The following is a 57,671-nucleotide window of genomic DNA, read 5'->3' as shown; positions in this document are numbered from 1 at the left end:
TCTTGTCGCTGGTCCGCCATGTCAGGGGAACTCTAACCTTAATAACTGGACGCGGGGCAATGATCCCAGAAACCTGCTTTATTTGAAGGTTGTCAGATTTGTAGAGTTAGTTAAGCCCAAGGTTGTGATTATCGAAAACGTTGCTACTGTTATTCACGATAAAAGCCAGGTAATAGATAAAAGCCAATTCATGTTGGAAAGGCTGGGTTATACAGTAGCGCAGTTCTTCGTAAAAGCCTCAAATATCGGGATTCCTCAAATACGCAAGAGGCATATACTTCTGGCGGTAAAGGATATGAAGTTTTCTCAAGACTCTTTAGTAAGATTATTTGAAACCTCTATTGAACCTCCCCTATCTGATTCTATAAACGATTTGCTGGATGAAGATAAAGGCAAGAGTGGTATTTTCTATACACCTTCTCAAATGAGTGAAGAGAATAGAAACAGAGTTAACTACTTGTTTGATAACGATTTGTATGACTTGCCTGATTCGGAAAGACCACCCTGTCACAGAACCAAGAAACACAAGTATAGAGCTGTGTACGGTCGGCTTCACTGGGATAAACCAGCCCCTACAATCACGGGTGGTTTTGGCTCAATGGGGCAGGGACGCTTTGTTCACCCTTTACGAAGAAGAGTCATCACTGCTCATGAAGCGGCGAGAATTCAGGGATTTCCGGATTTTTTCGACTTCACGTCAGTACCTACTAGAGGTGCACTCTATGAAATGATTGGCAATGCTGTGCCCCCTAAAATATCCGCATTAATCATAGATTTTATTGTTCAGCATGGAGCATTTCAGGAGGATTGATCAGATGCAGTTAAACGAACCTGTCAGCCAAATTTCTGAGGAGATGAAAGAATTAGCTGAGAAGCAAATTCAGAAAGAAAGAAAAGTTGTAGACTATGATACTCGAGAACCATTAGTTGGAAGTTTAGTTCAAAAATTTATACGGCCTTACAATCCCGACGATCTACAAGATAGCAGTAGAGATATTTACCTTCCAGCTTACCAAAGAAAGTTCGTATGGAGCATTGAACGCCAAGCGAAGTTTATAGAGTCTATTTTGCTCGGTTTACCTCTTCCCTTCATGATTCTAGCTGATATGCAAGATGGAAGGTTAGAAGTCGTAGATGGTTCACAAAGAATCCAGACTTTAGACAGTTTCCTAGATAATAGGCTAATTCTGGAAAAGCTTAAACGGCTTAATACTCTCAATGGATTTACCTTTGATGACCTGCCTCTTTCTCAACAAAGGCGCTTCAAAAATCAACCAATTCGAGTAATTGTGCTGGGTGAAAAGGCTGTTGAATCTGTCAAAAAGGAGACTTTTGAACGTATTAATACAGGCAGTGATATTCTCAAAGATATGGAGGTTCGCAAAGGAGCCTATCAGGGTCCATTTTATGACTTTGTAGAGGAATGTGCAGCTAATCCAAGATTAGTTGCTATGTGTCCTTTAAGTAAGGCTCGTGAAGATAGGCAAGAGCGAGAGGAGCTTGTGCTACGCTTTTTTGCTTACTCCGAACGTTACTTGCTATTTAAGCATGAAGTCAAAGAGTTCTTGGATGCGTATATGCGCGATAAAGATACAGGTTTTAGCAAAGAGGAGTACAGACAGGATTTCCTAAGAATGGTTGATTTTGTTGAGAAGTATTTCCCTTATGGTTTCCGCAAAGTTCCACGTGCGAAAAGTACTCCCCGAGTGAGATTTGAAGCTATTTCCGTTGGTGTCAATCTTGCGATTAAAGTCAATCCTGCTTTAGTACCTGTAAGTATGGATTGGTTAGATTCTAAGCAGTTTAATTATCACACAACAACTCATGCTAGTAATTCCAGTACTAGGCTAAAAGATAGAGTAGAGTTTGTAAGAGATTCTTTGCTAAACACGATATGAAAAAGATTTTGAAGGAGTTCAAAGAGCGTGTGAAGGAAGTAAATCTATACTTCGACTTTCTATCAACTGTTCTAAGTACAGATATTCATCTATCTTCAACTAAAACTGATGTAATTAAACCTATAGATGTCGAGGTTCAGAAAATATTAAAAGCAAATTTTTTTCTAATTCTTTATAACTTGACTGAGGCGATTATTAAAAAATCAATTCAAGAGATATATGACTCAATGGAGCGAGATGGATTGTCATATAAGTTAACAAGAACTGAGATACAAAAGATTTTAATTAGTTATAGGTATAAGCAACTTCGAGAATCTAACTCTGCAAATTTTGTGCAGGCCATCGAAGAATTATTAGCTGATGCTCTTAATGATGCTGCAATGAAACTAGATCCTAAGTCAATTCCTATTTCGGGAAACCTTGATGCTCAAAAAATTAGAGAACTTGCTAGAACCTACGGCTTTTCGGAGATGACTAAAAAAGCTAAACGGGGAGGCTCAGATTTACTTATTGTGAAAAATCAGCGTAACTTGTTGGCGCATGGTGATCTAACATTTTCTGAATGTGGTCGTAACTACAATATTAGTGATTTGAAGAGGATTAAGAACGAGGTAATTTGCTTCCTTGAGGATATTCTCAAGAACATCAAAGCATATATTGATGCAAAAGAATACTGCGATAGCTCCAAAAAGTAGAGTAAGATTTTTTGATTTTACAGTTCTAGTTGAAGGTAGAAAACCCTAACCGTGATGAATTGGACTACTCTTCGTCGTCATCGTCCAACTCTGCTTGTGAGTCCTTCAACTCATCCAGGAAATCCTCATCCTCTAATTCACCACTTATTGTCCAACAAATCCACCACAAATTGAATTGGATATTTAACCTCTTTTCACAACATTATTTATAAGTTGAATTGCTGCTGAGTCTTATGGGATTAGCGGGAAAGCATCTCTAGCTTGCTGCTGAATTTGTTCTATCCAGAAGTCTTGCAGCCGCATTTGCTGGTTGAATTTCCACGATAGAATCTCTGAGTTGATGTTTGGCAGCACAACAGGTGCTCTGTGCCAATCAGTTATCAGCATCGTGCGAGAAGTTTTCGCGCAAATTCGGCAAAAAATTTTTTAAATATTTAATTGACAAATGCGAGCAAATAAGGTATGAAATTGATTTTAGATTGAACCCACGGATGCGTCCTGTGCCTCCTCTGGGGTTTAAATAATTCAGATCTGAGCGGAAACGATATCACCGATCGCCCCAATCTGCCCCAACATCCGCTAGCTGTGCGTATTTTCCTGTATTCCCAATGGCCTACTTGCTTATTTGCCGAGAACTCATATACTTTGTCAAGTTAAGAAAATATTTTTTTGATTCAGCCAGGAGCGAGAAAAAAAAATGTATATCGTACAAATTGCCTCGGAGTGCGCCCCGGTCATCAAAGCAGGGGGTTTGGGCGACGTAGTTTACGGTTTGAGTCGGGAGTTGCAGAATTCCGGTCACTGCGTCGAGATTATTCTACCCAAGTACGACTGCATGAGGTACGACCACATTTGGGGACTTCACGAGGCCTATCGAGATCTAGCTGTGCCCTGGTACGGCGGCGAAATCCTCTGCGATGTCTTGTGCGGCTGGGTGCACGGGCAGTTGTGTTTTTTCATCGAACCTCGTTCTCAAGATAACTTTTTCAATCGCGGCTGTTATTACGGTTGCAATGACGACAATATGCGGTTTGCATTTTTCAGCAAAGCCGCTTTGGAATTTTTGCTCAGAAGCAACAAGCGTCCCGATGTGATTCACTGTCACGATTGGCAAACTGGTTTAGTTCCAGTCATGCTGTTTGAAATTTACAAATACAATTGGATGGAAAATCAGCGAGTCTGCTATACCATTCACAATTTCAAACATCAAGGCATGGGAGGTGGCGATATTTTGCAAGCCACGGGTTTGAATCGAGATGATTATTATTTTGAGTACGATCGCCTCCGAGATAACTTTAACCCTTTTGCCATCAACTTTATGAAAGGTGGCATTGTTTACTCGAACTTTGTCACCACAGTTTCGCCGCACCACGCTTGGGAAGCTCATCTTGGCGAGTTTGGCTACGGTTTGGGCCACACTTTGCATTTGTATCAAGAGAAGTTTCGCGGGGTGCTCAACGGCATTGATTACGATGTGTGGAACCCAGAAAGCGATAGCTATATTCCGCACCACTACACTCAGGAGGATTTGGCAGGAAAAGCCAAAACTAAAAAAGCTTTGCGCGATCGGCTGTTACTGCGCGATGCTGACAAGCCTATTATTACCTTTATCGGTCGTTTGGACGACCAAAAAGGCGTTCATCTCGTCCACCATGCAATTTATTACTCTCTGAGTAAGGGAGCGCAATTCGTGCTTTTGGGTTCCGCGACGGAAGCGGGAATTAACGCGCATTTCCAGCACGAAAGACAGTTTTTAAATGATAATCCAGACTGCCATTTAGAACTAGGTTTTAATGAGGAACTGTCGCACTTAATTTATGCGGGTGGGGATATGATTGTGGTTCCCAGCAATTACGAACCCTGCGGGCTGACTCAGATGATCGGGTTGAGGTACGGTACTGTTCCTGTGGTGCGGGGAGTTGGCGGTTTGGTGAATACTGTGTTCGATCGAGATTACGACACCCGCCACCTCCCTGAAGAGCGCAACGGTTACGTGTTTTACCAAAGCGACTACGGCGCTTTAGAGTCGGCGCTCGATCGGGCGATCGGATTGTGGTATGACTATCATGATGAATTTGAAAAACTCATGCTTCAAGGCATGAGTTGCGATAATTCCTGGAAATATCCAGCTAAAGACTATGTGGAAATTTACGAGCTAATTCGACACAAATAATCAGTATGGGCGGGTTTTCCCAGAGATATTTTCTCTACCTTGAGGAATAGATAAATCCGCCCTTTTCTAACCAGACAGAGATAATGTTTTGAGTAAAAATGCGGGGGTGGAAAGTACGAATGCAGATTGTAGGGTTTCCTTGCCTGTCATTCCCAAGTGCGATCGCCGAAGATAAGGGTATACAAATTAAACGGTTGGTTTTCACCCGCCCTTACAAAAAATGAACTCACAACTAGAACAACAAGTAACGATTCTACAAGACGAAACAGCAGCAGCCGGAACTTCAGCCAACCCAACAGTTGAAACTCCTTTATTCGCTTCAGAATTTGCAACAGAAGAAAAAGTCAGAGTGGAAGAGTTCAAGATTAGCGCCGACAGTTTAATTGCTAAAGTCAAAGAGCTAATTCAGCAAGGAAAACTCCGCCGCCTCGTCATCAAAAACTCGCAAGGGCGGATTTTGGCAGACATTCCGCTGATGGCTGGATTAGTGGGCGGCGTTGCAGGCTCGGTAGTCTTTCCAATTGCTGCTGTACTTGCTACATTTGGGGCAGTTGCGGCTCATTTGACTGTAGCCATCGAGCGCAAAGAATAGTCATTAGTAATTAAAAATTTTCTCTTCAAGTCCGCGAAGGCGGACTTTGTTTGTTTAGTAGCGATTTCAATCGCCGAATTGTCCGATCTTCTCCGGTACTTTCGCCGCTGGTTGGTCTAAATAATTGTAAACAATCCGCGAAATTCGACGGACAAAATCTCTGACAATCGGGTCATTGTAAGGACGTTTGACAAAGATTGCGGCTAAATAACGCTTGCCGTTGGGCATATCAATAATTCCCGCATCGCCAACCACAAAGCCGATATCTCCGGTTTTGTCAGCAATCACTGCTCCTGCGCCTAAACCCGAAGGTAACAGCGTTCTAGTTGTGGTGCGCCGCAGTAATTCTAAAGCTTGTTCCCGACTCGATTCAGAAACTAATTTATCGCGAGACAGCATCGCCAGCAGCTTTACCATATCCACAGAACTTGTGGTATTTGTTCCTTGAAAATCGCCGAGCCAATTGCGAATTCTGGTGTCAGTTAATCCCCAACTGCGAAAACGCTCGTTGAGTTTAGCAATTCCCCCCAAACGTTCAATAATCATGTTGGTGGCTGTATTGTCGCTGATGGTAATCATTTTATCTACGGTTTCTCTGATGCTAAACCGAGTGCCATCTGGTTCGTCTTGCATAGTTCCAGAGCCGCTGGCAACTAAGTCGGACTTCATAACTAATGTTTCGTCAAGGCTAACTTTGCCTGCGTCTACATCTTGATAAAAGGCTATCAGAATCGGTAATTTGATGGTACTCGCGGCCGGAAATACGCGATCGCCCTTGATGTCTAAATAGTCTCCTGTATCTAAATCCAGAAAAAACATTCCGGCGCTGAGGGATCTATACTGTTCGATCGCACTTTCGATTTGAGGCTTGATGGCTGTCATTTCCAAGCCTGTTGACATCCCCAAATCAGCGGAATAGTTTCTCTGATTTCCGGGAGAAACAGTGGGCGTAACTTGACCTGTTGTTTGTTCTATCCGGGTAATAGCTGTAGGTATAACAGACTCGTTCCCGGCTATTTGCTCTGGATTCGGCAACTGAAACGACCAGCGCGTGGCAGATTCTCTAATGACTCGGACTTGTTGCGGGTCTAACTTATAACCGGGAGTTAATTGTATGACTAACCTGGTAGTTTCGGTGTCAAATTGCCCGACTCTAATTTGTTGAATAGCTGAGTTGTAGCTTTGAGGAGTTTCGGGATATTCCAAGACTATTCCCGGTAAATCAATTACTAAGCGGGTGGGATTTGCAATGAGTTTAACTTCCGGCTGAACTCCTGAATCTGTTGTTAAATTGAGTTGGTTTTCGCTGGCATCGAAGTGCCAAGATGTTAGTGTATCAGCTTTTGCGGGCAGGGCGATCGACAAAACAGCAATTAAAGCAGGCAACAGCGATCGTAGTTTTGGAGTCATGTTTGAAGAGAAAGAGTTTAACGGCGGCAACGAGAAAGCGGCGGTCACAGCGTTCTCAACCGCTTTCGGCGCGAACCACATAGCATCATACAGTTAACTCTTGCCCGCAGCCGTAAATTTTATTATTTTCTTTGAGAATATTCAGTTTTCCGAACCGATCGCAAATCCGGTTCTATTACCCATCTTTTGGTCGGCTGGGAGTGAACGCAAGCTTACAGCGGTTCCCGCTGTATTTTTTTGACCAAAAACTTGATAAGCCAAATAAAAATACAGTAAAAAAACACGGGTATCCATATCGAATTCCAGTATTCAAAATCTTCATAATTAAGCTGTTGCCCACGTAATTTCGTAGTCAAAAGGTCAGTTAAAATAATATTAATTTCAATGATTAGAGTCGCCATAAAAACTCCACAAATTGTAGAGCGCCAAACTAGCACAATCGGTAAAACAAGCATAAATATTAACGAAGACAAATCAATAAGGTAGGCAATTTCCGACATAGTTTTATCGATTGAGAAAATCATAATTTACCTCCGGCACTTGTTCAAGTTCATGAATATTTTATCCTGTTGTTTGTTCTAAGATTGAACGCATCTAAAACCTAAACCAGAGCTAATAATTTGATGGATACCCCAGTTTTTTTAGGTCGTTGATTATTTTAGTTTTACAGCGGTTCCCGCTGTATTTTTTATCGGAGAGCGAGCGAATATGCTTTCCGACGCTTTGAATACAAAATGATATTTGATTGTTATTTATTGTACCACATTACAGCGGTTGCCACTGTATGTAGGAGCAAATTTTATTAGCCCTTGGTTCGTGTAAATCAAATAAATTCAAGTTGAGCGATCGCCTTATTTCTTGAATTTTCTATGGCATCAATCGCGGCTTTGATCAACACTTTTCCTTTAGCAACAAATCGGCGATCGCTCAAAGGATCGTAAGCTTCCCAATTACCGCTAATTTCGCGGTCGCACCACAAAAACCAGCAGCGGTAGATTTCCCCGCTATCTATATCATCGCACAAAGCCAGCCAATCATCCCCCGTGAGAGCGCTGGCATCTAATGCTACCAATTCAACCCACGCAAGTGCAGTGCAGGCATCGATCACCTCAGCATCAACGGAGTCAGATTTTGTAGCTGTAGGTTGCGGGGAGCAAAGTGTAGACTTCATAATTTCTCCTTAATTAAATTAAATCAATCAATGAATTTCCCTATTTATGGAACTGCCCCGGTACGGGAATTGGAAAAGCTGTGTTTTGATGAATTTCTGATTGGTCAAATTTACCAGCCGCTGATGCTTCTGTTAAATTATTAAGTGTATTAATTGTGAAAATGGCGCCGGTTCCTAAAGCGGCCATTGCCAGTCTGTGTAAGATTTTGCTCATTTGGCTGCTCCTTTTCTGCTGGGTGTCTCTACTCTAAAAAGTTAAGTGGTCATTAGCGGCGGAGATTGGGGAGTTAAGAAAAAATTTTTATACTCAAATATATTCAACTGTTGAATCCGTTATCAGGACAGAGTTTGAGGAGTCGATCGCCCACAAAACTACTCCAAGTAAAATGCCTTAAATTCCGGCTAGCTGACTATCTTCCTTAAAATCGCCTAAAATAGGGACTTAAGGCGTTAAACTTCCTAGATTCCTTTCCCTTTCAGTGCAAGCGAAGTGCTCAAGTCAAAACGCGATCGCGGTCGCATTCTCACTGCCTCTGGCTTAAAGAAACTTAACGAGGCGCTCCAAGAATGGTCTGACCGACATAACATTAGAGGTACTCTGACTGAAATCGAGGCTGAGTCTGGCGTCGGTGCCGATACAGTCAGCAAAATTAAGCAGGGTAGAGAAGGTGCGGATTTGAGTAAAATTCGCCAGTTGTTCGCGGCTTTTGAAATGACTCTGGCGAATGGCGACCACCGATCGGCTAAACTTGAAGAACCGGAAAATTTAGACGAGCTGGACAATTTGCCGCCAGCGGGGGAAACAGCCACCAGCAGCAGAATTGTTAAAGTATTTGTCAGTTATCGCAACGCCGAACCAGATCGCGAGTTGGGAAAACAGTTGGAAATAGCCTTAAGCGCGATCGGTCATACAGTTTTTACAGCAGAAAATAACATTAGATTGGGAGATAATTGGTTCGAGCGCATTAATTTATTCCTCCAAGAATGCGATTATTTGCTCCTACTATTGCCGCCAACGGTCAGCCAAAGCGAACTGCTAACATATCAAGTTCAGCAAGCAAAAGAACTGCAAGATGCTCGCGCTGACAGAAGACCAATAATTCTCCCCATCCGCGTCGGTTTTCCGCTGAACGCGCCTCTAAATCACGATTTGCGGGGCTATCTGTACCGGATCAAACAGAGGGAATGGAAAACCACCGCCGACACTCCAATTATTATCGAAGAAGTTCTGAATTTACTAGCGGAAGAACCCGCACCAGTTACCGAAGAAACGGAAAATTTAACACAAAAACAGCTATTAGAAATTAGCAGCGACGAAACACCTCTACCCGCCGCCGAATCGGAATTACCGGGAGGACAAGTCGATGTCGCTTCTCAATTTTATGTAGAACGCCCGCCCATCGAAGAACGCTGCTATCAAACTATAGTGCAGCCCAGCGCGTTAATTAGAATTAAAGCACCGAGACAAATGGGCAAAACTTCCTTGATGGCAAAAATTTTGCATCACGGAGCCCGTCAAGGCTATTGCACCGTGCCGCTAACTTTTCAGTTAGTAGATAAAGCCGTATTTGCCAACTTAGATAAATTCTTAAAGTGGTTTTGCGCTTACGTCGGCCGCGAGTTGCACTTAGCAAATCAATTAGACGATTATTGGGACGAGATTTTTGGCAGCAAAGTCAACTGCAAAGATTACTTTGAAAAATACATTTTGCCGCAAATCGACAGTCCTTTAATTTTAGGATTAGACGAGATCGATCGCGTTTTCCAATATCCCGACATTGCCGAAGACTTCTTAGGACTGCTGCGGGCGTGGCACGAAGAATCAAAGCGGCGCGACATCTGGAAAAAACTGCGATTAATTGTAGTTCACTCCACCGAAGTTTACATTCCGATGAATATCAATCAATCACCTTTTAACGTCGGGCTGCCAGTAGATTTGCCAGAATTCAACCATCAGCAAATACAAGATTTAGCAGCGCGTCACAACTTGAATTGGTCGGAAGCCGAAGTTGAGGAATTGATGGCAATTGTCGGCGGACATCCGTATTTAGTGCGAGTTGCATTATATCACATTTCGCGCTCGGGTTTGACACTCGATGAATTAAAAGAAACTGCGATCGCAGATGCTGGAATTTATAGCGACCATTTGCGCCGGCAGTTGTGGAATTTGGAAGAATATCCAGAGTTGGCGCAGGGGATGAGAGAGATTGCAGCGGCGGATTCTCCGGTGCCATTAAAGGCGATGCAGGCGTTTAAATTAGACAGCTTGGGGTTGGTAAAATTGCAGGGTAACGAGTGCGTGCCGAGGTGCGAGTTGTACCGACAATATTTTCGATCGCACTTAAGCGCGATCGTCTAAGTCAGATGGCTCTGCTATCCTCTAATTCCAGATATGGTAGGGGCGGGTAAACCTGCCAATCATTCCCTAAAATCAACAATCTCATAAACCCGCCCCCACCAAACGACAAATCACAATCTACCTCTTTTTAGATTAAAACAGCCCATGAACTATATTTTTTTGATAACATCCGATAATTGGCTAGATTGGATAACCGTGTTTGGTTATCTAGCCTTTACAGCTTTCATTGCATGGCGCGTTTTCACCACAAAGTAGATATATGTTAAAATTAGGTAAAATCATAACTAAATTAACTCCCGCATACTGTTATGTCGCCTGTTGAAAGCGTCGCAGCAATTCCGAACGATCTGATTTTGCGCTTGAGCATAGAGCAGTATCATGCGATAATTCAAGCTGGCATTCTCACGGATGATGACTCTGTAGAATTGCTGGAAGGTTGGCTGGTTTTCAAAATGCCCAAAAATCCACCGCATCGAGCAACAACTCGTCTTGTCAGAACAGCTTTAGAGAATATTTTACCTGCGGGGTGGTATGTTGATTCCCAAGAACCGATAACGCTATCTAACAGCGAACCAGAACCTGATATAGTAGTTGTTCGAGGGGATACGCGACAATATCTCGATCGGCATCCTGGTGCTGAAGATATTGCCCTGATTATTGAAGTATCCGATACGACGCTTCAGCGCGATCGAACTGTAAAAAAACGGATTTATGCCCGCGCTGGAATTGCGGTTTATTGGATTGTGAATCTTGTTGAAGGACTGGTTGAGGTGTACTCTCAACCTGTTGTGGAAGTTGAGCCGTCAGATTACAGTCAAAGGTTAGATTTTGGGCGATCGGCTGTTATACCGATTATTTTTGAAGGGATAGAAATTGGGGCGATCGATGTGAATTCTCTTTTACCTTGAGATAAAATGAGTAATATCGTTTACGGTTGTTTTTGAATGATTAAACCGCAGAGGCCGCAGAGGGCGCAGAGGAAGAGAAGAGAGAGATGAATAATTCCGATAGCAACGGATTTGAGATAAACCCTAAACTTGTAGGGTGCGTCAGACGAAGTTTTAGGGCGATTATTCAAAGTTTAAGATAGTAGAGCACCTTACTAATTAAATAATGCAACTAGGAGGCTTATAAAATAAAATGATTGACGAGCAACCGTGGGAAGAAATAAAAGAGTCTCTAAAAGTTGGAACTAAATTGAAAGGAGTAGTCACCAAGCACTGGCCTTTTGGGATATTTGTTGCCCTTCCAGGGATAAAGTTTACGGGTATTGTTGAACTCGGGGATTTCAAAGATGAAGGTTTTATGACACGCGATGAATATCCAGCAGTTGGTTCATCAGTTGATGCAGTCGTGCGGGCATTTAAGGAAGCGGGACAACAAATTCGGTTAGGTATGAAGCCCAGCCAGTTGAATTAGTCAAAATAATTGGGAGTGATAAATTGAAAGAAGGCATTGCTGAAAAGCGAGATGATGTGGAACGAAGTTCCAAGCATCTAGTCCTATTTTCTAGCCAGGAATTAGCAACGCCTTCATCTGTTCGTTACTCAGCACTTTGCTATAGCATACGGAATTTACCAAGACGTTAGAAAATTCCAATCTTCTGTAGCGTCTGGGTCTAATAATAATGGTGGCGGTTGATTGGGTTGTTCGAGTAAGGTTTTATAGTCTCCTGAATCGACCCATTTTAGGAGTTCCGAAGCGCGCATCACGACCCAAGATTGCGTGGACTCGTTGAAACTGAGCAACTTAGTAAGTGTATCTTGAGACTCTACACTGTTTTCGCTAAATTCGCGCACTTGAACGAGGAAATCAGCGATCGCTTCCGGTGTTACATAGCAACTGGGTAAACCGCCAAGTTTCATCAACGCGGTAATCGCTACATCCACATCCTGACAAGCCAGTAACGCCGCCCGATCCGCTGTAAACCTTGCCATCATTAACCAATTCCAAAACGCCAGTTCTACCCCATTAGCCGCCAAACCGCCAAATCCTAATGTCGCTGCATTCACCCAAGTCTTTAAAAGCGGCATCACCATTGCTATTTGATGATAGAGCAAATGCTGACTCTTAATGTGGGCGACTTCATGCCCCAATACAAAAATCAGTTCCTGGCTAGAAAGCCATTCGTAGGCTTCTAAATTCACCGTTACAATTGGACTTTCAATACCAATCGTAACGGTAATAATATGCCCCCAACCCCGAAACAAATATAAATCTGGACAGGGAGATAAATCGAGAATTTGACAAGTTTCTTCCAACGCCTGAGACAAGCCCGGAAAATTGTTAGGAGTCACGCGAAAATCACTGCCCAAACATTGCAAACGGAGTAGGCGATCGATACCGTACTCATTCACTTTCTTGAGCAATAAAGAAACTCCCGGCATCTTTTCTAGAGACGCTAAAGCTTTGCGATCGAAAGGATGTTCGTAAGTGTCTGACTTCAATCCTAATAAGACTTTTTTCATCCCAAATAGACCTCCTCTAGAAAATGTGCCTGTTCCTCATCATGCTTAGCCATTCATCTCTCGATTCAGCAATGCCTGAAAGAACTAAATCTAAACTGGCTCTCTCAACTTTCGCAAAATCGGAATTTGCGCCAACTGTTCCGGCCGTATACTATCCCAGTTTAACCCAATTGGACGCGGATAACTTGTATTAGTTTCAATTACCTCCTGGGCAGTAACAATCCAATTCAGCGCCCAATCGTGACCTTGCATTGGCAAACGCAAATCTTCGACTATTTGCAAAGGATGCACTGTTGTTACAATTGGCGTATCGATTTGTACTAACCCGAATTCTTGCAACATAGCCAATTCTAAATCCGCAAATCCTGCACCTTTCCCGGTTCTTCCACCGTTGCGCGTTACTGCTACGCAGCCGACTATTACTAAATCAATCGGCTCCATTTCTGCAAAACTTACCAATCTTCCGCAAGCGAGTGCTTTGCGGGCGATCGCACTTTCGGCAATTGATATATTTTGCCTCTGCAAATCCTCAGCAGTTAATTCAACAAAACAGCGTGTGCTTGTCAAGCGGGGTACTGCCATATACAGGCGTTTTCCCTCCTGCAAAGCACGCCATCGCACCGGAATTTGTGGCGAATCTGGATTGCACTTAATCGTTTTTGCTTGTTGCCATATTGGTAAAGTTGCCAATCTTTCGGCAGCCAACTCAGCACCGACAAAGTTTGGAATATGACCTAACGGATCGCCAATAGATGCGCCTTGCTGCTTCAGCAAAGACCAAATTTCAGCTCTTAACTGGTCTTTGTCGTGGTGATATCCAGTCCAATCAGTTTTCATGCTGTAAGAAGAAGGAAGTTCGGCAACGGATTATGTAACGGATGTAACGGATGTAACGGATGTCAGGAATAAGGAAGAAGGAATAAGGAAAAATGCTCATCTAGCAACTTTTTTAGCCATTTGGATCTGAGTTTTAATTAAGTATAGCAAAACCATTTCATTTGTAAACAATGGATTCAATCATCACAAACGTTTCAGGTTGTTCTACATTCACGACTCAAATAGACTTGCTATATATTCATTTATTGTGGTACAATTAATCATACAAAATTATAATAACCCCTCGATTATTTAGTCTCTTAGAGAGGGACTTCGTTTGACTCTTGAGCGGTTTAAACCGCTGAATGTTCTTTTTTATTTTATGAATTTTACAACAAAGCCCAGTTACTATCAAGTCGGTGGGAGTTTGACAAATAACGCTCCAAATTATGTGAAGCGGCAAGCAGACGACGACCTTTATAACGGATTGAAAGCCGGGGAATTTTGTTATGTTTTGAATTCCCGGCAAATGGGCAAATCTAGCTTGCAGGTGCGGACAATTCAGCGGCTGAGAAATGAAGGAATTGCTTGTGCTGCGATCGACATTTCCGAAATTGGCAACCGCGGCGTCACTCCCGAACAGTGGTATGCTGGTTTGCTACGCATTCTGGAAAATAACTTTAACCTGTCGGATATTGTCAACGTGCGGACTTGGTGGCGCGATCGCAATTTTTTAACCCCGGTTCAAAGATTGAGCGAATTCATCGAAACCGTACTGTTACCCAACATTTCCAGCAATATTGTCATTTTTATTGACGAAATCGACAGCATTCTCGCCCTAGATTTTCCCGCCGATGATTTTTTAGCGCTAATTCGATCGTGCTACAACAAGCGCGCCAACAATTCAGAGTTCGATCGCCTAACTTGGGCCCTATTAGGTGTAGCATCGCCCACGGATTTGTGCCGCGAGCAAAATGCCAGCACCAATACCCCTTTTAATATTGGCAAGGCGATCGAATTAACTGGTTTTGACGAAACAGAAGCTCAACCGCTAGCAGCGGGGTTGGCAGAGCTTACAGACAGCCCTCATGAAGTTTTGAGAGAGGTTTTGTATTGGACGGGCGGGCAGCCTTTTTTGACTCAAAAGCTGTGCAAACTACTGTTGGAAAACCCACAATTAATCCCGAATTTACCCCCCCCAGCCGCCCCTTGCCAACGAGGGGAGAAAGATGCAGCCGCCCCTTGCCAAGAGGGGGAAAAAGATAAAATTAACACTTCTAAAGAGTGGGTTGAGAAGGTAGTGCGCTTGAAAATCGTGGAAAATTGGGAAACTCAAGATGTGCCCGAACATTTGTCCACAATTCGCGATCGGCTTTTCAAAGAAAACCCGCGGATTGTCAGAAGACTCGGATTATATCAGCAAATTTTAGAACAAGCTGAAATTGTCCCCGATGGCAGTGCCGAACAAATGGAACTGCGATTGAGCGGATTAATCGTTAAGCGCCGTGAAAAATTAACAATTTCTAATCCTATTTATGAAGCTGTATTTAACAAAGAGTTAATTGAACAAAAATTAGAAAATCTCTCGCCTTACTCGGAAGCTATCAAACTGTGGCTAAATTCTAACTGTGAAGATGATTCCCAACTGTTGCGAGGGGATGATTTGCAGTCAGCATTAGTTTGGGCAGCCGGAAAAAGTTTGAGAAACGAAGATTTTCAGTTTTTGACGGCCAGCCAAAAAGTTATTTTGAGCGACCAAAATCAACTGCTGCATTCAGCTACACTAGAAACCCAAAAAGCTGTGTGTGATGCCGAAAAAGCTTTGATGGAAGCTGACTCTGCCAAACAAAAAGCCAAACATTGGATCGGAATCGGTTCTGCGGTACTGGCAGCATCGTTAGTAGGGGCGATCGGTTTTTCAACTCTCGCTTACCAGCGGTTTAAACTAGCACAAGCAAGTATTGAAATCGAACAAAATGGCAGCGATGCTTTATTGTTAGCGGTATCTCAAAAAACTGCAAACACCGAAGCTTTATCAGAAGCTTTACTGAGGGCGATCGCCTCTGGAGAAAAATTAAAAACTTTGGTTAAAAACAAACCGCGCCTAGAACAATATCCCGCAACTATACCGCTGTTAGCCTTACAAGTAATTCTCGATCGAATTAGCGAAAAACCGCCGATAAACGCCTCATCACTTTCACAAAGAAAGATGAATTGGCAAGCTCATACTGGTGCAGTTACCAGCGTTAATTTTAGTCCCAACAGAAAAATTTTAGTAACCGCAGGAATAGACGATAGAGTGCGGATTTGGAACTTGTTCGGGCAAAAGATTCTTGAATGGAAAGCTTTGCAGCAGTCAGTTAATATGGTAAACTTTAGTCCCAACGGTAATTTTTTAGCGACTGCCGGAAGAGACAGCACAGTTAAACTATGGAATTTATCAGGAAAAAATATTTCTAAATTCAAAGGGCTTGAAGGGTCAGTTACCAGCATCAGTTTTAGTCCCGAAGGAAAGTTATTAGCCGCCGCAGGAATAGACAGCAATGCTGCAATTTGGAATTTGTCAAAACTGTCCAAATCAATATCATCTAGCGTGAAACTCCCCGGTCACAACGGCTTAGTGAGAACCGTAACTTTTAGCCCAAGTGGCAATTTTATAACAACGTTAGATGGCAACTCTACAGTGCGAATTTGGAATTTGTCGGGACAACTGAAAAAAACCCTTCCCCTTCAGGCAATTGGGATCGGTTTCAGTCCGGCTCAACACCAGCATCGCTTTGCTACAGTAACATTGAATGGCAAAGTCGGGCTGTGGAATCTGTCACGGAAAGAATTAGTTAATGAATTTCAAACATTGCATTTAGATGCGAAATCAATTAGTTTTAGTCCCGACGGAGAACGGCTTGCTACAGTCGGAATTGACAAGACAGTGCGGCTGTGGAATTTAGCAGGGCGGCAGGTTGCTCAATTTGAGTTTGAGGAGAATGTGGTTAGTGTCAGTTGGAGGCGAGACGGAAAGCAAATTGCTGTAGCTGGAAGCAACGGAACTGTCTGGCTGAGGCAGGTTGAAGGGTTAGAAGAATTGCTGAAGCAAAGCTGCAATTTTTTCACCACTCAACCGAAGTATTTTAGAAGAGTTTCAACTATCTGCAAGTAGGGACACGGCAATGCCGTGTCCTCTCAATAATCTGCAAGTAGGGCTTAGGCTCAGTCCATGGGTGTCAACTTAACGTTAAACGTACTACGGATCTGCTGTCTGACGATTAAAGCTCGATCCCCCCTTAATAAGGGGGGAACCGGAGGCGCTCTTTCGTCCCCCTTCTTAAGGGGGATTTAGGGGGATCTAGACTGGGTTAAAAGCGAGATTTCTCAGGGATTTCAGTCTTAAGTTGACACCAATAGGCTCAGTCGTGTCCCTACTGATGACTATCAATTTACCTTAACCGGCGAAACACTTACATTAGGATTTTTGACTTTTCTTAAGAGTTCTTGTCGGGCTTGTTCGGGATTTTGCCCTTTGGGTACTTGATATAATAATCTACAGGAACCGTCTTGAGAATTAGCTGCACAAATAATTAGTTGACCGCTGGGAGATGCACCTGATGTGATAATATTTTCCCAGTTGCCTTGCGGTTGCGAGTTGTTGAGAATTCCCGAGACTCGGGTACACCGAGTAATCGCGTCTTCTCCTGATTCATTGAAATAGTTATCAGCTAGCCACAAAATAACGGGAATATTTTTGCCTTGTTGGACAGCAATTGTAGCTGGGCGGCCGCCAGCAGCGCCGCAGAAGAATGAAGGCGTTTGGGCAAAGGCTGGACTGTTTGCTAAAATCGGAGCAGCAAGGGCAATAATTGACGCGCTAAAAGCTGACTTTAAGAGCCGAAATTTCATGAGCAGTAATAAGCTTTTTCATTTAAGGTTACTAATAGTCTAAAAAGTTAAGCTGTTTGTTGCCGGGAAGATTAGGCATTTAGAGAAAAAAATAAAATTTATTCTGCAAATTTTGGCGATCGCACGCACTGGCCTCATCAAGGCCAAAACTCAGGGAAAAATGCTCGCTGACAAACACCGACTGCAGAAAATAGGTGCAGCCACAGGGGGCGCAGGCGCGAAGGTATAGCGTAAAGGTGCGGTTTTTGACCGTTTTTTGCTGAGCCTTGCCCTTCCTGAACCCGCCCCACCTAAAGTGCAACCTGTGTTAACATCGGGAAAAATATTCTCTTTAATAATCAACAATGGGCAATGTTCTGGTGCTGAACGCCTCCTACGAACCCCTTAACATCACCAATTGGCGAAGGGCGGTAGTTTTGTTGCTGAAAGGAAAAGCAGAACAGGTAGAACACAACGGGAAATTTATTGCGCCAAATTTTCCGCTACCAACTGTGATCCGACTGCGGCATTACGTCCGAGTTCCCTATAAGGATATTCCGCTTACCCGCCGGAACATCTTGCACCGGGACGCGCACTCTTGTCAATACTGCGGTTATACCGGGGACGATTTGACGCTCGATCACGTGATTCCCCGATCGCGCGGAGGAGGCGACACTTGGGAAAACCTCGCTACGGCGTGCGTCCGCTGCAATGTCAATAAAGGCAGCCGCACGCCAAAAGAAGCGGGAATGCCGCTGCGCTATCCGCCTCGGAAACCTCACAGCGGTCTTTATTTTGAAGTGACTAAACACGTTAAGAGCGGTATGCACAAAGAATGGCAAAAATATGTAATAGGCCTTTAGAACCCCTGTCAGCGCAAGCGCGGGGGTTTTTTGCGGAAGTTCTGATTTCTGAGATTGCTTCCTTCCTCGCAACGCACCCGGGGTGCACGAGTTAAAAAGTTAAAAAGTTAAAGACAGAATTTACGCTCTTAAATCCGGTTTCTCGTAAGAAGTATTGGCTTTGACAATAAGGCATCTACAAAGAAACCGGGTTTAAAAGCGAATGTCGCGCAAATCCTGAATAGTTAAATTGTTAATTTTTAACAATGAAAGACCATTTCCCTGCTAATTCCGATGAAACATCTGGCAACCGCGAAGGTGAGCTTGAACCCAGCACCGAGGTTGTACCCAGAGTGAGTGCGCCTGGGAAACGGCGCAGCAAAGCCGAAGTTGCTTCCGAAGAGAATCGCACCAGTCTCCGCGAGGAATTGCACGATCGCAAAGTTGAGCAATTGCGCCAAATGCTCGATCGGCACAAAGGCACTCGCCAGTTAATATTGCTACAAGATTTTCCAGACCCAGACGCACTTTCAAGCGCTTGGACTTACAAATTAATCGCAGAACAGTACGATATCCAATGCGAGATTATCTACGCCGGCGCCCTCAGCCACCAAGAAAATATTGCCTTAGTTAAATTGACAGGGTTGCCGTTGCAGCGGTGGACGCTCGAAACATTAAAAACTAAGGATTTGTCGGTGTATCATGGCTGCGCTTTCATCGACAACCAAGGGACGACTTGTAACTTAACCCAGTTTATTTTAGCGGCTGGAGTTCCGATCGCTGCCGTCATCGACCATCACAATTTGCAGGGGGAAATGAACGCAGAATTTACCGATTTGCGCCCTCAAATCCGCGCTACAGCCACGATTTTGACCGAGTATTTACAGGCTGGACTCCTAACTCTCGACGGCAGCGTCAGCCTGCACATCAAGTGCGCTACAGCTTTGATGCACGGTTTGCGATCGGATACGAACGCCCTCAGACAAGCTCAGGAAGAGGACTTTTTAGCTGCGGCTTATTTGAGCCGATTTTACGACCCGCAGTTGCTGAATGCGGTGTTGCAGTCGTCTCGTTCTAAATGGGTGATGGACGCGATCGAGCGATCGCTCAAAAACCGCACCGTCCAGAACAATTTTTCGATTGCCGGCATCGGCTACCTCCGCTATGACGATCGGGATTCTATTCCCCAAGCGGCGGACTTTTTAGTAACAGAGGAGAACGTACATACAGCCGTTGTTTACGGAATTGTTCACGACAAAGACGAAGAAATTGAAGTAGTAATTGGCTCGCTGCGAACGAATAAACTTACTCTCGATCCCGACGAATTTATTAAAGAAGCCTTCGGCCAAGATGCTCAAGGACGCTTTTTTGGCGGTGGCAGAAGTCAAGCAGGAGGTTTTGAAATCCCGGTGGGATTTCTTTCCGCCGGGAATGAGAACAGCGATTATGCGAGGCTGAAGTGGGAAGTATTCGATGCTCAGATCAAGCAAAAGTTGCTGAAATTAATTAGTCCTAAAGACAATCCTGTTTACGATCATTAACTCTGGAGTTTGTAGATGCGGTCTTTCTTCCAGCAACAGCCTGGGAAGGCGATCGCTGGGTTCGGCCTCCGGTTGCTACGAGGTTTTGCCGCGTTTTTTTATGGTTCCGGGCAAAATCTCAACTTGACAACCAGTCATCTACGCACTCCAACTCTCATCAACCGGGTTTTTTAACTCTTATTGAGGGTTTGAACGAAGTAAGGGGTTTAAAAAACCCGGTTGATTATTCCAGGAATAACAAGAATAAATTTTATTATTTTCCACAAATACACCAAATAAATCTTGATTTTAAATATTTTCAAGAAAGACAACAAAGTATTTTGGAAAACAAACCAGCTTGCTGGAAAAACTAAGTTTTATATAGCTTAATAAATTCACAGCATCATTCTTGAGTTTTAATGATTTTACAGGGTTATTTTTTTTATATCCCAATTAATTGGCTAAATAAATTACAAATTTTTAGAGTTTGTGAGAAAATTTTAGCTAATTTTTTATATAAAAACGCCGCCCAATAAGCCAAATAGAGACGGAAAAACATAAATTATTGGCTAACTCACATAAAAAATAAAATTTGTACCATTTCATAAAAGTTTATATACAAACATAAAGTGTTGGTTTCGTTCCTCAACCAAACAAGCAGTTGCTACGGCTTAAAACAAATTATTATATTTTTTGGTGGCGAGTTAGAATAGTAAAAAAATGCTTAACAAAAAAAGGAACACGGAGATGTCTACAAAAGAGACTTTCTCTTGGTCGTTAGAGAATATTCTAGAAAAAATTTCTGAAATTGCACTTCAAATCAACGACTTCGGGGATCTGGAGACAATTTTGCAATGTGCGGTAGAAGAAACCAGGGTGCTGCTGCAAACCGATCGCGTGATTATTTATCGCTTCCTACCACAGGGAGATGGCGTAGTATTTGCTGAATCGGTTGATGCTCAGTGGCCGCGAATCCTAGGAAAACAGATTTATGATTCTTGCTTTGAAGCTACCTGGGTAGAGCGTTACAGCCAGGGACAAACGAGCAGCATTTCTGATATTCACAGCGGTCATCTTCAAGCTTGTGATATCGAATTGCTCGATCGCATCCAGGTTCAGGCAAATTTAGTTGTGCCAATCTTGCTAGATGGCAAACAGCAGCAATCTCGGAAGCTTTGGGGACTGTTGATTGCTCATCAATGCCGAAGTCCGCGTCAGTGGGAACCTCTCGACGTTCAGATCGTGCAACACGTTGCAGTGCTGCTTGGGTTGAGGATGCGGCACCTGGTATCTCACCACCCGGTGCTGCCGCCAAATCAACCGCCGGAATTCAAAACAGAACCGAATCAAACTGCGATTAATACAGACAGCGCGCCAATAGTCCATCAAAATTGCCTGCAACCAGAGTTTGCCTGTTCCCTGAGCGGGGGTATTGTCCAGCTCAGAGCCTTTGAGTTATTGCAAAACCCGATGTGGATATTTGATATTGAGCATTTGCAAATGTGGTGGGCCAACCCAGCCTCCTTGTACCTGTGGAATGCTTCGACGCAGCAGCAGCTCATAAGTCGCAACTTTAGCGATATGTCAGAGTCTACTCGGATTCGCTTGCAGAGCTATCTACAGCAGTTTGAGCAAGGCAAAACCTTGTCCGAGCAGTGGACGTTTTACCCGGGCGGTCAGCGTATTTCTGTCGGCTGTCGGTGTTCTGGCATCACGATTGATAGCGGGCGTTTGGCAATGCTGGTCGAGGGTACGGTCGAAACCCCTCATCAAATCGAACCGGAAACCCTGCGATCGATCCAGGCACTGCGACACACGACGCTGATGGTTTCGCTGTACACTCTCGAAGGTCTGCCGCTGCTGCAAAACCCCGCCGCCTTGCGCTGTTATGGGGATGCGCTCCACCCTGGCTCTGCGACAGACAATACTTTTCTGAGCCACTTTGTTGACTCTCAGGTAGGAGAGCGAGCAATGGCAGTTCTTCAGTCCGGTGATGTCTTTAGCACGGAGGCTCAAGTGATTACTCTGGCGGGAATTCGCTGGCACGGGATGGACGTGCGATGTACCAACGACCCGGTAACAGGCAACCCGATGTTGCTCGTGAACGAAAAGGACATTACCGACCGCCAGCAGACAGAAACAGCCCTGCAAAAGAGTCAAACCCGGTTGTCAGAAGCCCAGCGGGTTGCCCACATCGGTAACTGGGAATGGGACGTGATTACGGGTAAAATTACCTGGTCTCCCGAACTATTCGAGATTTTGGGACGCGACCGGGCACTGGGCGAACCTACCTATGAAGAAAACCTGCGGATTTACCATCCCGAAAGTGCCGAACAGCTACACATGGTAGTTCAACGAGCGCTGACTAGGGGAGAGCCTTATCTATTGCGCCTCAAAGTCTTGCGCCCGAATGGTTCTATCCGCCATACCGAAGCCAGAGGACAGGCCGAACTCAATGCAGAGGGACAAGTCCTTCGGTTGTTTGGTACATCCCAAGACATTACGGATCTTGTCCAGGCGGAAACAGAACTCAGAGAAATGAGTACAGCTCTTGCTAATGCGGTCGAAGGCATCTCGCGGCTGGATATTTTCGGACGGTATATCACCGTTAATCAAGCCTACGCCAATATAGCGGGTTATCAACCTGAAGAAATGGTTGGTATGAATTGGCAAAAAACAGTTCATCCCGACGACTGCGACAGGATGATAGTGGCTTATCAAAAAATGCGAGCCGAGGGCCGAGTGGAGGTTGAGGCCCGTGGTATCAGGAAAGATGGCTCGATATTTTACAAGCAGGTGGTGATGTTGGCAGCCTACGACTCGCAGGAGCGATCGATCGGACATCACTGCTTTATGAAGGAGATCAGCGATCGCAAGCAAGCAGAAGCATCATTACAAAAAGAGTTCGAGCGTCTGAGTATAGTGATTGCTACCCAACAGGAAATCGCCATCCGCAATCCCAATCTCGATGCAGTCATGGCTGTGATTGCAGAGAGGACTCAAGATTTGACCCGCGCCGATGGAGCAGTGATTGAAATTGTGGAAGGGGATGAAATGGTGTATCGGGCAGCCAGCGGTATCGCCACCCCCTATATTGGATTACGGATCAAAGTAGGGACAAGTTTATCGGGAAAATGTATTGCGACCGGGCAAATCATGCTTTGCGAGGATTCAGAAACCGATGCACGGGTGGATCGGGCTGCCTGTGAGCGCATTGGTCTCCGGTCAATGGTAGTTGTTCCCTTGTTCTATCAGGACGATCGGGTTGGCGTCTTAAAAGTGCTTTCAGCTACACCCTCTGCCTTTACAGAGTCAGATATCCAGACTTTACAACTGATGGCCGGGTTTCTGGCAAGCAGCCTGCATCTGGCTTCAGAATTTGATGCTAAGAACATTCTCCTGAGTCAATTGCAGGAAAGCGAGGAACGATACCGTTCTGTGATTATCACCATGACAGAAGGTGTCGTACTCCAGCTAGCAGACGGACAAATTACTGCCTGCAATGCTAGTGCCGAAAGGATTATCGGGCTGACCCCGGAGCAAATGATGGGGCACAAATCGATAGATTTAGACTGGCGAACCGTTCGGGAGGATGGCGAACCGTTCCCGGGCGAACAGCATCCGGCAACGATTACCCTGCGCACGGGACAACCGCAATCGAATGTGGTGATGGGCATTCACAAATCGGATAAAACGCTGACTTGGATTTCGATTAATTCTCAACCGCTGTTCCATCTCAATCAGTCTCAACCCTATGCAGTAGTGACGACTTTTGCTGATATTACAGAACGCAAGCGGGCAGATGAGATGCTAAGACACCGGGCGGAACGAGAAAGATTAATTGCTACGACAGATGGGTTAACACAAGTAGCAAACCGCCGCTGTTTTGATGAGCGGTTGCAGTCGGAATGGCACCGACTGATGCAGGGCAAACAACAGCTTTCGTTGATTATGTTGGATGTAGATTATTTCAAGCGATATAACGATTGCTACGGACATCAAGCTGGGGATACTTGTTTGGTGAAAGTCGCGAAAGCCGCAGCAGCCGCGGTTAAACGTTCTACCGATTTGTTTGTGCGCTATGGGGGCGAAGAATTCGCTGCTATCCTGCCGAATACGGATGCTGCAGGGGCGATCGCGGTTGCGGAGTCGATGCGTCAGGCAATCCGACAGTTGGCAATCCCTCACGAGCAATCTGATGTGAGATCGATCGTGACCGTTAGCATGGGAATTGCGACTGTGATTCCCTCCTTGGGAACATCACCGGATGAACTCGTTGCCCTCGCCGATCGAGCATTATATGATGCGAAACGACAAGGGCGCGATCGCTACAAAAGCGCAAACCCGATGACTGCGCCAGAGGTTAATCCAGTTGTAGAATAGGCAAAAGGTAGGTATATCCTAGATTGCTCCTAGAAAAACGGGACCCAATGCCTGGAAGTATTGATATATGGTTATTTACCTGATCCGCCACGGTATCGCAGCCTCACCCGAAGAATACGATACAGACTCAGAACGCCCGCTCACTAAAGAGGGCGATCGTAAAACCCGGAAAATCGCCCAGCGGCTGTACGAACTCGAAATTCAGTTTGACCTGATTCTGACCAGTCCCCTACTGCGGGCGCAGCAAACCGCCCAAATCCTGCAAACAGTCGGTCTCAGTTCCAAAATAGAAGAATCCGCCGCCCTCGCACCTTCAGGAGACATCGGGAACTGGCTGGAGTGGTACAAACAGTGGCAGGAAATAGGTAGCCGCAGCTTGGCCCTGGTCGGCCACCAACCAGATTTAGGCCATTGGGCAGAAACTTTGCTTTGGGCTCGATCGCAAGATGCCCTGATTCTCAAAAAAGCAGGTATCATCGGCTTAATCCTCCCGGAAACCGGGTCCCCAGTGGGCCGCAGCCAAATGTTTTGGCTCACTCCGCCCAAGTTTTTGCTGCCCTAGAAACAGCGAACCGCCCCGACATTAACAGGCGCGCCAGCCCTCTTAAACCCGCATTCTCGGACGCCAAAACCGGGTTTGAGGGGCGAAAATACGCAGCGGTGCGATCGGGTTCTCGGTTGAAAAACCCGGTTTCTGAACCGCAATTAAATGATTATTTGTCAAGACTGTGACACTATCTTGGTTTCTGGTAATGTACTTTTATGTAGATTCAACTCACACAAAACGGTATCGCAATGGTCGTCGGCGAATTCAAACCAGGTTTAGAAGGTGTTCCCGCCACCTTGTCCAGCATTAGCTACGTCGATGGACAAAAAGGATTGCTGGAATATCGCGGGATTAGCATCGAGGAACTGGCACTGAAAAGTTCCTTTCTTGAAACTTCATATTTATTAATCTGGGGGGTACTTCCGACAAAGGAAGAACTAGAAGCTTTCGAGCATGAAATTCGGTATCACCGCCGGATCAAATATCGCATCCGGGACATGATGAAATGCTTTCCTGAAAGAGGACATCCAATGGACGCCCTGCAAGCTTCAGCGGCCGCCCTGGGCTTGTTCTACTCGCGCCGAGCTCTCCCCAACCAGGGATACATTCGAGAAGCTGTAGTGCGGCTGCTAGCTAAGATTCCCACAATGGTAGCAGCGTTCCAGCAAATGCGACGGGGAAATGACCCGGTGCGGCCGAGGGATGACTTGAACTACTCGGCTAACTTTCTTTATATGCTCAACGAGCAAGAACCCGATCCGCTGTTAGCTAGCATTTTTGACACTTGTCTGACTCTCCACGCTGAACATACAATTAATGCCTCTACATTTTCGGCAATGGTAACAGCTTCGACGCTGACAGACCCTTACGGAGTGATTGCTTCAGCCGTTGGCACTTTGGCGGGGCCGCTGCACGGGGGAGCTAATGAAGAAGTGATTGATATGTTGGAGCAAATTGGTTCGGTAGAAAACGTGCGGGCTTTTGTCGAGAAGAGCGTTGCAAATAAAGACAAAATCATGGGATTCGGTCACCGAGTTTACAAGGTGAAAGATCCGAGAGCAACTATTCTTCAGAGGTTAGCGGAACAGTTGTTTGAGAACTTCGGTCACGACGATTATTACGACATTGCTATCAAGTTGGAAGAAGTGGTTGAGGAGAACTTGGGTCACAAAGGAATTTATGCAAATGTAGATTTCTATTCTGGTCTGGTTTACCGAAAAATGGGAATTCCCATCGACTTGTTTACGCCGGTTTTTGCGATCGCCCGCGTTGCTGGCTGGTTGGCCCACTGGAAGGAACAACTAGAGGCAAACCGCATTTACCGCCCGACTCAAATATATACGGGGACTCACGGTGCTCCTTATATTGCGATCGAGGACAGGCACCGATCCTAAAGCAAAATTATCAACCCAGATATGTAAATGGCTAGAGGAATTGTTTTGCAAAGTGAAGTTTTGAATTAAACATTGCTTTCGCGTTGCGAGTCAGGAAGCAATCTCTGTCTGCCAAAAGCTGCCGTGCTGGGTTGCACCCCTCTTGTATATTGTGCTGTTTGTTGGCGACAATAGTAAGAAGTGACGATTTTCAGGAACTCCGGTCCTCAGGCTTGCGGGTCTGAGGCTTTTTATTGCAATATCAAAGTTGCAGCCGATCTAGGGGCGGGTCGATCAAAATAGGTAAAAAAGCGCGAAAGAGCAAGTAAACCCGCCCCAGCCACGCTCTGATTTACGAATAGCTTTCGATAGAGTGCGATCGCACGCATCGTTTATTACCCTCAGTATTCTACAGCAATGCCTTTTTCTATTTTTGACTCTATACATTCTCATCTTCAGCCCCAGGCAACTGCGACAAATATTCATCGAGCGCATCCTCTAATTCACCTCTAGAATAAGTGTATGTCAGGGACAGTAGCCCAGTTGCGATCGCAAGGATTTGCTCTCTGTCCACTCTTTTATTGAGTTGAGCGCGGCTTAACTTTCCTTCCAATACTTCCCTGCTAGCCTCACGAATTGCGGCTTCTAGTTCATCTTCTAGAAAAGGCTCCCACTCCGAAGCGTTGATGTAGTAAAATGTTTTATTATCTTTAAGATTGAGCTTTTTAATACCTCGGACAGAATTAGCAATAGAAGCGACCCAAGAATTTGTTAAACGGTGTTCTACTTAATTTTTAATGAGGTGGATTAGTAGAATCAGTAAACAAGACCAGATATTCCGTAAAGTTGCTTGTTTGCTCATACCCTCTAATTCATCGACAATCGCTAGAGCATCTTCATTTCTGCCTTCTAAAATACAATTTTTGAGGTCTATTAATTCCTGTACCATCGCTTTTTGCCTCAAAATTTCTAGGAATTAGTAAGGTGCGCAATGCGCACCCTACTAGCCTCTATTCTTCTGTCTCTTAGAGAGGGACAAAAGTTTGTATAGACGCGGTTTCAACCGCCAAGTCTACACGGATTGAGTTACATGATGGCGGCTGGTCAATTTATCCAATAGATTCACCAACAAACTTAGGAACAATCCCACATCGGTAACAACTCCAGTAGATTCGATCGAACCCCGATCGCTCAATTTCGTCACCACCGCCGGATTAATGTCCACACAGACCATCTTCACACCCGCCGGCGTCATATTTCCCACACCAATTGAGTGCAGCATAGACGACAGCATTAACACCATATCTGCACCCCGTAACAGCTCAGTATATTCTTCTTGAGCCTTAACTAAATCCATTTGCGTGTCGGGAAGTGGCCCGTCATCGCGGATCGAACCTGCAAGAGAAAAGGGTATATTATGCTTCACGCACTCGTACATCACACCGTTAGTAACTAGGCCTGCTTCAACAGCTTTTGCAATACTCCCGTAACGCCGCACAGTGTTAATTATTTTCAAGTGATGGCGGTGTCCGCCACGCACAGCTACGCCGCGTTTCATGTCAACTCCTAAAGAAGTTCCCATGCTTGATTGTTCCATGTCGTGAACTGCGATCGCATTTCCGCCCAACAACGCTTGTACGTAACCTTCACGAATTAAGTGCGCTAAATGTTCGCCACCGCCGGTGTGGATGACCACAGGCCCCGCCGTAACTACAACTTTGCCACCGCGATCGCGAATTTGGCGCAATTCCCACGCTACTTGTTCTACCACCAATTCTACCCGGCGCTCGCTAGAAACGCTGCCCGACATAAAGCTGAATTCTTGAGAATTGCGCTGTTCCCGCGATTCTGTTTTGCGGATGGTGCGGATGCCGACCACATCAACAACTACTTTTTCTCCTACTTTTAAATCGCGCAATAATTTGCATTTAGCCACTGGGCCTTCTGCCGTTTCTGTAATAGCTACTGCTCCATCCATCCGCTGATTTTGTACCTTCACCCACTGGTTATTTACCCGCACTTCCGTGGGATAAATCGTACTCACATAAAAGTCGTCCGGGCCTACACCATCTTGCACTACCGGTTCTAAAATAGCGTCGCAAATCTCTTGGGGCGGGGGCACTGCACCCAAGTCAATCAGCAGTCCCATGATTTCTTCCATCACATCGTGGGAAGGAGCCGAAACTTTAACATCCGCAGATGATGTGCTTTGCCGCTGCTCTCCTAAATTGAAATTGAGCACTTGGAAACTGCCGCCGTTTTCGATAATTAAGTCTAAAGCACGACTGATTAAACCGGCATCAAGCAGGTGGCCTTCCATGCGAATTGTGCGGCTTTCTATCATCACGTTTGCCGATCGATCTTCTTGCACCGGTTCCGTTACCCGCAGGGTCAAACACTTAGCAGCACCGCCAGCTTTCAGAAATTCGCTCAGCGGCGTTTCAATTACCTGAAAACCGGCCTTAGTGATGCGCGTTTTCAAGGCTTCGCTAACCTTGTTCATTACCACAATTTTGTCAATATTGACGGCATTGCAGGCAAAATTTGCGGCATCGGCTTCTTCAATGGCAATGCGTTTTTCCGGCGCAACTCGCATTTCAATTAAGCGGTTGGAGTACGAGTCAAATGCGGCTGGATAGTAGAGCAAATAGCCCCCTGTCAGGGGACAAAAACAGGTATCTAGGTGATAGAAACGTTCGTCAACTAAACGCAGCGAAAGCACTTCTATATTGAGCCATTTTGCTAGTAACGGGTGCGAGTCGAGTTCGGAACGGAAGCCGTATCCGGCCCACAACCAGCGTCCTTCGCGATCGAGCAAAGCATCGCCAGCGCCCTCAAACGGCAAGTCTTTCGGGAGTTCGTGCACGGTGAAACCTTTGCTTTCAAACCATGCTTTGAAATAGGGTTCTTCGCCTTGGCGTTCTTTGTGATAGAAACGGCTGAGGACGAAGGTATTGCCTAACAGCAAGCCTGCGTTGGCGGTGAAAACCATATCCGGCCAGCCTTTTTCGGGCGGTACGAGGTCTACCACCGCGTTGTCTTTGAGGACGTGGTAGAGTTTTTCCCACTGTTCGACGGCGCGATCGCGCGATGATTTGTGGACATTTCCCTCCATCCAAGGGTTAATTACGTAATCCACATCGTAGTGGTCGGGAGCGCACATGAGGAAGCGAATTGAGTCAGTCATAATTCAGTAAAAATGTGGTAGACGCTACAGCAGACGTATGTTGACAGAGTTTGTATAAGAGCAACTGTAATATTCACTACTAATTTTAGCAGCGGAACGTCTGGGGTTCAAAAGGGTAACTTTTTATTATATCACGGTTAGGATTAAATGACACTAAATGACCGACCGTTCACAGGAAATACTAGATAAAATGTCAGGTTATGACGCACCATACAATAGGTTCTGATAGACGATTAATATAATCTTTGTTGAATTGCCCCCAATCTGACGGTAGGGGCGCGTTTACGCTCGTCTCTGGCTATATTATAGATGGTTGGTGAACCGGCCCCTACAAGAATTATGGTTAATTTACCGCACATGATTTAACAGCTTATCCTAACTTTTAACTTTTAACTTTTGCGAAATCGGCAGTTCGATCGCAAATTCTGTTCCCCGGCCAACTTCTGAATGACACTCCAACTTACCGCCGTGGGTATCTTTAACAATTTGGTAACTAATCGACAACCCCAAACCAGTGCCCCTTCCCACAGGTTTTGTAGTAAAAAACGGGTCAAACATCCTTGACTGAACTTCGGGACGGATACCGGGCCCGCTGTCAGAAATCCGCACACACACTTGATTTTCTTTGCTGACTTCCGTAACAATGCGAATTTGGTTAACTTTGCAAGTACAGTTTGCTGATGACTCTTCCACAGCGTCGATCGCATTCGACAGTAAATTCATAAATACCTGGTTTAATTGAGCCGGATAACACTCGACTTTTGGCAGTTCGCCGTAATTTTTAATAACTTGAATTTCCCCACGTTTTACCTGTGACTGCAATCGGTGCTGCAAAATCACTAAAGTGCTCTCTATCCCTTCATGAATGTCTATTACTTTGCGTTCTGTTTCGTCGAGTCTTGAAAAGTTTCGCAAAGACAACACGATCTGCTTAATGCGGTTAGCACCTTCTTGCATTGAAGCCAGGATTTTCGGAAAATCCTCAGCGATAAAATCTACTTCGATTTCTGCCAATCTTTCGTCAATTTCGGCAACTGGTTTGGGATAGTGTTGCTGGTAGAGAGCAATTAATTTTACCAAATCGCGAGCGTACTGTGCGGCGGGAATAATATTGCCGTAGATGAAGTTGACGGGGTTATTAATTTCGTGGGCTACTCCCGCTACCATTTGCCCGATAGTTGACATTTTTTCGGCTTGAATGAGCTGGGATTGAGCATTTTTTAAGTCTTCCAGAGTTTGTTCTAGCTGTTGCGCTTTTTCTCGTTCTCGCTGTTCGCTAATTTGCAAAGCTGCTTCGGCTTGTTTGCGATCGCTAATATCCATGACTGTTCCCAACAGTTTGATTACTTCTGCGGTTTCGTTAAAAACAGCTTCTCCCCTTCCTTCCACGTATAGGATTTGCCCGCTGGGATGCAAAAATCTGAACTCTTTTTTGTAGGAAATTCCTTGTGATATAGTGAGGTTGACAGTTTGTTGGAACAAGTCTCTGTCGTCGGGATGACACATCTTTAAAAGTTGGGCAGATGTTGGTTCAGTTCCGGTTGAGTCAAGACCAAAAATGCGGAATACTTCTTCGGACCAAGTAATTTTATTGGTGAATAAATCAAATTCCCAACTGCCGATATGGGCAATTTTCTGGGCTGCTGCTAGACTAGCTTCGCTCTGTTGAAGTTTAAGTCGCTGTTGTTTATCTTGTTCGAGAAGATTGGCTTGAGCTCTCGCAATTCCCATTTGTGCCGCCACAGTTTTCAATAATCCGATCTCATCTTGCGTCCAGTGGCGGGGGCGATCGTACTGGTGCAAGCATATCATTCCGTTGGCTTTTCCCTGATAGGAAGTGCGGATAGATATCATCGACTTCAAACCTATTTGACTGCACAAGTCTCTGACGTTTTCTAGCAGCGGTTCGGCAAAAACATCATCAGAAACTACAGCTTGATCTTGGGACAATAAAAACTGAGTGTGACGATTGCCCTTTACGGGTATTTCTACATCTAAAAGCGATTTAGACGCGGTTTTTCTGTACTCAGCCACATTAGAAATGCGGGGATTTGGGTGTTGTGTGTAGGTGTGAATCAAGCAGCAATCGGCATTAAAAATTCGACCTATTTGGGCCGCGGCTGTTTGAAAAACTTGATCCTGCTTTAAGCTGTAGCGAATTTCCAGAGTAATTGTTTCTAGCAGAAATCTTTGCTTGATTTGCCGTTCCAAAGCAGCTAAAGCTGTTTTAAGTTCGAGTTCAGCTTGTTTACGATCGCTAATTTCAGTAGCAGTTCCCAGAATTTTCCAAGGTTTGTCGTCCGCTGTTCTGGCAAACACGGTATCCCGACTCAAAAACCAGCTATATTCACCGTTTTTGTGCTGAATTCGGTACTCAAACTCAAAGCTTTCACCGTCTTTTGCTGTCTCAATCCTGCTCATGTGTTCTGAGAATCGCGGCAAATCGTCAGCGTGTATTAAGTTATGAATAAATGCTCCTGCCATCTGTTGTATTTCTTCAAGGCTGTAGCCAATATCGCTATAGATTTCGCGGTTAATATACAGAGTTCGCTGCTCTATCAAATCGTAAACGTACAAAAGATTAGGATTCGTTTGAATTACTGCCGACAGCCAGCGTTGGCTGTCTCGGAGTTCTGCTTCGATCCGCTTGCGTTCTTCTATTTCTGCTTGCAGTCGCACATTTTGTGCTAAAATTTGCTTATAAAGCCGGCTCAGAAGCAGTTGATTTTCGACGCGGCTCACCACTTCTTCTGTTTGAAACGGTTTAGTAATGTAGTCTACCGCCCCCAGCGAAAAAGCTTTGACTTTATCAAAAACTTCATTTAAAGAGCTGATAAAAATCACAGGAATATCTTTGGTTTCCGGACAAGCTTTTAGCTGTTCGCAGACTTGATAGCCATCCATACCAGGCATCATGATGTCCAGCAAAATCAAATCCGGTGGACTCGACAGAGCAAAGTTGAGAGCCAATTTGCCATCCCGTGTCGGCCTGACTTTATATCCCCGCTTAGACAAAAGCTGGGATAAAAGCCGTAAGCTTTCTGGGTGGTCGTCCACCATTAAAATATTTTCTTGTAAGGCAGTGTTTTGAAGTGTAAGTGTTTCTAGTCTTGGATTTTTACCGTCAGTTGTATTCACAGCAGACCCTCGAACTATTCAAATTTTATATGTGGGAATATTTTTAAAGCCATTAACCGCTTGTACCTCAAACTCTCATGGAAATTAGCACAACTATCGGCTATATATAGCGTACTCCTAAATCATTTATCATTATATCAAAAATAAGCGTCGTTTGAAAATGTTGGCGGATAAATTTATAGCAGCCAATTGAGAAAAAAGCAGAGCTTCCTTAAATCACAGGCTAAGCAAGCAACTTTGATTAAACGTAAAACTTTTACAGTGTCTATAACCCGGTTTAGCCTGCATTTACTGGGTGGCTCGGTGTTAGGTTTTTTCAGTAGATATACTTACTAGAAACGGCAACTAAACCAGCCCTGACTATTCGTGTCAACTTAAGACTAAAATCCTTTGTCTGTCTTGTTTGTATCCAAGTCTTGAACCCCCTAAATTGCCCTTCTTAAGCACGGCTAGGGGGATTTAGGCATAATTGTAAAACAGTATACCGTTACTACATTGGAGCTTAAGTTGACACCAATGCGCTCTGAAAAATTCTTAGAATATCTTATATTTTATTTGCACCTCGGCCTGATTTATGGTATCTTTGTCTCGGTCTGCAATTTCCCGCTTGCGGCGTACACGGCTTTAACGTTATACCAATTCAGAAAAATCCGAGCAATTTCTAAAGCTAACTGCGGCTTGCCTTGGTCAATCAACCACTGCAAAAAAGGAGTCATCGTCCGCTCGTTCAGCATCCCGCCCAATGATAAAACTCCCCACAGTATTTGGTGCAAAAAAGTCATTTGAATCATCATTCGTACTTCCCAACTTGGGTGTTTTTGATAAAACAAAACTCCCATTCTTCCCCGCTGAATTTCTCTGTCAATCATGCCAGGAATTTGCTCTAAACTAAAAGGTGGATGCCAGTGATAGCCGACAGCAGCCGGACATTTAATCAGTTTCAAACCTAAAGTTTTTAACCTGACGCCCAATTCTAAATCTTCCCATCCGTACAGTTGAAACCGAGTGTCAAACAGTCCTGCAGCCAGCAGCCAGTGGCGGGCTATCGCCACATTTCCCGTAGCAAAATAAGCCGCCGAAAAATCCGTTATTTTGTAAGGTTCGGAAGTAGGATTGTCGAAATTGCAAGTATTAATCACGCTACCGTAAGTAAAAACCGCATCAGTATCTTTGTAACCCTGTAGCAAAGCATCTGCGTGTGCTTGCAAAAAATGCTCCGTAACGACCAAATCGCTGTCAATAAAAATAATCGTCTCGCCCTTAGCATTTTCAACGCCCAAATTCCTGGCAGCGGCGGGGCCTTGGTGACATTGGGCGATCGATCGCACATGAGGCAACAAGTCGGCATTTGCCGCCAACCACTCCAGGGTTCCGTCCGTCGAGCCGTCGTCCACGACAATTACTTCATACTCTCTGACAATCTCACCGAACTCCTGATTTTCCAAAGCCAGTAGACATTTTGCCAAAATCGGTTTACGATTGTACGTCGGAATTACAACACTAAAAAACACGCTTTTTCCCCATCGCCGCAGTTACCGTATCCCACGGTAACAGATTTTCCGCAGCAACTCCCCCGCAAAATAGCAAAGTTTAGCAAAAAAAGAATATATAAATCTGTACTATTTCTGACAAGAATCGATCTCAATTAGGTGCATAATGAAAAGTCGGTTAAATCCGATATCTTGCACCATTCTCAGAAACAGGCTTTCGGGCCTGTTCCACACAAATTAAATTTTCTTGTGGGTTGGGCATCTTGCCCGCCCCGGAGCGGGATTATAGTAAATGGTGCAAGATGTCAGTTAAATTCAGGATGTAAATAGCAATGAGTCGCGCTAAAAAAGTTGTGCTAGCATATTCTGGCGGAGTCGATACCTCCGTCTGCATTCCTTACCTCAAAAACGAGTGGGGTGTGGAAGAGGTAATTACTCTGGCCGCGGATTTAGGACAGGGAGACGAATTAGAACCAATCCGCAAAAAAGCTTTGGCATCCGGTGCTTCGGAATCGCTGGTAATCGATGCTACCGAGGAATTTGTCAAAAACTATGCGTTTCCAGCAATTCAAGCTAACGCACTTTACGAAAATCGCTATCCCCTTTCTACGGCGCTGGCTCGCCCGCTAATTGCTAAATTGTTAGTAGAAGCTGCGGAAAAATACGGTGCAGATGCGATCGCCCACGGGTGTACGGGTAAGGGAAACGACCAAGTGCGGTTCGATGTGTCGATCGGCGCGCTCAACCCCAAGATTAAAATCTTAGCACCGGCGCGGGAGTGGAAAATGAGCCGCGAGGAAACGATCGCATACGGCGAGAGATGCGGCATTCCGTCGCCGGTGAAAAAATCTTCGCCTTACAGTATCGATCGCAACTTATTGGGAATGGCAATTGAAGCCGGAATCCTCGAAGATCCTTGGGCGGAACCGCCGGAAGAAGTCTATTTGATGACAAAGGCGATCGAGCAAACTCCCGACACACCGGAATACCTAGAAATCGGTTTCGAGTGCGGAAATCCTGTCAGTTTGAACGGCAAAGATTTATCACCAGTTGCCTTAATTTCCCAACTCAACGAAATAGTTGGAAATCACGGAGTCGGGCGCATCGACATGATTGAAAACCGCCTAGTCGGGATTAAATCGCGGGAAATTTACGAAACACCAGCGATTTTAGTGTTAATGCACGCGCACCGAGACTTAGAAAGTTTGACGCTAACAGCAGATGTAACGCGATACAAGCGGGGCATCGAAGAAACCTACAGCCAAATGATTTACAACGGCCTTTGGTACAATCCTTTAAAAACTGCGTTAGACGCATTCATTCAGGACACGCAAAAGCGAGTAACTGGAACTGTGCGGCTCAAACTGTTCAAAGGAAATGCCACAATTGTCGGCCGCAAATCCGAAAACTCGCTGTACAGTTTCGACTTAGCAACTTACGGTGCGGAGGACGAATTCGACCACAAAGCCGCCGAAGGGTTTGTCTACGTTTGGGGACTGCCAACCCGCATTTGGTCGGAGAAAAATCGGGGTTAGTGTTAATTACAATCGGATTAGAAACCCGATGTTAACCTGCCGAAGGTCATTCGGGGCTACACAAACAAAGTCCGCCTTCGCGGACTAAGAGTAGGGTGGGCATTGCCCACCTTATTTGTTAAAGTATAGAGCAAATAATTTAAAAATCCTAATGAGTTTTGTATAATAGAAGTAATCGGCATCTACAATCCTAAAAAACTCAATAGAAAGCCAATGATTGCAAATCAAAGCCAAAATTATATCTCACCGGAAGAGTATCTGAAATTAGAAGAACTCAGCCAGATTAAACATGAGTATATTCAGGGCGAAACCTACGCAATGGCGGGTGCTACTGAATCTCATGTGACAATATGTGTCAACTTAGTCAAAACACTTACCGATCATGTCCGGGGCAATGGCTGTAAGCTCTACACTGGAGACATGAAAGCCCGAATTGATACAGCAAATATCTACTACTATCCTGACGTGATGGTAAGCTGCGACGAGCGAGACAGAGCTTTTAAATCTTTTAAAAAATACCCTTGTTTAATTATCGAGGTTTTGTCTGATGGAACTGAAGGATTCGATCGCGGAGATAAGTTTGCTGATTACCAGAATTTAGAAACGCTTCAAGAGTATGTGTTAATTAGTCAAAAGCGGCAGCGAGTAGAGTGTTTTCGTCGCAATGCAGAAGGATTGTGGGTTTTGTATTCCTATACTGAAGGAAGCGAAATTCACTTGGCTAGCGTGGACTTTCGCGCTAGCATGGATGCTATTTATGAGGATGTTACATTTACCAACGAAGATATTGTGGTGGATTAACCACGCTATAATAAGTATAAAAATCAACCCCTGCAAATATACCAAAATACCTGACAATTACAGAAGCGCCACAACAACTGCCAAAGTAGCGCGATGACTTAGCAGCAGAGCCAGCTATCATCACTAAGGATGGGAAACCGGCAATCATTGCGCTCAGTTTTAAACAATTTGAATCTCTGTTAGAAACCATAGAAATTCTATCCGATCGCGAATTTATGACGCATTTGCGATCGGGCATTCAACAAGCCCAGAGGGGAGAAACAATAGACTTACAACAGTTAAAAGCAGATTTAAAACTTTCCTACGCCTGACTCAATATTTCCAAAAACTCCTGCACCACTAGATCCGGTTGTTCGCTGCATCGGGTAGGATCGTAATGCTTGACAAGACAGATGCCAGAATCTATGAAAACCCTGCACGCTTCATCTTCAGTTGCGTTTTGATCCGATGATTCGCTGTCAATTTTCAGCATCCCTAATTTACCTTGATGAAATATCAGAAAGTCCGCTTCTAAATTTTGTCTCCCTTCCGGTGTTGCGAGTCGGAGTTGGGAGTTGGGGATGAAGAGAGTGGAAGTGCGATCGAGTATTTCGGCAATTTTCACTTGTGCGTCAGAGTGAAGGCGAAAACCGTTCCAGTTAATTTCGTCTTCAGAGTCAGGTTGAATTTCCTGGTTTTGTTCATCTTCAATATCTGTCAATTCTTCAGATGATGCTGTCTTGTCATTAGGTGCGATCGATCCTTGGTAATCAGCTTGAGACAAATCTGTTTCAATGAAGTTAGCAACTACTCTAGCTCCATTTAAGTTAGCGCCACTGAGATTTGCACCGCTGAGGTTGACTTCGATCGTCAGATTTCGCTGTAAATTCACTTGACTCCGCCGTAAGTATCGCTTTAAGACTGATTTGAGATTATTTTGTTTGACTTTTTCCCCTAATACCTGTGATAGTAATTTCCATAATTCATAACCCGTAGCTTTGATATAATCGTATTGATATCCTGTAGTTTTAGCTATTTCTCCGTAAGACCTTCCTTCCCAAGATTGACGAAACACTAGCTCTTGAACTTTGTTGAGGCGATCGTAATTGAGGGCTGTTTCTGCGATCTCTATGGCTTCGTCAACTGTCATGTGTCAAAGTCTCCTGACAGATATAATTTCTCCCTAATACCAGATTTTAGCATAACCGTCCAACCACTTGGTCTCTAGACTTTGTTATTACTTTTATACTACTTTTTAACTACTTCTGTGTTACTTATTTGATTTTTAAGACAGATGTAGATTTGATAATATGGAATGTAATCAACAGAAACAGTATTGATTGAGTCTCATAAAGACCCCAACCTCGGTAAAATTTTGCCGCTCATTAATTGAGTAACAGGAAGCTCCATGTTAAGTAAAAATTTGCTAACATTCAGTTTAATTACCTTGTCTTACATTGGTAGTGTAGGAGTATTGTCTACTTTAACTACGGGGTGTGACTTAATTAAACAAGATAAGTCACTTTCTACAAAAAAAGCCGAAAAAATAGTTAATAAATGGAAAGCTTCCAGAAGTGGAACAATTGAGATAGCAGGAGTTCGGGAAAATCCAGATAATACTGCTGTAGCTACCTTACAGGTATCAAATTTAATTGTCAAAACAGACATGCTTGGTACAATAAGCGAGCAAAACTTTTCGGGGCCGGGGGAAGCGACATTCTCGCGCTATACCGATGGAAGTTGGGCGTTAACAGGATTGGTTTTTGGCAATAATCTATTCGATAGCTTCTTCGTTAAGGATCTGAATATAAAAGATGATTAGGTGAAAATCGGCAAAAAGTAACGGTACTAGCCTGATGTCGTTCTCAACAACATCAGGCTAGTTATTGAAAAGCAATGTGGCTGAACAACAATTCTTAGTATAAGAGGAAATTATTAATGTCACCTGGTGGTAGCGGTGGTAGTGGAAACGGTGGAAGTGGTAGCAGTGGAACTGGTAGCGGTGGTAGTGGCAGCAGTGGAACTGGTAGCACTAGTGGCGGTAGTGGAGGCCCTAGCGGACCGACAAGAAGAATAGGGATTGCTATAGTTTTGGGAGGTATTGCAGGCGGTTTAGTTGCGGCCGCAAATGTAGCGAATATAGGAACTTGGCTGGTTGGAGATAGTGTTCTATGTAAATTTGGTATTTTGAAATGTTCAAATTCACCAGGACCTACACCTGTCGCTTCAACTCCACCAAGCACAGTTAGCTCTTCCCCTTCACCTGAGCCTATTAAACAAGATCCTATTCCTTCTTCATCACCGACATCCACTCCTTCTCCTACATCGGAGACTCCAGCGCCAGTTTCGCCATCCCCAACGAAAACACCTGATATTGACCAAAAACCTGTCGTAGAACCACGAAAATCCAGCGATCCCAATATTGGTATTTTAAAAGAAAGTCGCATTTTTAGCGATCGCCTCACCTCCAAAGACCAGGAAAAATCTTACTTTTTCACCATAGATAAGCCAAGCAATGTCAGTCTTTACTTAGATAGAGTAACTAACCAAATTGGAATGTGGCTCTATGTTGACACCAATGGTAATAAAGTCATAGATTCTGGAGAACAGATAGATAGTACCTCAGCTTATAGCACTTCTACCGGAACAATTAGTAGAACTTTAGGGCCAGACAGCTATATTGCTACTGTTCAATTTAAGGGGGGCAATAGTGACTATAACCTTCAACTTGTTAACAATACAAATGATGCAATTAATCTTAAATCTTTGCAAGAGCGTAAGACTTTTAGTCACACTGGTTCTTTAAATCGCCCAAATCGCCAAAAATATTACTTATTTAGTCTGCAGAGTACCAGTAATGTCAACGTTGTCTTAGATCAAGTAACTAACCAAGTTGGAATGTGGCTCTATGTTGATACAAATGGTAATGGGGTTATAGATTATGGAGAACAAATAGATAGCGTTTCTGCTTATAGCACTTCTGCCGGAACAATTAAAAGAAGTTTAGGTGCGGATGACTATATTCTTCAGGTTCAAGAAAAAGGAGGGAACACAAACTATACTGTGACTCTGACTTCTCAATAGTTAATTAATAGTAGCGTAGCTTTCTATCTGTAGATACTCAACTCAAATCAATCCTTATGACTCCCCCTCAAAATAACTCTAATCTTGCGCCTTGGAAATGGGCTTTAATTGGTGCTAGCTCGACTTTAGTGTTAGCCTTAGCCGGCTTTGGATTATATAATTTACTGAACCCTAAAACTTCTTCAATTTCAACTTCAACTTCAACTTCAACTTCTGTAGCTACTGCAACTCCTGATAATTCTGTTGCTAAAAAATTGATAGGTCAATGGCAAGGGCAAGTTTCAGGTCAGTCTGTAACATTAATCTTTACGCAGGAAGGGAAGTTATTTATTTTGGATACGCCTACTTCAGCTACCGAAATGGAGTATCAGACTAACGTAAATCCTCAACAAAAAGACCTGGATATATTAGTAGGAGGTAAAATTACCGCGAGGACAATTTTTGATTTAATGGCAGATGATCACTTGCGTTTAGAATTAGATAATCTTGGAGAATCTCGACCCACATCTTTTAGTTCCAATGCAAGGATTTTTCAAAAAATATCTGAGCAAACGACACTGCCCGCTAATGTTCAAGTAGTTAATCTCCAAAATCAACAAAACAAGGCGAGACAGGCAGAAGCAAAACAGTATGTTGGTTCAATGAACAGAGGACAACAAGCTTTTTACGCTGAAAATGCCAGTTTCTCGCCTAGCATAGAAAAATTGCAATTAGGTATAAAGTCAGAAACAGAAAATTACTCGTATAGCATTGTTTTAAGCAACGATAAGCGTTTTGTTCAATCAATTGGTTTAGCTAAGAGAGATGGATTGAAAAACTATACTGGTCTAGTTTATTTAACTAAAAACTCTGATGGCGAATATACATCTACACAAAGTAGACTATGCGAAAGCAATCAACCATCAAAAGAGCTTCCTGGAAAACCAACAGCTACTAACTTTCCCGACATACAATGTCCTTCAGATTTTTCAGAAGTGCTGCGGTGAAACTTTCCCCAAAATCAATAGCATATCCGCAATCGACTGAGTATCAAATAATGTCATAGCGCACTTCCTCTCCTCTCATTTGTTCACAGCACTATTTGACGGATGGGTCAACAGGTTTTGAAGTGCGATCTCTCAACTCTTAACTACCTCCAAACCCGTATCTTTAGCTACTTGTTGCGCCACAATTTCCTCCAAAGTAGCGACTCTCTCCCACTGAGACTCTATTGGCTCAAACTGGCAGTAGCAAAGTACGAGCTCATCCCAGTCGCAGTCTTCGCCAACAGCCGGATAGGACTGTACTTTTGCGACTAACCAGTCGCTTTGGCGGTGGTAAATTTCTCCGTCTGCGAAACGTTTAGATTCTCCCAAGCGATCCCCAATTTTAGGGAGAGTTCGGTTTCTGGAATAATCCATTTCTTCGTGCAGCAAGTAAGTACCAGAACCTATGGCATCGAGCCTTTTCTCCCATCCAGTCTGTGCACCGTCAGTGCGGTAAATCTTCAGGGTTGGCTTGCATTTTATCGAATTAATCTTGGTGGTCATACCACAGCTCCTGAAAGTTAATCTCTTCTCCTACAAACTCACAGTCTACCTTCAAAACAGGGTCGTTATTAGGAATAAATCTCTGATAATCCCAGCCGTATTTTTTAGCCATTTCGGCGCATTTATCTGGATCGGTCGCCGGTTTTGTAAATCGCTTTTTCTTGGACGGGTCAGTTTCGGACATTTTACCACCTGGGAATTGAACGCCGCAGCCTCATTATACTGCCTTCTCTTTAGATTGTCACAAATGAGTTGGAGGACTGAAATTCGCGCTACCAACTTGATGATTTTGAATACAGAAGTCCTGACTTATTAATAGGCGAGCGACAATGATTAGACTTTTTGCAAAAATAGATAATATCTGCGTTTATTTGCGTTCATCTGCGGTGAAAAACAGAAAATCTCGAACTCTTGCAAAAAGTCTAACCACCAATCTTACTTAGTCTTATCCAAACTCCGCGACTCCAACCAAATAGGAATTGCAATCCAAGCAACTGCTAACAGCAAAGCAAATACCGCAAATTGAGCCGCCCAAGCTACCAACTTCTCCAAAGACACAACTTGTCCCAAGAAGTAGGATAAACTTACCATTACAGATGCCCAACTGGCAGCACCCAGAATGTTGAACAGAGAAAATTTCCAAAAAGGCATTTCTGCAATACCCGCTAGGGGGCTAGCAAAAATTCGCAGCAGTGCAATGAAACGGCCCAAAAAAACAGCTTTAGCTGCATTTTGGCTAAACTGTTCTTTTAAGTCAAACAGTTGTTCTTCCCGAAAGCGGAAAAATTTTCCCAGATTCAGCAGCAGTGGCCAGCCGCCGTACCTGCCGATCGCATAACCGAAATTTCCGCCCACAGTCGCACCGGCGATCGCACTGCCGAGTACATACCAGTAATTCAGTTCCCCGCTGCCAGCTAAAAACCCGCCAGCAATCGTAATTGTCTCGCCTGGAAGAGGAACTCCCAAATTTTCCAGCAGAATTCCCAGAAATACTGCCCAGTAGCCGTAATCGCGCGCCAACTGCTGAATAGTCTCTAACGATAAAAACTCAAAAGACATTCGATACTGCCTTCGTAAACTTTTGCAAAGCTCAATACATTTATATATTGACTCGATTCAGCCAATAGTGCAATCTTTCCCTGTGATGAAGAACACACTAAACTCGCGATCGCTGGTTCACATAAAAATTGGCCTTTCAGGCATAATAAATTAATAGAGAATTGATGCGGTTGCGTTCCGCGCGATCGCTAGCCAGTTTCCTGCTAAATTTATCACCACGGCTATCCCCACCGATTCCCACAAGGGCGATCGCCCTTCCTCCAACCTTAGCTGAAATCCCCTGATTCTTTCAACAGAATCAGCAACTGAACTCACTTATTCATACTTTACAATCCTAGGATAACTGCTATGGAATTTTCCAACTTCAACCAACCCATCGTCCTCCAGCCTCAAAACTGCCTCGACTCCCAAGCAGGCAGCCTCCTCCAGCAACAGCTAGCAGAAATTGCGCCCGATCGCCATAAACTTTGGGTAATTGACATGGCGGACGTAGATTTCATCGACAGTTCCGGGATCTGCGCCTTAGTCGGCGGACTCAACGCCGCCCGCCACCGGGGATGTCGCTTCGTCATCTGCAACCTCTCAGCAACAGTCCGGCTAATATTTGAAATTACTCAACTCGACCAACTCTTTGAAATCTTCGACAGTTTCGACCAAGTTATCTCCGCTGAAACTCCGGCTCTAGTTGCTTGATTAAAATGATCTCCCAAGATTCAAATCTCAAATCTCAACTTTCCCATAGACTTCAAATAACCGCAGAGCAAATTTGTGTATCATAGATAGGCTTATTTGTCAAGCAATACCAATGACAGACAAATAAATCGGGTACTTGAACGCCGACAGAAGCGATCGCAGGTGCAGCCGGAAAAGGCCAAAGTCGATCGAAACAAATCCTTTCCCCTACAAACCCGAACTGCATCAAATAAGTCGCCGGCGGCGCATTTAAAAGATTTAGCAAGCGGTAAGCCAACTCGTACAACTGCTGCCGCCAAAGATCCGACAAATGCACCGGTTGAGAGTAACTCAACTCGCCAGACTGCTTGTCAGCTTCCGCACCGATCGCCTCAGCATACAGTGGGCCCTTTGGCGTCAACACCACAGGCAGCCAAAAATTGCCATCGCCGACGGGTACTTGCAACTCCTGGGACACTCGATCGCGCGCCGCCGAAACATTGCCACAAAATCGAAACACGTCCCTACCCGGAAAAACCAGATTTTCTGGCACATCCAGCGTCAAAGGACAAACGATCGCCCCACCCGGAGCGAGTACACCAGAATTGAGTTCAGAAACCCCACAGATATCGACTTCAGTTAAAGGATGAGATTGAGCGATCGCCGCCTTGAGAATTGCGGCCGGATTTTTCTCACCACCCGCCACAATCAAAACCTTAGACATTGCCAAAGCTCGGCATTTGAATGCCCCGATCGTCCTCAGCATCCACGCTCGGAAGATCCAGGCCCTTAGCCTTGCGGCTCCGCACAGCGAGACGGTAAGTTACGCTTTGCAACTCAGTGTGCAACTGGCGGTTTTCCTTTTGCAGTTGATCCAATTTTTCCTTAATTGGCTCGATCCGTTCGGCAAACTTCTGGCGGTAAACCCCAGGCAATTCCTGAACCACCTGTTCTAGCATCCGAGAGCGATCCGTCAATTCCTGCACCGACTGCCGCAGTTGGTAAACCTCAGCATCCCGCTCCGCGATTTGTTCCTGATAAAAACTCACCTGTTCTTCAACAGCTTGCAGTTGTTCCCGCATCGCCTGCATTTGAGCTTGGTGGCGATCGGAAACTTCCGGCGCCGGCACAAAACTCGAATTTCCCTTCACCAGCCTGAAAAGTTCTTGAGACAACTGCTGCACCAATTGGTCGCGCATTTGCAGCTCTTCGGTGAGACGAGATACCTCTGATTGCAGTTCTTTTGAGCTTACAAGTTTAGTTTGATTCACGATGACTCTCAGCTTTTGCTATATAGTTTGTTTCTCTTTAAAAATATCTTTCCCTTACCGCAGAGGCAAGAGGCACTTTAAAAGTTTGGAACCCGTGAGGCTAGATCGATCGCTCGATCGGCTAGAGGTCAAGGGTCAAGCCCAGTTTAACTCACATCAGGCACCCACGTCATCACTTTAGTTTCTTGCCGCAGACCCACCTAAAATCCTAGATTTTTTGTCAATAAACCAGGTTTCTGAGCTTTTTTTTGAGAATAGTGCCAGATATCACGTCTAACCGATCGCAGCAGAAAGCACTTTGCCAGCTTCGTCCAAGGTGCTGCCAAAACAGATAATTCCGTCCTCGTGACCGGCCATCGCCAGAATTTTGCGCTCTGCCAAATTCTCCTCCTCAAAAAGTCTAGACATTTCTAACGCCATCTGGGGAGTGCCGTAAGGTATTTCTTTTCTAGTAGTAGGAATCTTAAACAGCAGTTGCTGCCATAGTTGAGGGTTGTGGACGTGAATTATCCCGCCCACATCGTCTCTCAGAAGGTACAGGGCCCCGTGAGTCAGAGACTCCGACGAAGCTGGTACGGGGCCCCGGCAGCCGAGGAAATTTTGTTCTAAGTTAAATTCGGTAACAGTACAGTATGATTCTGGCCCCAGAGTCCTCAAGTGTGCAGTCTGGGTTCCCGAAATCACGAATTGGCAAGAATTGCCGAGCCTGACGCTGACATTCCCAAACCCTATGCCATTTTCGTAGACCCCAATTAATCCCCAAGAGTGGAGCCGATCGCGCCAGTCCATCAAATCTGCTATGTTCCCGGCAGCTACAGGGTCTGCCTCTTCCCAGTCACAGCGGTACTTAACGACTCCTTCATCCATCCATTTTCCTGCCAGAGCAAGCACGACAGACACGACCCAAGCTGAGACTTAATCGAAGTTTTCAAACTGCTTTTTTTTTGCCTGCTGCCTGATGTCTCGCTGCACGAGCGCCTTAACAGGTCTACATTCCAGTGTCGCCGTAATTAGCAACCGACATTAGCAAAAAGTAAGCTACGAAAAAAGAACAAATTATTCCAAAAATCATTGTCTTGCCTCTAGGTGATTGCAAAAGTTCAAAATGAAAACGTAGGATTTCTGTAGGGGAGTTTGATTTCAGGCTCTTGCCCCATGAAGTTTCTGATGTGAAACTACATAACTTCCCTCAACAAGGAATGGATCTAGACTAAAGCATTTATACGGAGGTGAGACACCTCCTAAGAGATATTTAACCACAAATTAACGCTCGATCCGCTAACGCAGGTAAAAAACAACCGTAAATTTACTGATTCTTTATAATTAGACATATATTTAAGCGAGAGCAACACAAAAATAAAATATTTTTTAGACAGTCTTGATTTTTTAGACAGTCTTGGACGCAACTGGCAGAATCTTCGGGCGATCTAGGGTCGTCAACACCTTTGTCGATCGAGCAATTTTGAACCCTGATGCACCCTACAAGCTCAGAAACTATGTTGACGATCGTAATATCATCTCCGGTAAAATCACCGCAATTAAGCTCGCGTCGGCGGGTTCACCAAAATCTCTAGACAAGTTACAGAGCCAGTAAACCCGCGCAGACCGAGACCGGGATGCTCGATCGACCGGACTCGATCTAAGTCTTATTACCAAAAAGGCAAGCCGATCGAGCAGTGATGGCCCGATCGGCTAAAGTCTTCTGTGAAACGCGATCGCCCGCAGCCCTTTAAATGTGGAAGTGATACAAGATGCTGCCGTCGTCTTTAATTTCGCAATTGGCATTAAAGACTTCAGCTTGTTGGTTCAAAAAACGCTGAGCGACATCCGGCGACAGCCGCGTCTCCATCGCAAAACGCACCAGAGTGATTTCGCCGCGACCTTCTTTGATCAGTCGGTACAAAGCACTTTGGAGCCTTTCGCTCTCTTCTCGCTGAAAAGCTGCTTTGTACCTCCAATCCGCCACCGAAGGAATCAAACCCCGGCTGACCAAAATCGCCAACAGCAAGCCAATTCCCAAAATCAGAGGCACAGTCGGATCGCTCGTGGGCGTCGCCACAATTTGCGGCACTGTAGCGGCGGCGAAACTGCTGACCATTTCTTTTTCCGACGCTTGCGTATCCGCCATTGCAAGCTGAGTTTTGTTGTAAAAGTCTTGCTGCAGCTTCATTTGCTGTAACAGGCGAGCGCGCTCTCTTTCGTATTGGTCGAGTTTTTGCTGAGCTTGTTTCAGGTCTTGAGTGACTTGTGCCAAGCGTTGGTTGAGCGACTGATTGACTGATTGCCACCGATATCTGTTAATCAGGCGGCTTTTTTCAACCATGCCCTTCATCAACATCTCCACCGTTTGGATTGCTTGCTCTCGATCGAGCGAGCGATAGCCAACAACAATCTCTAGGGGTTGGTCCGGCTTAGAAATCTTGACACTAGCATTCTGTCGAACTTGCTGGGGCGACAGCTTAACTGCATCTGCCACTGCTTTGACAACATTATCTGCCAGCAGGACCTCGGGGGTCAGTTGCTCTCCCTGCTTGAGAATTGTCGTGCCCGTGCTCGAAAATTTGACTGGCGGATTATTAGAAGTGAGAGTGCCTTGAGCCATGAATCCGGGGAGCGGGGCGAGGCGGTAGGCCAGGGCGCCTGAAATACCCATAATTACAGCAAAACTGCCTAAGGCAATCCATCTGTATTGAGTTGCTGAAGATCTAAAACGTAAATTTCCCATTTTGATAGTCAAGTCATAACATTCGCTTGCCGCAGCTACTGCCAAACCTAAGAGCGAGCGTTTCTTTCTTGTTAGTCAAATTGACTGCTGAAAAATTTCTCAGCTTGTAGCGAAAAGCTATTAGCTTTTCAGAGTTGTCAATATTCATGATCCGAAAAAACCGATCGCGCTTTTATTTGATCAGAGCTATAACTTCAGTTTTTGTCCTTAATAATTAATCTGTAACAAGGCTTCTGGAAGTCTACTGGCATCAGACTAGCACTCAGGCGTGCGATCTCCTCGCCTCGCCGTGTTTGTTGACATTCAAAACTGTCACCTTTTCACCCTTGGCAATCCTCCAATTATCTTACGTCTTGGCGTCTTGCGGACGCGGTTCAACAATAAAAAAAACCTTAAATACTTTGCCTAAAAACTTAACAAGCAAGAATTATACCATGCAGTTAAGAGTTTGCTGCAAATTAAAAAAAATTGTGGATCTGGTTTCGCGGCCAGAGCCACATATTCACATAACAATTATGGTTCGATCGGTTGATGGTTCGATCGAGCCCCGGAGGCGAATGTTCAGAAGCCGATCGGCAAAATAAGACCCTCGCGGGCCATGACAGCCTTCGGAAAAGCGATTTGCACGTCTTCGGCGATGCGATCGAGAAAATCGTCTGTGTGAGCAGGATCGTGGTGAAAAATTACCACTCGTTTCACCCGGGCTTCCTTAGCCATTCTCACCGCTTCCTGCCAAGTCGAGTGTCCCCAACCCACCTTCGGAGACTTGGGGTTGTGATATTCCTCGTCTGTGTACATCGCATCGTAAATCAGCACATCAGCGTCGAGGGCTAAATTGTAGACATTCTCATCTAGCCGATCGGGAAAATGCTCAGTATCCGAACAGTAAACAACTGATCGTCCCTGCCAAGTCACCCGATATCCCATAGCAGTATTCGGGTGATTCAGAGAACCCGTCCTAATCTCAATATCGTCCAGCATCATCGTCTGGTTGTGATTGAGTTCGTAGAAATTCAAATCTGCCTGCAAACCCATCAGCGGCACCGGCGAATTCGAGTGCAGCACCCGTTCGACAAAGTGCCTTTTCATGCAATCTCCATCCGGCGGAGTCGCCCCGTAAATATCAAAGCTATTGCCGCGGATAAAAGCTGGGGCGAACAGCGGGAACCCTTGAATGTGATCCCAATGATAGTGAGTAAAAAACATATAAGCTTGCACCGGCATTTCTTGCACCAACTGGTCTCCCAGCATCCGCAAGCCAGTTCCGCCGTCAAAAATCAAGCGTTTGCCAGCGACTCGCATTTCCAAACAAGAAGTATTGCCGCCGTAGCGAACAGTTTCCTGTCCGGGTGTCGGAACACTGCCCCGCACGCCCCAGAACTGTACTACAAAATCATCTATACCTTTGATTGATTCGGAGGGTTGAGGGCAATCAACGGGAGTTGCCGCTACAGAGGACAAGCTGATTTCCATTTTAAAATTCAGGCTTTAAGGTTCCACATTGTCCGTGATGGCGCAGCAGGTGGTCGCACAACACTAAAGCTACCATCGCTTCCACCATTGGCACAGCTCTGGGCAAAACGCAAGGGTCGTGCCGCCCTTTGGCAGCCAGCAGTGTTTCTTCGCCTTCTCGGGTAACTGTGCGCTGCTGCTGGCGAATTGTCGCAGTTGGCTTGAATGCCGCCCGCAAAATGATATTTTCGCCGTTAGCAATACCGCCCTGAATTCCACCGGAGCGATTCGTCACTGTACGAATTACACCCTTGTCATCAGTATAGTATTCATCATTGTGTTCGCTGCCCTTGAGCAGAGTCCCGGCAAAGCCCGAACCAATTTCAAAGCCTTTGCTGGCGGGCAACGACATGATGGCTTTGGCCAAGTCGGCTTCGAGTTTGTCGAATACGGGCATTCCCAAGCCTTTGGGTACGTTGCGGGCGACGCATTCGACTACACCGCCGATCGAATCTCCGCTGTCACGAACTTTTTCGATCAGTTCAATCATTCTTTCGGCGCATTCGGCATCTGGACAGCGGACTATATTGCTTTCTACTTGTTCTAAGGTAACAGTGTCCGGGTCGGCGACACATTCTAAGTCTTTGATGCGTTTGACGTAGCCGACTATTTCGACTCCTGCTGCTTGTTTGAGAATTTTTTTAGCGATCGCCCCTGCTGCTACTCTACCTATTGTCTCCCTCGCCGAACTTCGACCTCCGCCTTGCCAGTTACGAATTCCGTACTTAGCATCGTAGGTAGCGTCAGCGTGGGAAGGGCGGTAGGTAGTCGCCATTTCGCCGTAATCTTGGGGGCGAGTGTCTTGATTGCGGACTAAAATTGCGATCGGCGTCCCCAAAGTTTTGCCTTCAAACACCCCCGACAGAATTTCGCACGTATCTGCTTCTTTGCGGGGCGTGGTAATTTTGCTTTGACCGGGGCGGCGGCGATCGAGTTCGGCTTGAATTTCCGATGCGTCGATCGACACCAGGGGCGGGCAACCGTCAATTATTACTCCCACACCGCCGCCGTGAGATTCCCCAAATGTCGATATCCGAAATAAATGCCCAAAGGTATTGCCCATTATGCTTTTGCCTGAAACTTGATAATTTTTACTTTAACTGGAAGATAGATTTCTTAAATATAGATTTAGTGTGTTTTTGAAGAAGATAGCATTGACTGGGAGAGTCAGAGAGAAGTTTTGTAGGGGCGATGCCAAGAGTGCTTGCCCCCGATGGAGAGTGGGAGAGTGGGGTAGGGGGATAATTGTGAAAATATTCCCTCTTCCGACTTCCCTCCGACTTCTTCCCTCTTTTTATCCTGAGCGAAGCCGAAGGGCTTTCTTCCTTCCATCCGTTACAAAATCCGTTACAAAATCCGTTGCCGAACTTCCTTCTTCTTTAATCTTCGTGTTCTTCAAAAGGATCTCTCAATTCCTTAGAGGGAGGGCCGAAAGCCGTGTATATCGAGAAACCGGTGATTGCCACCAGACACACACCGAGAGAAATGCCGAGAACTGCTGCGGGTTCCATATTTTTGATCGATTATGAGTGCTCCACTCTATAATATTACAAAAAATAACAATCCGTCTGAAAGTCTAGTGATTTTAGGCGCGGTACGGTATGGCAGCGAAAAAGGGGAGAGGGCGAGAGGGGGAGATCGTTACTATTGAGAGTTAATTAAACTGTCACCCATTCAAATTATATCTTTTACGGCGAGGTCGAAAAAGCCTCAAATCCTCGGACACTCTGCCTGTCTCCCGCTCCCCCACTCCCCCTCCCCCGCTCCGGCTCCCCCAGTGTCCCGCACTTCTGAGAAATTGCGATCGCAATTAGCGGTAGAAATATGTCAAACTTTTCTGTAGAGATTCATTGCAGGTGACTTATGGCACAACGGACTTGGTTAGGAGATATACTCAAACCCCTTAACTCAGAATACGGCAAGGTAGCCCCCGGCTGGGGAACCACGCTATTGATGAGCGTGTTCATTGGACTGTTTTTCGTGTTTTTGTTGATTATTTTGCAAATCTACAACTCTTCGCTGATTCTGGAGAATGTGGATGTCGATTGGTCGAGTCTCGGCCGCTAAAACTCGATCGCAAAACAGTAAAGCTAAAAGTAAAAGCTGAGGGTTGAGGAGAAAGGGTAAAAGCTAAGTTTTTCCGTTTTTCCTTACCCTTGTGATTACTTTTTCCCTAAATAAACAGGAAGTAACTAAACAAATTGCAGGACAAAAACCATGAATATTTTTGGCATTGGTTTGCCGGAAATGGCAGTTATTTTTACGATCGCCTTGTTGGTATTCGGTCCGAAAAAATTACCTGAAATCGGTCGCAGTATGGGCAAGGCAATTCGGGGATTTCAGGATGCTTCGCGGGATTTTGAGTCAGAGTTCAAGCGGGAAGCCAAGCAGTTAGAAGAAGCTGTCGCCAGCAAGCCGGAACCAGAAAAACTCGCGGCTGCTAAGGAAGATACCGCAGACATTTAAATGAACAACACTCAGAAGTCGGAAACACCAGCGGAGTTAGTGATTCCCCAGTTAATAGTTGGCTTGGGAAATCCCGAACCTAAATACGATCGCACCCGACACAACATAGGCTTTAATGCTGTCGATGCCTTGGCTAAATCTTGGCAGATTTCGCTGTCGGAAAATCGCAAATTTCAAGGCATATTTGGCGAGGGAAACCGGCCGCGGGGACAGAAAATCCGCTTGCTGAAACCGCTTACTTACATGAATCTGTCGGGTCAAGCGATTCGGGCGGCGACGGATTGGTACAAAATACCTGCGGAGTCTGTGTTAGTAGTATACGACGATATGGATTTGCCGATCGGGAAATTGAGAATGCGGCTTGCCGGTTCGGCCGGCGGACACAACGGGATGAAATCGACAATTTCTCATTTGGGGACAGACAAATTTCCCCGCTTGCGGATTGGCATCGGCAAACCTCAAAACGATGCTGCTAAAAATGAGAAAGATACGATTTCCTTCGTGTTAGGAAAATTTTCCTCAGAGGAAAGTCAGTTAGTAGAGAAAGTGCTTAAACTGGTTGTAGAAGCTGTGGAACTAAGTCTGCACCAAGGAGTAGAAAAAGCCATGAGCCTTTACAATAGTCGCACAATTGCAGAAACAAACGCGGAAACAAAAAGGTGAGTTCGAGACGTTTGCCAGAAACAACTGCATATGTCCGGGTTACTGGCCAATCTTGGCAAAAAGGCACGATTGAGGGTGAAGTGACTGCCGGCAATTTTGAGTGGCAGTTTCAGTGGCGTTTCACGGCAGAAAAAACACTGATACTTGAGCCTTCTCAGGGTAGGGCATTGATTCAGGAACCGCTGCACCGCTTTCTGGAAAAATGGGATTATCAATTAGAACCAGGTGGGGATTATTCGTTTACGGTTCGGGCTCAGTTTTAAAATCTTGGTAATGGGAAATGTGGCAAAGGTAATCGGGAATAAAAACTTCCTTTAGTAGGATATCCCGCTTCCACTAATTCTTTAATTAATCACGGGAAATGGCTGTAATGGGAAATTGGGAAAGGGCGCTCGGGAAGGCGAACTTTCTCTAATAGGAGGTCCCGATTCCAGTAATTCTTTAATTAAAGCAGGTGGCGTCCCTTCTCGGTAAGCCCCGCAATAATACATTGTCAAAACAGCTTTGTAAGCCCAGTGATTGGAAGGTACATCGGTAAAAGGATTGGGTAGGGTTTCAACCTGATTCTGCACGCAAGCATTGAGAATTTGTTCTTGCGTTGGCTGCACTTGAACTAAAGAGTTATTTTGCTTTGGTTGTGCAGGATTTTGTGCTAGTGCGGGAGATGAACAACTAGCACTAATTAGCAGTATAGCTGCGGAAACGATTCTGAGTTTAACCATTTAATTCCCTCTTGTGCGACAATAGAGCCTAACTTCCACTGCATTCCCTGAAAACTATGCTGGGTCGTACCCTCCGCAATCATTATCAAATTATCAAATTCTTGGGCAAAGGCGCTTTTGGCCACACCTACCTTGCCAAAGATTTAGACTTACCCGGACATCCCCAGTGCGTTGTCAAACATCTTAAACCGCAAAATGCTTACCCTGACCTTTTACTAATTGCCAAACGCTTATTCGACACAGAAGCTCAAACCCTGGATAAATTGGGTAAGCTACACGACCAAATTCCCACGCTTTTCGATCACTTTGAGGAAAAGGGGGAATTTTATTTGGTGCAAGATTTTATCGCCGGACATGACCTTACGGAAGAACTGATTCTAGGTAAAAAATTAAGCGAATCCTATGCTATTAAATTATTGTACGAGATATTAGAAGTTTTAGCCATTGTTCATCAGCAAAATGTGATTCATCGCGACCTGAAACCTGCTAACTTAATGCGCCGTCAAGATGGCAAAATTATCTTGATTGATTTCGGGGCTGTCAAGGAAATTAGGACGATAGTTATGAATGCTCAAGGGCAAACGAAGTTAACTATTGCAATTGGTACTCCTGGTTATATGCCGAGTGAACAAGCCAGCGGGAAACCTAGACTTGCTAGTGATATTCATGCAGTGGGGATGATTGGGATTGAAGCCTTGACTGGTCAACCTCCTCATACCTTACCAGAAGATCCGCAGACGGGAGAAGTTATTTGGCGAAATCGGGCGCAAGTGAGCAATAACTTAGCGAATGTTTTAGATAAAATGGTGCGCGATCATTTCAGTCAGCGTTATCAAAATGCAGGTGAAGCATTGCAAGCACTTTCATCTTTGTTGCCTAATGCTTCAAGGAATCAGAATCAGGTAAATCCTGTAGCATCTCCACGTAATTCCTCTTTACCTATTCCCTTACCTGTTGTTTCACCTAATACGAGAAGGCGAACTTTATTACAATTAGGTGGTTTTGCCGGCGCGGGGTTTGTTATTGCAGTAGTGACTCAAAATTTTGGCAACAAATGGTCTCCCTATTCACCTGAAAATTCCTCCCCAAAACTATCACCCGAAAATCCACCGCCTCAAGCATCCTCAATTTCCTTAAAAACTTTTAATTTTGAAACGGTAACAGTCAATTCAACGGGGAAAATTAATAACCACCGCCAAGGAGAAGCAAAGTTTTTTACAGATAATCTCGGCAATGGTGTTACGATAGACATGATCGCAATTCCAGGGGGCAATTTTGTAATGGGTTCCCCCAATACGGAAGCAGGGCGATTTAAGAGTGACGGACCACAGCATAATGTTACTGTCGGCCCTTTTTTTATGGGAAAATATGAGGTGACACAAAAACAGTGGGACGCAGTAATGGGAAATAACCGTTTTTATTTCAACGGCGGGAAACGTCCTGCCGAAAATGTATCCTGGTATGACGCTGTAGAATTCTGCCAAAAACTTTCTCAAAAAACAGGCAAGAATTATCGCTTACCCTCAGAAGCAGAATGGGAATATGCTTGTCGCGCCGGCACCTCAACACCTTTCTATTTTGGCGAAACAATTACCCCAGATTTAGTTAATTATTCCGGCGATTCTCCCTACGGTTCTGCACCCAAAGGACTTAACCGCAAACAAACAACGGATGTGGGGAGTTTTCCACCGAATGCCTTTGGTTTATACGATATGCACGGGAATGTTAGTGAATGGTGTGCAGATCCTTGGCACGATAGCTATGAAGGTGCGCCGCAAAATGGCAGAGTGTGGGACGAGAAAGATAATGATAATAGTTATCAAAACGGTCATTTATTAGTCAACATTAAGAATGATAAACGAACCCGGCTTTTGCGCGGGGGTTCGTGGTTCCATGTTGCCGTCACTTGCCGCGCTGCTGCTCGCTACTTTAGTATGCCGGAATTTCGCTCCTACTCGGGTTTTCGGGTTGTGTGTACGGCTGCATGGACTTCTTAGTCCTTTGCTCTTTTGCCCTTTTGCCCTTTACACTTCTTCTTTTTTCCCTCTCGCGCGTAGCACTAAAAATATTTTTTTTCAGATTCACCCCACAACAGATTATAATTAGAAATATTGATTTTTCTCACGAATAGTCGCATATGAGATTTACAAAATGAATAACCTATTAGAAGAAACTTTTGCCACCGTCTCTCAACTACCCGAAGCAGAACAAAATGCCATAGCATCCTTAATTTTAGACAAGATATCAGCACCAAGAGTCGCGCCTTTCCTCATTTCCCAATCAGACATCGAAACCCTAGAAAAATCATACATTTTCCGAGACAAAACAGAAGTTATTGAATTTATTAACCAATATCCGTTTTTACTTCCCGTTGTGCTAGAAGCACCCGTTCAAATTAGCAATTATTTTCCCGAACAAAAACTATTACTTCAAGTCATCAATGACCCCGAAATCCCTAACTATGTTCATCTGGTTCTCTCAATCATCTTGACAGACCTCGATCCCGATGAAGCAATGGATAGAGAAGACCAATTGCGTAAAAATTGGTCTAGGGGATTATCCCATGAAATTCGGGAGCATTTTTATACGATTTTGGAATATACTGATGAGTTTTGATTGGTCGCAATACCTAAATTTAGCAAAAGAACTTGCTGGTAAAGCAACTATTCCTGCTGAACAGGAGGCGCGATTGAGGGATGCTATCAGTCGTTCCTATTATGCTGCTTTTATCTTAGCGCGGAACTATTTGCGAGATAAACAAGGTCATTCCCTGCCAAAAACTAGCGATATTCACCGCTATGTTTGGCAAGAATTTGATATTAATCCTGACTCAAGATATCAATTAATCGCCAATAATTTAGCAGTTTTGCGCCGATATCGAAATCAAGCAGACTATGACGATAATTTTCCCTTATTATCTGCGATTGCTACTATTGCGATCAAGCGTTCTCAAGAAATAATTTATAACCTAAATAATCTCTAAATATCAATTTAATCTGATAATGCCTTTGCTAAAACAGCAGTAGTTGTAGGGTGTGTCGCCTGCGATAAATTCCTAACTAAATACCAACAATCTCATAGCGACGCACCTGATGGATATATTACAAACCTTTGGACTGTTGGGACATTTTTCGCATTCCCACAGCCAAGACACTCAAAAACAACAGCCCGATCGCCCCAGCTAGCGGATTGCCGTTAACTCCTGTCACCCAGTCGGGAACAGATGCCGAATATCGCACTAACTGCCCGATGTTGATCGTGTAATATCCCCAGACTAAACCTGCATGAAGCCCGATCGACAAACCGAGGCGATTTTGGCGCGATCTTTTTCCCCAAACCAGAATCAAACCCAGCAACAACAACCCCGGAAACTGCGGCCAACTCCCCAGCATTGCCGCCACAGGTTTGATAAAATGAGATAGGGCAAACACCAGGCTATTCGCCCACAGAGATATTTTATAATTGTAATCCCGCTGCAACTCGTCGAGCAACCAACCCCGGAATACCAACTCCTCCGCAAAACCGACTCCAAGGGCGCTTAACAGCCCTTCTGCGATGATTCTCGGCAAATTATCAGAATTTTGCCACGCGACTAAGCCGAACAGTCCTTGCACCGCAAATAAGCTGAAAGTGAGCAAAAGCCCGATCGCCAATCCGATTAAAAGCTCAAAACCGTTTTTTCGCGTATTGATTAAACCGTAACTTTTGAGTAATTGGGTTTGTCCGTAAACCTGTTTTCCCCAGCGCGGCACTAGGAACAGAAACTCAGTAAACAACAATCCCATTGTCAGAATAGTTGCTAGGTTACTATCTTTAACTAAGAGATAAATTGGTGCTGCTAGCGGCAGCCAAATTGCTAGCAAGATTAATAGGAAAATTATCACACGTAAAGGAAATGGATAACTGGCTATTATTTGGAGACGGTTAATCATTGTTGTAAATTAAACAGGTTTTACATCATATCTGTAGGGACACAGCAATGCTGTGTCCTAATCCTGGTAAGGACACAGCATTTCTGTCTCCCTACCCGGATTATAAACACGCCATTGCCGTGCCCCTAATGTACAAAGCAGACGGAAAAAGCTAGAATGGCATGGTATCGGTTGAAACTTTAAGTGAAGCAAAGCTATAACATCAGGTAACAATGACTGAAGCCTCGGATTTTTCAAATGTCGATCGAGAATTAGATGACACAATTTTAAGCTTCGCAGACATTCAGGCAGAACTCAACCTGCGCCACGCTAAAGATGCTCTGCGAGATATAGTAGAAAATCTCGACTTGACAGTTCAAGAGCGAACTGGACTAGAACCGGAAATTGGCGGGTTGGAGAAAATGCTCGACAAGCTAGAGCGCGCTTGCGTGCAAATAGCTGTGTTTGGGATGGTGGGAAGGGGAAAATCTTCGGTTTTGAACGCGCTGCTAGGTCAAAATGTGTTTGAAACTGGCCCGACTCACGGGGTGACTCGCACGACGACTATCGGTCAGTGGGATGTCGGAGAGGGAATTGATGAGAATTTGCCCGATCGACTTTCGCCAGTTATTTACCGTTTGTCGCAAGTTGAATTAATCGATACTCCGGGAATAGATGAAGTTGACGGCGAAACTCGCGAACTTTTAGCCCGCCGCGTTGCTAAACAAGCAGATTTGATTTTGTTTGTAGTTGCTGGCGACATTACAAAGGTGGAATACGCAGCACTTTCTCAGTTGCGGGAAGCCGGAAAACCGATGTTATTAGTGTTTAATAAAATTGACCAGTATCCCGATGCAGACAGGCTGGCAATTTATCATAAAATTCGAGACGATCGCGTGAGAGAATTGTTGTCTCCCGATGAAATTGTGATGGCGGCGGCTTCGCCTTTGACGGCGAGGGCGGTGCGCCGTCCCGACGGAAGTATGGGCGTGCAAATGACTCGCAGTTTGCCACAAGTGCAAGATTTAAAATTAAAGATTTTGGAGATTTTAGACCGAGAAGGCAAATCTTTGGTCGCGCTGAATACGATGCTCTGTGCGGGGGATATTAACGAGCAGTTGGTGCAGCGAAAAATGGAGATTCGAGATAACGCAGCTAATCGAATTATCTGGAACGCGGTAATGACGAAATCGGTGGCGATCGCACTTAATCCAATTACAGTAATTGATATTCTTAGCGGTGCGGTAATTGATGTGGTGATGATCTTAACTTTATCTAAAGTTTACGGCATTGCGATGACGGAAGCGGGCGCGGTGGAATTGCTGCAAAAGATTGCGATTAGTATGGGGGGGATTACGGCAGGTGAATTGTTGGCTAATTTTGGTTTGAGTTCTTTGAAAGGATTGTTGGGTTTGGCGACGCCCGCGACAGGGGGTTTGGCTTTAGGGCCTTATTTGTCTGTAGCTGTGACGCAAGCTGCGATCGCGGGGGTTTCTTCCTACGGTATCGGTCAAGTTACTAAGGCTTATTTGGCTAACGGTGCTTCTTGGGGAGATGATGGGCCAAAGGCTGTTGTGAGCAAGATTTTGTCTTCTTTGGATGAGGATTCTATTTTAAATCGGATTAAGGAAGAGTTGCGGGCTAAGTTGGATTTGGGAACTGTGGAAAAACAGAAATTTCAGTGAGAAGCAGCAAAAAAAAAAGAAGGCACGAGACGGATTTTGACACGGATAAGCTGTTAAACATCTAAACTGCATTAACTAAGTTGCCTTTATTTTTTATCTTTCGGTTCCATTTCATAATTAGT

General features: G+C 44.8%; 55 protein-coding genes and 1 pseudogene (1 of these 56 running past the window's edge). 30 read left to right on the top strand and 26 right to left on the bottom strand.

The genetic code is table 11. From position 1 onward, the window contains the following. The 3 genes in view from QUA78_RS15355 to QUA78_RS15345 are tightly spaced (at most 4 nt apart) and all read left to right on the top strand, a layout consistent with a single transcriptional unit that may run on beyond the window. A protein-coding gene (locus QUA78_RS15355; RefSeq protein ID WP_333303134.1) for a DNA cytosine methyltransferase crosses the window boundary here: on the top strand, positions 1–811 show its 3' portion. 368 nt of this gene lie to the left of the window's left edge; the window shows 811 of its 1,179 coding nt (coding positions 369–1,179); the start codon falls outside the window, past its left edge; its stop codon occupies positions 809–811. A 4-nt stretch (positions 812–815) separates the two neighbouring features. Beyond that, on the top strand, positions 816–1,898 hold the full coding sequence (locus tag QUA78_RS15350) for a DUF262 domain-containing protein (protein WP_333303135.1): 1,083 nt from the start codon (positions 816–818) through the stop codon (positions 1,896–1,898). Continuing rightward, complete coding sequence (locus QUA78_RS15345; protein WP_333303136.1) at positions 1,895–2,593, top strand: MAE_28990/MAE_18760 family HEPN-like nuclease; 699 nt, start codon at positions 1,895–1,897, stop codon at positions 2,591–2,593. Before QUA78_RS15350 ends, QUA78_RS15345 begins: the two co-directional genes overlap by 4 nt. A 231-nt stretch (positions 2,594–2,824) precedes the next feature. Here QUA78_RS15345 and QUA78_RS15340 read toward each other — a convergent pair whose 3' ends face one another. Then, positions 2,825–2,980 carry a hypothetical protein gene (locus QUA78_RS15340; RefSeq protein WP_333303137.1) on the bottom strand — a complete coding sequence of 52 codons (156 nt, stop codon included), beginning with the start codon at positions 2,978–2,980 and terminating at the stop codon, positions 2,825–2,827. A 310-nt stretch (positions 2,981–3,290) separates the two neighbouring features. Between QUA78_RS15340 and glgA the strand changes: the two genes are divergently transcribed. Then, positions 3,291–4,766, top strand: a complete 1,476-nt coding sequence (gene glgA, locus QUA78_RS15335; RefSeq protein WP_333303138.1) for a glycogen synthase GlgA — start codon at positions 3,291–3,293, stop codon at positions 4,764–4,766. Between the two features lie 220 nt (positions 4,767–4,986). Beyond that, positions 4,987–5,358, top strand: a complete 372-nt coding sequence (locus QUA78_RS15330) for a DUF4342 domain-containing protein (protein ID WP_333303139.1) — start codon at positions 4,987–4,989, stop codon at positions 5,356–5,358. A 66-nt stretch (positions 5,359–5,424) separates the two neighbouring features. On the opposite strand, the gene QUA78_RS15325 is transcribed toward QUA78_RS15330, so the two are convergent. The 4 genes from QUA78_RS15325 to QUA78_RS15310 all read right to left on the bottom strand — a co-directional run bounded on the left by QUA78_RS15325 (position 5,425) and on the right by QUA78_RS15310 (position 8,153). Continuing rightward, the gene (locus tag QUA78_RS15325) at positions 5,425–6,768 is read right to left on the bottom strand and encodes a serine hydrolase (RefSeq protein WP_333303140.1); all 1,344 of its coding nucleotides are present in this window, start codon (positions 6,766–6,768) and stop codon (positions 5,425–5,427) included. A gap of 141 nt (positions 6,769–6,909) precedes the next feature. Continuing rightward, positions 6,910–7,062: a hypothetical protein gene (locus QUA78_RS15320; protein ID WP_333398886.1), complete on the bottom strand. Its 153-nt coding sequence runs from the start codon at positions 7,060–7,062 to the stop codon at positions 6,910–6,912. Positions 7,063–7,591: 529 nt separating this feature from the next. Then, positions 7,592–7,939 carry a hypothetical protein gene (locus tag QUA78_RS15315; RefSeq protein ID WP_333303142.1) on the bottom strand — a complete coding sequence of 116 codons (348 nt, stop codon included), beginning with the start codon at positions 7,937–7,939 and terminating at the stop codon, positions 7,592–7,594. A gap of 40 nt (positions 7,940–7,979) precedes the next feature. After that, positions 7,980–8,153, bottom strand: coding sequence for a hypothetical protein (locus tag QUA78_RS15310; RefSeq protein WP_333189164.1), 174 nt, complete (start codon positions 8,151–8,153; stop codon positions 7,980–7,982). Positions 8,154–8,429: 276 nt separating this feature from the next. On the opposite strand from QUA78_RS15310, the gene QUA78_RS15305 reads away from it, so the two are divergent. From QUA78_RS15305 to QUA78_RS15295, 3 genes are all read left to right on the top strand, one after another. After that, on the top strand, positions 8,430–10,298 hold the full coding sequence (locus QUA78_RS15305; protein ID WP_333303143.1) for an AAA-like domain-containing protein: 1,869 nt from the start codon (positions 8,430–8,432) through the stop codon (positions 10,296–10,298). Positions 10,299–10,606: 308 nt separating this feature from the next. Next, positions 10,607–11,206, top strand: a complete 600-nt coding sequence (locus tag QUA78_RS15300; protein ID WP_333303144.1) for a Uma2 family endonuclease — start codon at positions 10,607–10,609, stop codon at positions 11,204–11,206. A gap of 232 nt (positions 11,207–11,438) precedes the next feature. Continuing rightward, positions 11,439–11,717, top strand: coding sequence for a S1 RNA-binding domain-containing protein (locus QUA78_RS15295; protein ID WP_333303145.1), 279 nt, complete (start codon positions 11,439–11,441; stop codon positions 11,715–11,717). A gap of 155 nt (positions 11,718–11,872) precedes the next feature. Here the strand turns inward: QUA78_RS15295 and QUA78_RS15290 are convergent, their stop codons facing one another. Together QUA78_RS15290 and QUA78_RS15285 are read right to left on the bottom strand one after the other, a co-directional pair. Beyond that, the gene (locus tag QUA78_RS15290) at positions 11,873–12,766 is read right to left on the bottom strand and encodes a M48 family metallopeptidase (RefSeq protein ID WP_333303146.1); all 894 of its coding nucleotides are present in this window, start codon (positions 12,764–12,766) and stop codon (positions 11,873–11,875) included. A gap of 90 nt (positions 12,767–12,856) precedes the next feature. Continuing rightward, positions 12,857–13,603 (bottom strand): 5-formyltetrahydrofolate cyclo-ligase, encoded by a 747-nt coding sequence (locus QUA78_RS15285; protein WP_333303147.1) that lies wholly within the window; start codon positions 13,601–13,603, stop codon positions 12,857–12,859. 361 nt (positions 13,604–13,964) lie between these two features. Between QUA78_RS15285 and QUA78_RS15280 the strand changes: the two genes are divergently transcribed. Beyond that, positions 13,965–16,739 (top strand): AAA-like domain-containing protein, encoded by a 2,775-nt coding sequence (locus QUA78_RS15280; protein WP_333303148.1) that lies wholly within the window; start codon positions 13,965–13,967, stop codon positions 16,737–16,739. Positions 16,740–17,011: 272 nt separating this feature from the next. Here the strand turns inward: QUA78_RS15280 and QUA78_RS15275 are convergent, their stop codons facing one another. Continuing rightward, positions 17,012–17,476: a COP23 domain-containing protein gene (locus tag QUA78_RS15275; protein WP_333303149.1), complete on the bottom strand. Its 465-nt coding sequence runs from the start codon at positions 17,474–17,476 to the stop codon at positions 17,012–17,014. Between the two features lie 344 nt (positions 17,477–17,820). On the opposite strand from QUA78_RS15275, the gene QUA78_RS15270 reads away from it, so the two are divergent. The 6 genes from QUA78_RS15270 to QUA78_RS15245 all read left to right on the top strand — a co-directional run bounded on the left by QUA78_RS15270 (position 17,821) and on the right by QUA78_RS15245 (position 26,141). Then, the gene (locus QUA78_RS15270; protein WP_172189715.1) at positions 17,821–18,318 is read left to right on the top strand and encodes an HNH endonuclease; all 498 of its coding nucleotides are present in this window, start codon (positions 17,821–17,823) and stop codon (positions 18,316–18,318) included. 245 nt (positions 18,319–18,563) lie between these two features. Continuing rightward, positions 18,564–19,838: a bifunctional oligoribonuclease/PAP phosphatase NrnA gene (locus tag QUA78_RS15265; protein ID WP_333303150.1), complete on the top strand. Its 1,275-nt coding sequence runs from the start codon at positions 18,564–18,566 to the stop codon at positions 19,836–19,838. A 726-nt stretch (positions 19,839–20,564) separates the two neighbouring features. Next, on the top strand, positions 20,565–24,200 hold the full coding sequence (locus QUA78_RS15260; RefSeq protein ID WP_333303152.1) for a diguanylate cyclase domain-containing protein: 3,636 nt from the start codon (positions 20,565–20,567) through the stop codon (positions 24,198–24,200). Between the two features lie 67 nt (positions 24,201–24,267). Further along, a complete protein-coding gene (sixA, locus tag QUA78_RS15255; protein WP_333201929.1) occupies positions 24,268–24,762 on the top strand; it encodes a phosphohistidine phosphatase SixA in 495 nt (164 codons plus the stop codon). Beyond that, complete coding sequence (locus tag QUA78_RS15250) at positions 24,729–24,932, top strand: hypothetical protein (RefSeq protein WP_333303153.1); 204 nt, start codon at positions 24,729–24,731, stop codon at positions 24,930–24,932. The genes sixA and QUA78_RS15250 overlap by 34 nt, the downstream gene beginning before the upstream one ends. Before the next feature lie 63 nt (positions 24,933–24,995). Beyond that, entirely contained in the window at positions 24,996–26,141 is a 1,146-nt protein-coding gene (locus QUA78_RS15245; protein ID WP_172189706.1) for a citrate synthase, read from the top strand. Between the two features lie 418 nt (positions 26,142–26,559). On the opposite strand, the pseudogene QUA78_RS15240 reads toward QUA78_RS15245, so the two are convergent. The 4 genes and pseudogenes from QUA78_RS15240 to QUA78_RS15225 all read right to left on the bottom strand — a co-directional run bounded on the left by QUA78_RS15240 (position 26,560) and on the right by QUA78_RS15225 (position 33,956). After that, positions 26,560–27,069: pseudogene (locus tag QUA78_RS15240) on the bottom strand (DUF29 family protein). A 123-nt stretch (positions 27,070–27,192) separates the two neighbouring features. Continuing rightward, the gene (gene argZ / locus QUA78_RS15235) at positions 27,193–29,307 is read right to left on the bottom strand and encodes a bifunctional arginine dihydrolase/ornithine cyclodeaminase (protein ID WP_333303451.1); all 2,115 of its coding nucleotides are present in this window, start codon (positions 29,305–29,307) and stop codon (positions 27,193–27,195) included. A gap of 375 nt (positions 29,308–29,682) precedes the next feature. Further along, the gene (locus QUA78_RS15230) at positions 29,683–32,445 is read right to left on the bottom strand and encodes a PAS domain-containing protein (RefSeq protein WP_333303450.1); all 2,763 of its coding nucleotides are present in this window, start codon (positions 32,443–32,445) and stop codon (positions 29,683–29,685) included. A 572-nt stretch (positions 32,446–33,017) separates the two neighbouring features. Beyond that, on the bottom strand, positions 33,018–33,956 hold the full coding sequence (locus QUA78_RS15225; protein WP_333303449.1) for a glycosyltransferase: 939 nt from the start codon (positions 33,954–33,956) through the stop codon (positions 33,018–33,020). Between the two features lie 311 nt (positions 33,957–34,267). On the opposite strand from QUA78_RS15225, the gene QUA78_RS15220 reads away from it, so the two are divergent. From QUA78_RS15220 to QUA78_RS32870, 3 genes are all read left to right on the top strand, one after another. After that, on the top strand, positions 34,268–35,470 hold the full coding sequence (locus tag QUA78_RS15220) for an argininosuccinate synthase (RefSeq protein ID WP_333303448.1): 1,203 nt from the start codon (positions 34,268–34,270) through the stop codon (positions 35,468–35,470). 213 nt (positions 35,471–35,683) lie between these two features. After that, on the top strand, positions 35,684–36,271 hold the full coding sequence (locus QUA78_RS15215) for a Uma2 family endonuclease (protein WP_333303447.1): 588 nt from the start codon (positions 35,684–35,686) through the stop codon (positions 36,269–36,271). Positions 36,272–36,387: 116 nt separating this feature from the next. Next, complete coding sequence (locus tag QUA78_RS32870) at positions 36,388–36,582, top strand: type II toxin-antitoxin system Phd/YefM family antitoxin (RefSeq protein WP_445302378.1); 195 nt, start codon at positions 36,388–36,390, stop codon at positions 36,580–36,582. On the opposite strand, the gene QUA78_RS15210 is transcribed toward QUA78_RS32870, so the two are convergent. Continuing rightward, positions 36,573–37,400 (bottom strand): pentapeptide repeat-containing protein, encoded by an 828-nt coding sequence (locus QUA78_RS15210; RefSeq protein ID WP_333303446.1) that lies wholly within the window; start codon positions 37,398–37,400, stop codon positions 36,573–36,575. The two genes, QUA78_RS32870 and QUA78_RS15210, sit on opposite strands and share 10 nt — an antisense overlap. Positions 37,401–37,658: 258 nt before the next feature. Between QUA78_RS15210 and QUA78_RS15205 the strand changes: the two genes are divergently transcribed. From QUA78_RS15205 to QUA78_RS15195, 3 genes are all read left to right on the top strand, one after another. Beyond that, positions 37,659–38,072: a hypothetical protein gene (locus QUA78_RS15205; protein WP_333303445.1), complete on the top strand. Its 414-nt coding sequence runs from the start codon at positions 37,659–37,661 to the stop codon at positions 38,070–38,072. 116 nt (positions 38,073–38,188) lie between these two features. Next, positions 38,189–39,334 carry a hypothetical protein gene (locus QUA78_RS15200; protein WP_333303444.1) on the top strand — a complete coding sequence of 382 codons (1,146 nt, stop codon included), beginning with the start codon at positions 38,189–38,191 and terminating at the stop codon, positions 39,332–39,334. A gap of 56 nt (positions 39,335–39,390) precedes the next feature. Beyond that, positions 39,391–40,320: a type IV pilin-like G/H family protein gene (locus tag QUA78_RS15195; protein ID WP_333303443.1), complete on the top strand. Its 930-nt coding sequence runs from the start codon at positions 39,391–39,393 to the stop codon at positions 40,318–40,320. Positions 40,321–40,452: 132 nt separating this feature from the next. Here the strand turns inward: QUA78_RS15195 and QUA78_RS15190 are convergent, their stop codons facing one another. The 4 genes from QUA78_RS15190 to QUA78_RS15175 all read right to left on the bottom strand — a co-directional run bounded on the left by QUA78_RS15190 (position 40,453) and on the right by QUA78_RS15175 (position 42,237). Beyond that, positions 40,453–40,863, bottom strand: a complete 411-nt coding sequence (locus tag QUA78_RS15190) for a hypothetical protein (RefSeq protein WP_333303442.1) — start codon at positions 40,861–40,863, stop codon at positions 40,453–40,455. Continuing rightward, positions 40,847–41,047 carry a hypothetical protein gene (locus QUA78_RS15185; RefSeq protein WP_333303441.1) on the bottom strand — a complete coding sequence of 67 codons (201 nt, stop codon included), beginning with the start codon at positions 41,045–41,047 and terminating at the stop codon, positions 40,847–40,849. The genes QUA78_RS15190 and QUA78_RS15185 overlap by 17 nt, the downstream gene beginning before the upstream one ends. 251 nt (positions 41,048–41,298) lie before the next feature. After that, complete coding sequence (locus QUA78_RS15180) at positions 41,299–41,922, bottom strand: DedA family protein (RefSeq protein WP_333303440.1); 624 nt, start codon at positions 41,920–41,922, stop codon at positions 41,299–41,301. A 150-nt stretch (positions 41,923–42,072) separates the two neighbouring features. Continuing rightward, a complete protein-coding gene (locus QUA78_RS15175; RefSeq protein ID WP_333303439.1) occupies positions 42,073–42,237 on the bottom strand; it encodes a hypothetical protein in 165 nt (54 codons plus the stop codon). Positions 42,238–42,270: 33 nt separating this feature from the next. Here QUA78_RS15175 and QUA78_RS15170 point away from each other — a divergent pair, with 33 nt between their 5' ends. Further along, the gene (locus QUA78_RS15170; protein WP_333303438.1) at positions 42,271–42,615 is read left to right on the top strand and encodes an STAS domain-containing protein; all 345 of its coding nucleotides are present in this window, start codon (positions 42,271–42,273) and stop codon (positions 42,613–42,615) included. Positions 42,616–42,667: 52 nt separating this feature from the next. On the opposite strand, the gene QUA78_RS15165 is transcribed toward QUA78_RS15170, so the two are convergent. From QUA78_RS15165 to psbN, 7 genes are all read right to left on the bottom strand, one after another. Then, complete coding sequence (locus QUA78_RS15165; protein ID WP_333303437.1) at positions 42,668–43,318, bottom strand: hypothetical protein; 651 nt, start codon at positions 43,316–43,318, stop codon at positions 42,668–42,670. After that, positions 43,311–43,865 carry an Npun_F5560 family protein gene (locus QUA78_RS15160; RefSeq protein WP_172189697.1) on the bottom strand — a complete coding sequence of 185 codons (555 nt, stop codon included), beginning with the start codon at positions 43,863–43,865 and terminating at the stop codon, positions 43,311–43,313. Before QUA78_RS15160 ends, QUA78_RS15165 begins: the two co-directional genes overlap by 8 nt. Before the next feature lie 273 nt (positions 43,866–44,138). Next, entirely contained in the window at positions 44,139–44,732 is a 594-nt protein-coding gene (locus QUA78_RS15155) for a class II aldolase/adducin family protein (RefSeq protein WP_333303452.1), read from the bottom strand. Positions 44,733–45,594: 862 nt separating this feature from the next. Then, positions 45,595–46,518 (bottom strand): hypothetical protein, encoded by a 924-nt coding sequence (locus QUA78_RS15150; protein ID WP_333398885.1) that lies wholly within the window; start codon positions 46,516–46,518, stop codon positions 45,595–45,597. A 633-nt stretch (positions 46,519–47,151) separates the two neighbouring features. Next, entirely contained in the window at positions 47,152–48,063 is a 912-nt protein-coding gene (locus tag QUA78_RS15145; protein ID WP_333163148.1) for an MBL fold metallo-hydrolase, read from the bottom strand. Position 48,064: 1 nt separating this feature from the next. After that, a complete protein-coding gene (gene aroC, locus QUA78_RS15140; RefSeq protein ID WP_333303435.1) occupies positions 48,065–49,165 on the bottom strand; it encodes a chorismate synthase in 1,101 nt (366 codons plus the stop codon). Positions 49,166–49,481: 316 nt separating this feature from the next. After that, positions 49,482–49,613, bottom strand: a complete 132-nt coding sequence (psbN, locus tag QUA78_RS15135; protein ID WP_006633693.1) for a photosystem II reaction center protein PsbN — start codon at positions 49,611–49,613, stop codon at positions 49,482–49,484. A 352-nt stretch (positions 49,614–49,965) separates the two neighbouring features. On the opposite strand from psbN, the gene psbH reads away from it, so the two are divergent. From psbH to QUA78_RS15115, 4 genes are all read left to right on the top strand, one after another. Next, positions 49,966–50,169 carry a photosystem II reaction center phosphoprotein PsbH gene (psbH, locus tag QUA78_RS15130; RefSeq protein ID WP_006633692.1) on the top strand — a complete coding sequence of 68 codons (204 nt, stop codon included), beginning with the start codon at positions 49,966–49,968 and terminating at the stop codon, positions 50,167–50,169. A 150-nt stretch (positions 50,170–50,319) separates the two neighbouring features. Continuing rightward, a complete protein-coding gene (locus QUA78_RS15125) occupies positions 50,320–50,568 on the top strand; it encodes a TatA/E family twin arginine-targeting protein translocase (protein ID WP_333303434.1) in 249 nt (82 codons plus the stop codon). Beyond that, entirely contained in the window at positions 50,569–51,231 is a 663-nt protein-coding gene (gene pth / locus QUA78_RS15120) for an aminoacyl-tRNA hydrolase (RefSeq protein WP_333071067.1), read from the top strand. Further along, positions 51,228–51,494: a DUF3146 family protein gene (locus tag QUA78_RS15115; RefSeq protein ID WP_333163143.1), complete on the top strand. Its 267-nt coding sequence runs from the start codon at positions 51,228–51,230 to the stop codon at positions 51,492–51,494. The genes pth and QUA78_RS15115 overlap by 4 nt, the downstream gene beginning before the upstream one ends. Before the next feature lie 81 nt (positions 51,495–51,575). Here the strand turns inward: QUA78_RS15115 and QUA78_RS15110 are convergent, their stop codons facing one another. Continuing rightward, entirely contained in the window at positions 51,576–51,953 is a 378-nt protein-coding gene (locus tag QUA78_RS15110; protein WP_333306894.1) for an S-layer protein, read from the bottom strand. A gap of 56 nt (positions 51,954–52,009) precedes the next feature. On the opposite strand from QUA78_RS15110, the gene QUA78_RS15105 reads away from it, so the two are divergent. The 3 genes from QUA78_RS15105 to QUA78_RS15095 all read left to right on the top strand — a co-directional run bounded on the left by QUA78_RS15105 (position 52,010) and on the right by QUA78_RS15095 (position 54,936). Next, a complete protein-coding gene (locus QUA78_RS15105; RefSeq protein WP_333306892.1) occupies positions 52,010–53,950 on the top strand; it encodes a bifunctional serine/threonine-protein kinase/formylglycine-generating enzyme family protein in 1,941 nt (646 codons plus the stop codon). A 154-nt stretch (positions 53,951–54,104) separates the two neighbouring features. Then, entirely contained in the window at positions 54,105–54,569 is a 465-nt protein-coding gene (locus QUA78_RS15100) for a hypothetical protein (RefSeq protein WP_333306890.1), read from the top strand. Continuing rightward, the gene (locus QUA78_RS15095; protein WP_333306889.1) at positions 54,559–54,936 is read left to right on the top strand and encodes a HEPN domain-containing protein; all 378 of its coding nucleotides are present in this window, start codon (positions 54,559–54,561) and stop codon (positions 54,934–54,936) included. The genes QUA78_RS15100 and QUA78_RS15095 overlap by 11 nt, the downstream gene beginning before the upstream one ends. Positions 54,937–55,054: 118 nt before the next feature. On the opposite strand, the gene QUA78_RS15090 is transcribed toward QUA78_RS15095, so the two are convergent. Beyond that, positions 55,055–55,885 carry a CPBP family intramembrane glutamic endopeptidase gene (locus tag QUA78_RS15090; RefSeq protein WP_333306887.1) on the bottom strand — a complete coding sequence of 277 codons (831 nt, stop codon included), beginning with the start codon at positions 55,883–55,885 and terminating at the stop codon, positions 55,055–55,057. Positions 55,886–56,097: 212 nt separating this feature from the next. Between QUA78_RS15090 and QUA78_RS15085 the strand changes: the two genes are divergently transcribed. Beyond that, positions 56,098–57,549 carry a GTP-binding protein gene (locus tag QUA78_RS15085; RefSeq protein WP_333398884.1) on the top strand — a complete coding sequence of 484 codons (1,452 nt, stop codon included), beginning with the start codon at positions 56,098–56,100 and terminating at the stop codon, positions 57,547–57,549. Positions 57,550–57,671: the final 122 nt, after the last annotated feature.

The organism is Microcoleus sp. K4-B3, assembly GCF_036704615.1.
GTDB lineage: Bacteria > Cyanobacteriota > Cyanobacteriia > Cyanobacteriales > Microcoleaceae > Microcoleus.
Note: the sequence above shows the minus strand (reverse complement) of the source record. Positions and strands in the feature narration are given on the sequence as shown.

What these genes read in the sequence shown, in the direction of transcription:
- QUA78_RS15350 (WP_333303135.1), top strand. Translation starts at nt 816, where the DNA reads ATGCAGTTAAACGAACCTGTCAGCCAAATTTCTGAGGAGATGAAAGAA.
- QUA78_RS15345 (WP_333303136.1), top strand. Translation starts at nt 1,895, where the DNA reads ATGAAAAAGATTTTGAAGGAGTTCAAAGAGCGTGTGAAGGAAGTAAAT.
- QUA78_RS15340 (WP_333303137.1), bottom strand. Translation starts at nt 2,980, where the DNA reads ATGCTGATAACTGATTGGCACAGAGCACCTGTTGTGCTGCCAAACATC.
- glgA (WP_333303138.1), top strand. Translation starts at nt 3,291, where the DNA reads ATGTATATCGTACAAATTGCCTCGGAGTGCGCCCCGGTCATCAAAGCA.
- QUA78_RS15330 (WP_333303139.1), top strand. Translation starts at nt 4,987, where the DNA reads ATGAACTCACAACTAGAACAACAAGTAACGATTCTACAAGACGAAACA.
- QUA78_RS15325 (WP_333303140.1), bottom strand. Translation starts at nt 6,768, where the DNA reads ATGACTCCAAAACTACGATCGCTGTTGCCTGCTTTAATTGCTGTTTTG.
- QUA78_RS15320 (WP_333398886.1), bottom strand. Translation starts at nt 7,062, where the DNA reads ATGGATACCCGTGTTTTTTTACTGTATTTTTATTTGGCTTATCAAGTT.
- QUA78_RS15315 (WP_333303142.1), bottom strand. Translation starts at nt 7,939, where the DNA reads ATGAAGTCTACACTTTGCTCCCCGCAACCTACAGCTACAAAATCTGAC.
- QUA78_RS15310 (WP_333189164.1), bottom strand. Translation starts at nt 8,153, where the DNA reads ATGAGCAAAATCTTACACAGACTGGCAATGGCCGCTTTAGGAACCGGC.
- QUA78_RS15300 (WP_333303144.1), top strand. Translation starts at nt 10,607, where the DNA reads ATGTCGCCTGTTGAAAGCGTCGCAGCAATTCCGAACGATCTGATTTTG.
- QUA78_RS15295 (WP_333303145.1), top strand. Translation starts at nt 11,439, where the DNA reads ATGATTGACGAGCAACCGTGGGAAGAAATAAAAGAGTCTCTAAAAGTT.
- QUA78_RS15290 (WP_333303146.1), bottom strand. Translation starts at nt 12,766, where the DNA reads ATGAAAAAAGTCTTATTAGGATTGAAGTCAGACACTTACGAACATCCT.
- QUA78_RS15285 (WP_333303147.1), bottom strand. Translation starts at nt 13,603, where the DNA reads ATGAAAACTGATTGGACTGGATATCACCACGACAAAGACCAGTTAAGA.
- QUA78_RS15280 (WP_333303148.1), top strand. Translation starts at nt 13,965, where the DNA reads ATGAATTTTACAACAAAGCCCAGTTACTATCAAGTCGGTGGGAGTTTG.
- QUA78_RS15275 (WP_333303149.1), bottom strand. Translation starts at nt 17,476, where the DNA reads ATGAAATTTCGGCTCTTAAAGTCAGCTTTTAGCGCGTCAATTATTGCC.
- QUA78_RS15270 (WP_172189715.1), top strand. Translation starts at nt 17,821, where the DNA reads ATGGGCAATGTTCTGGTGCTGAACGCCTCCTACGAACCCCTTAACATC.
- QUA78_RS15265 (WP_333303150.1), top strand. Translation starts at nt 18,564, where the DNA reads ATGAAAGACCATTTCCCTGCTAATTCCGATGAAACATCTGGCAACCGC.
- QUA78_RS15260 (WP_333303152.1), top strand. Translation starts at nt 20,565, where the DNA reads ATGTCTACAAAAGAGACTTTCTCTTGGTCGTTAGAGAATATTCTAGAA.
- sixA (WP_333201929.1), top strand. Translation starts at nt 24,268, where the DNA reads ATGGTTATTTACCTGATCCGCCACGGTATCGCAGCCTCACCCGAAGAA.
- QUA78_RS15245 (WP_172189706.1), top strand. Translation starts at nt 24,996, where the DNA reads ATGGTCGTCGGCGAATTCAAACCAGGTTTAGAAGGTGTTCCCGCCACC.
- argZ (WP_333303451.1), bottom strand. Translation starts at nt 29,307, where the DNA reads ATGACTGACTCAATTCGCTTCCTCATGTGCGCTCCCGACCACTACGAT.
- QUA78_RS15220 (WP_333303448.1), top strand. Translation starts at nt 34,268, where the DNA reads ATGAGTCGCGCTAAAAAAGTTGTGCTAGCATATTCTGGCGGAGTCGAT.
- QUA78_RS15215 (WP_333303447.1), top strand. Translation starts at nt 35,684, where the DNA reads ATGATTGCAAATCAAAGCCAAAATTATATCTCACCGGAAGAGTATCTG.
- QUA78_RS15210 (WP_333303446.1), bottom strand. Translation starts at nt 37,400, where the DNA reads ATGACAGTTGACGAAGCCATAGAGATCGCAGAAACAGCCCTCAATTAC.
- QUA78_RS15205 (WP_333303445.1), top strand. Translation starts at nt 37,659, where the DNA reads ATGTTAAGTAAAAATTTGCTAACATTCAGTTTAATTACCTTGTCTTAC.
- QUA78_RS15200 (WP_333303444.1), top strand. Translation starts at nt 38,189, where the DNA reads ATGTCACCTGGTGGTAGCGGTGGTAGTGGAAACGGTGGAAGTGGTAGC.
- QUA78_RS15195 (WP_333303443.1), top strand. Translation starts at nt 39,391, where the DNA reads ATGACTCCCCCTCAAAATAACTCTAATCTTGCGCCTTGGAAATGGGCT.
- QUA78_RS15190 (WP_333303442.1), bottom strand. Translation starts at nt 40,863, where the DNA reads ATGACCACCAAGATTAATTCGATAAAATGCAAGCCAACCCTGAAGATT.
- QUA78_RS15185 (WP_333303441.1), bottom strand. Translation starts at nt 41,047, where the DNA reads ATGTCCGAAACTGACCCGTCCAAGAAAAAGCGATTTACAAAACCGGCG.
- QUA78_RS15180 (WP_333303440.1), bottom strand. Translation starts at nt 41,922, where the DNA reads ATGTCTTTTGAGTTTTTATCGTTAGAGACTATTCAGCAGTTGGCGCGC.
- QUA78_RS15170 (WP_333303438.1), top strand. Translation starts at nt 42,271, where the DNA reads ATGGAATTTTCCAACTTCAACCAACCCATCGTCCTCCAGCCTCAAAAC.
- QUA78_RS15165 (WP_333303437.1), bottom strand. Translation starts at nt 43,318, where the DNA reads ATGTCTAAGGTTTTGATTGTGGCGGGTGGTGAGAAAAATCCGGCCGCA.
- QUA78_RS15155 (WP_333303452.1), bottom strand. Translation starts at nt 44,732, where the DNA reads ATGGATGAAGGAGTCGTTAAGTACCGCTGTGACTGGGAAGAGGCAGAC.
- QUA78_RS15150 (WP_333398885.1), bottom strand. Translation starts at nt 46,518, where the DNA reads ATGGGTATTTCAGGCGCCCTGGCCTACCGCCTCGCCCCGCTCCCCGGA.
- QUA78_RS15145 (WP_333163148.1), bottom strand. Translation starts at nt 48,063, where the DNA reads ATGGAAATCAGCTTGTCCTCTGTAGCGGCAACTCCCGTTGATTGCCCT.
- aroC (WP_333303435.1), bottom strand. Translation starts at nt 49,165, where the DNA reads ATGGGCAATACCTTTGGGCATTTATTTCGGATATCGACATTTGGGGAA.
- psbN (WP_006633693.1), bottom strand. Translation starts at nt 49,613, where the DNA reads ATGGAACCCGCAGCAGTTCTCGGCATTTCTCTCGGTGTGTGTCTGGTG.
- psbH (WP_006633692.1), top strand. Translation starts at nt 49,966, where the DNA reads ATGGCACAACGGACTTGGTTAGGAGATATACTCAAACCCCTTAACTCA.
- QUA78_RS15125 (WP_333303434.1), top strand. Translation starts at nt 50,320, where the DNA reads ATGAATATTTTTGGCATTGGTTTGCCGGAAATGGCAGTTATTTTTACG.
- pth (WP_333071067.1), top strand. Translation starts at nt 50,569, where the DNA reads ATGAACAACACTCAGAAGTCGGAAACACCAGCGGAGTTAGTGATTCCC.
- QUA78_RS15110 (WP_333306894.1), bottom strand. Translation starts at nt 51,953, where the DNA reads ATGGTTAAACTCAGAATCGTTTCCGCAGCTATACTGCTAATTAGTGCT.
- QUA78_RS15105 (WP_333306892.1), top strand. Translation starts at nt 52,010, where the DNA reads ATGCTGGGTCGTACCCTCCGCAATCATTATCAAATTATCAAATTCTTG.
- QUA78_RS15100 (WP_333306890.1), top strand. Translation starts at nt 54,105, where the DNA reads ATGAATAACCTATTAGAAGAAACTTTTGCCACCGTCTCTCAACTACCC.
- QUA78_RS15095 (WP_333306889.1), top strand. Translation starts at nt 54,559, where the DNA reads ATGAGTTTTGATTGGTCGCAATACCTAAATTTAGCAAAAGAACTTGCT.
- QUA78_RS15090 (WP_333306887.1), bottom strand. Translation starts at nt 55,885, where the DNA reads ATGATTAACCGTCTCCAAATAATAGCCAGTTATCCATTTCCTTTACGT.
- QUA78_RS15085 (WP_333398884.1), top strand. Translation starts at nt 56,098, where the DNA reads ATGACTGAAGCCTCGGATTTTTCAAATGTCGATCGAGAATTAGATGAC.